Source organism: Ruegeria sp. CDSB029 (genome assembly GCF_059611125.1).
The window spans coordinates 1-56,346 of the sequence record NZ_JBXWOX010000011.1 but is presented as its reverse complement, the minus strand read 5'-3'; the positions used below and the strand labels follow the sequence as shown (position 1 = coordinate 56,346).

58 protein-coding genes and 1 pseudogene (1 of these 59 only partly in view) are annotated in these 56,346 nt (G+C 55.8%); 20 read left to right on the top strand and 39 right to left on the bottom strand.

Features of this window, described 5'->3' with window-relative positions; translation table 11 throughout:
* The 4 genes in view from AC2FI8_RS14365 to AC2FI8_RS14350 are tightly spaced (at most 20 nt apart) and all read right to left on the bottom strand, a layout consistent with a single transcriptional unit that may run on beyond the window.
* Positions 1-1,633, bottom strand: partial view of a nitric oxide reductase activation protein NorD gene (locus AC2FI8_RS14365; protein ID WP_496779740.1) — the 5' portion only. Its footprint begins 254 nt before the window's first position; the window shows 1,633 of its 1,887 coding nt (coding positions 1-1,633); its start codon is at positions 1,631-1,633; its stop codon lies off the left edge, out of view.
* Between the two features lie 5 nt (positions 1,634-1,638).
* Positions 1,639-2,433, bottom strand: coding sequence for a CbbQ/NirQ/NorQ/GpvN family protein (locus tag AC2FI8_RS14360; protein WP_496725634.1), 795 nt, complete (start codon positions 2,431-2,433; stop codon positions 1,639-1,641).
* A gap of 3 nt (positions 2,434-2,436) precedes the next feature.
* Positions 2,437-3,786 (bottom strand): cbb3-type cytochrome c oxidase subunit I, encoded by a 1,350-nt coding sequence (locus AC2FI8_RS14355; RefSeq protein ID WP_496779738.1) that lies wholly within the window; start codon positions 3,784-3,786, stop codon positions 2,437-2,439.
* A 20-nt stretch (positions 3,787-3,806) separates the two neighbouring features.
* Positions 3,807-4,259, bottom strand: coding sequence for a c-type cytochrome (locus AC2FI8_RS14350; protein ID WP_155147961.1), 453 nt, complete (start codon positions 4,257-4,259; stop codon positions 3,807-3,809).
* Between the two features lie 119 nt (positions 4,260-4,378).
* On the opposite strand from AC2FI8_RS14350, the gene AC2FI8_RS14345 reads away from it, so the two are divergent.
* On the top strand, positions 4,379-4,594 hold the full coding sequence (locus AC2FI8_RS14345; RefSeq protein ID WP_496725636.1) for a DUF1858 domain-containing protein: 216 nt from the start codon (positions 4,379-4,381) through the stop codon (positions 4,592-4,594).
* Positions 4,595-4,599: 5 nt separating this feature from the next.
* Here AC2FI8_RS14345 and AC2FI8_RS14340 read toward each other — a convergent pair whose 3' ends face one another.
* A complete protein-coding gene (locus tag AC2FI8_RS14340) occupies positions 4,600-5,313 on the bottom strand; it encodes a Crp/Fnr family transcriptional regulator (RefSeq protein ID WP_496779736.1) in 714 nt (237 codons plus the stop codon).
* Positions 5,314-5,466: 153 nt separating this feature from the next.
* Here AC2FI8_RS14340 and AC2FI8_RS14335 point away from each other — a divergent pair, with 153 nt between their 5' ends.
* Genes AC2FI8_RS14335 through AC2FI8_RS14325 form a run of 3 tightly spaced genes read left to right on the top strand, consistent with a single transcriptional unit; the run spans position 5,467 to position 7,951 of the window.
* A complete protein-coding gene (locus AC2FI8_RS14335; protein ID WP_496779733.1) occupies positions 5,467-5,898 on the top strand; it encodes a pseudoazurin in 432 nt (143 codons plus the stop codon).
* A 60-nt stretch (positions 5,899-5,958) separates the two neighbouring features.
* Positions 5,959-7,176, top strand: a complete 1,218-nt coding sequence (nirK, locus tag AC2FI8_RS14330; protein ID WP_496779731.1) for a copper-containing nitrite reductase — start codon at positions 5,959-5,961, stop codon at positions 7,174-7,176.
* 19 nt (positions 7,177-7,195) lie between these two features.
* The gene (locus tag AC2FI8_RS14325; protein WP_496741970.1) at positions 7,196-7,951 is read left to right on the top strand and encodes a formylglycine-generating enzyme family protein; all 756 of its coding nucleotides are present in this window, start codon (positions 7,196-7,198) and stop codon (positions 7,949-7,951) included.
* Between the two features lie 84 nt (positions 7,952-8,035).
* On the opposite strand, the gene AC2FI8_RS14320 is transcribed toward AC2FI8_RS14325, so the two are convergent.
* From AC2FI8_RS14320 to AC2FI8_RS14265, 12 genes and pseudogenes are all read right to left on the bottom strand, one after another.
* Positions 8,036-8,371, bottom strand: a complete 336-nt coding sequence (locus tag AC2FI8_RS14320) for a hypothetical protein (protein ID WP_496725769.1) — start codon at positions 8,369-8,371, stop codon at positions 8,036-8,038.
* A 13-nt stretch (positions 8,372-8,384) separates the two neighbouring features.
* A pseudogene (locus tag AC2FI8_RS14315) lies at positions 8,385-8,522 on the bottom strand (IS5/IS1182 family transposase); the annotation flags it as partial.
* A gap of 55 nt (positions 8,523-8,577) precedes the next feature.
* Positions 8,578-8,850 carry a transposase gene (locus tag AC2FI8_RS14310; RefSeq protein WP_496779729.1) on the bottom strand — a complete coding sequence of 91 codons (273 nt, stop codon included), beginning with the start codon at positions 8,848-8,850 and terminating at the stop codon, positions 8,578-8,580.
* A 149-nt stretch (positions 8,851-8,999) separates the two neighbouring features.
* Positions 9,000-10,616, bottom strand: coding sequence for a GMC family oxidoreductase (locus AC2FI8_RS14305; RefSeq protein WP_496779727.1), 1,617 nt, complete (start codon positions 10,614-10,616; stop codon positions 9,000-9,002).
* Positions 10,617-10,663: 47 nt separating this feature from the next.
* Positions 10,664-12,181: an FGGY-family carbohydrate kinase gene (locus AC2FI8_RS14300; protein ID WP_496779725.1), complete on the bottom strand. Its 1,518-nt coding sequence runs from the start codon at positions 12,179-12,181 to the stop codon at positions 10,664-10,666.
* Positions 12,174-13,016, bottom strand: a complete 843-nt coding sequence (locus tag AC2FI8_RS14295; protein WP_496779723.1) for a class I fructose-bisphosphate aldolase — start codon at positions 13,014-13,016, stop codon at positions 12,174-12,176. The genes AC2FI8_RS14300 and AC2FI8_RS14295 overlap by 8 nt, the downstream gene beginning before the upstream one ends.
* Positions 12,989-14,728, bottom strand: coding sequence for a glycerol-3-phosphate dehydrogenase/oxidase (locus tag AC2FI8_RS14290; RefSeq protein WP_496779720.1), 1,740 nt, complete (start codon positions 14,726-14,728; stop codon positions 12,989-12,991). The genes AC2FI8_RS14295 and AC2FI8_RS14290 overlap by 28 nt, the downstream gene beginning before the upstream one ends.
* Before the next feature lie 61 nt (positions 14,729-14,789).
* Entirely contained in the window at positions 14,790-15,785 is a 996-nt protein-coding gene (locus AC2FI8_RS14285) for an aldo/keto reductase (protein WP_496779718.1), read from the bottom strand.
* Positions 15,775-16,755: a sugar-binding transcriptional regulator gene (locus AC2FI8_RS14280; protein ID WP_496725646.1), complete on the bottom strand. Its 981-nt coding sequence runs from the start codon at positions 16,753-16,755 to the stop codon at positions 15,775-15,777. The genes AC2FI8_RS14285 and AC2FI8_RS14280 overlap by 11 nt, the downstream gene beginning before the upstream one ends.
* Positions 16,756-16,758: 3 nt before the next feature.
* On the bottom strand, positions 16,759-17,754 hold the full coding sequence (locus AC2FI8_RS14275) for an ABC transporter permease (protein ID WP_496779716.1): 996 nt from the start codon (positions 17,752-17,754) through the stop codon (positions 16,759-16,761).
* 14 nt (positions 17,755-17,768) lie between these two features.
* Positions 17,769-19,289, bottom strand: a complete 1,521-nt coding sequence (locus AC2FI8_RS14270; protein ID WP_496779714.1) for a sugar ABC transporter ATP-binding protein — start codon at positions 19,287-19,289, stop codon at positions 17,769-17,771.
* A gap of 71 nt (positions 19,290-19,360) precedes the next feature.
* A complete protein-coding gene (locus AC2FI8_RS14265; protein WP_496779712.1) occupies positions 19,361-20,377 on the bottom strand; it encodes a substrate-binding domain-containing protein in 1,017 nt (338 codons plus the stop codon).
* Between the two features lie 977 nt (positions 20,378-21,354).
* On the opposite strand from AC2FI8_RS14265, the gene aspT reads away from it, so the two are divergent.
* Positions 21,355-23,055 carry an aspartate-alanine antiporter gene (gene aspT / locus AC2FI8_RS14260; RefSeq protein WP_496779710.1) on the top strand — a complete coding sequence of 567 codons (1,701 nt, stop codon included), beginning with the start codon at positions 21,355-21,357 and terminating at the stop codon, positions 23,053-23,055.
* A gap of 107 nt (positions 23,056-23,162) precedes the next feature.
* Here aspT and AC2FI8_RS14255 read toward each other — a convergent pair whose 3' ends face one another.
* From AC2FI8_RS14255 to urtA, 6 genes are all read right to left on the bottom strand, one after another.
* Positions 23,163-24,794, bottom strand: a complete 1,632-nt coding sequence (locus AC2FI8_RS14255; RefSeq protein ID WP_496779708.1) for a bifunctional aspartate transaminase/aspartate 4-decarboxylase — start codon at positions 24,792-24,794, stop codon at positions 23,163-23,165.
* A gap of 1,079 nt (positions 24,795-25,873) precedes the next feature.
* Positions 25,874-26,569: an urea ABC transporter ATP-binding subunit UrtE gene (gene urtE, locus AC2FI8_RS14250; protein WP_496779706.1), complete on the bottom strand. Its 696-nt coding sequence runs from the start codon at positions 26,567-26,569 to the stop codon at positions 25,874-25,876.
* A gap of 3 nt (positions 26,570-26,572) precedes the next feature.
* Entirely contained in the window at positions 26,573-27,313 is a 741-nt protein-coding gene (urtD, locus tag AC2FI8_RS14245) for an urea ABC transporter ATP-binding protein UrtD (protein WP_170519429.1), read from the bottom strand.
* Positions 27,310-28,539 carry an urea ABC transporter permease subunit UrtC gene (urtC, locus tag AC2FI8_RS14240; protein WP_496779704.1) on the bottom strand — a complete coding sequence of 410 codons (1,230 nt, stop codon included), beginning with the start codon at positions 28,537-28,539 and terminating at the stop codon, positions 27,310-27,312. The genes urtD and urtC overlap by 4 nt, the downstream gene beginning before the upstream one ends.
* A 3-nt stretch (positions 28,540-28,542) precedes the next feature.
* Positions 28,543-30,495, bottom strand: a complete 1,953-nt coding sequence (gene urtB / locus AC2FI8_RS14235) for an urea ABC transporter permease subunit UrtB (protein ID WP_496779701.1) — start codon at positions 30,493-30,495, stop codon at positions 28,543-28,545.
* Between the two features lie 62 nt (positions 30,496-30,557).
* A complete protein-coding gene (gene urtA, locus AC2FI8_RS14230) occupies positions 30,558-31,838 on the bottom strand; it encodes an urea ABC transporter substrate-binding protein (protein WP_496779699.1) in 1,281 nt (426 codons plus the stop codon).
* Positions 31,839-32,281: 443 nt separating this feature from the next.
* On the opposite strand from urtA, the gene AC2FI8_RS14225 reads away from it, so the two are divergent.
* The 9 genes from AC2FI8_RS14225 (at position 32,282) to ureG (ending at position 37,696) form a co-directional block, all read left to right on the top strand.
* Positions 32,282-33,049, top strand: a complete 768-nt coding sequence (locus tag AC2FI8_RS14225; RefSeq protein ID WP_496779698.1) for an urease accessory protein UreD — start codon at positions 32,282-32,284, stop codon at positions 33,047-33,049.
* Position 33,050: 1 nt separating this feature from the next.
* The gene (locus AC2FI8_RS14220; RefSeq protein WP_496725658.1) at positions 33,051-33,353 is read left to right on the top strand and encodes an urease subunit gamma; all 303 of its coding nucleotides are present in this window, start codon (positions 33,051-33,053) and stop codon (positions 33,351-33,353) included.
* An 18-nt stretch (positions 33,354-33,371) separates the two neighbouring features.
* On the top strand, positions 33,372-33,533 hold the full coding sequence (locus tag AC2FI8_RS14215) for a hypothetical protein (protein WP_496725659.1): 162 nt from the start codon (positions 33,372-33,374) through the stop codon (positions 33,531-33,533).
* Positions 33,530-33,862, top strand: coding sequence for an urease subunit beta (locus tag AC2FI8_RS14210; protein ID WP_496725660.1), 333 nt, complete (start codon positions 33,530-33,532; stop codon positions 33,860-33,862). The genes AC2FI8_RS14215 and AC2FI8_RS14210 overlap by 4 nt, the downstream gene beginning before the upstream one ends.
* Positions 33,837-35,597 (top strand): urease subunit alpha, encoded by a 1,761-nt coding sequence (ureC, locus tag AC2FI8_RS14205; protein WP_496769462.1) that lies wholly within the window; start codon positions 33,837-33,839, stop codon positions 35,595-35,597. Before AC2FI8_RS14210 ends, ureC begins: the two co-directional genes overlap by 26 nt.
* A 130-nt stretch (positions 35,598-35,727) precedes the next feature.
* Positions 35,728-35,949: a DUF1127 domain-containing protein gene (locus AC2FI8_RS14200; RefSeq protein WP_170519457.1), complete on the top strand. Its 222-nt coding sequence runs from the start codon at positions 35,728-35,730 to the stop codon at positions 35,947-35,949.
* Between the two features lie 31 nt (positions 35,950-35,980).
* Positions 35,981-36,433, top strand: coding sequence for an urease accessory protein UreE (locus AC2FI8_RS14195; protein WP_170519459.1), 453 nt, complete (start codon positions 35,981-35,983; stop codon positions 36,431-36,433).
* Positions 36,417-37,070 (top strand): urease accessory protein UreF, encoded by a 654-nt coding sequence (locus AC2FI8_RS14190; protein WP_496779695.1) that lies wholly within the window; start codon positions 36,417-36,419, stop codon positions 37,068-37,070. The genes AC2FI8_RS14195 and AC2FI8_RS14190 overlap by 17 nt, the downstream gene beginning before the upstream one ends.
* Positions 37,067-37,696 (top strand): urease accessory protein UreG, encoded by a 630-nt coding sequence (gene ureG / locus AC2FI8_RS14185; protein WP_170519465.1) that lies wholly within the window; start codon positions 37,067-37,069, stop codon positions 37,694-37,696. Before AC2FI8_RS14190 ends, ureG begins: the two co-directional genes overlap by 4 nt.
* 526 nt (positions 37,697-38,222) lie before the next feature.
* Here ureG and AC2FI8_RS14180 read toward each other — a convergent pair.
* The 5 genes from AC2FI8_RS14180 to AC2FI8_RS14160 form a co-directional block, all read right to left on the bottom strand.
* Positions 38,223-38,660: a c-type cytochrome gene (locus tag AC2FI8_RS14180; RefSeq protein WP_496779693.1), complete on the bottom strand. Its 438-nt coding sequence runs from the start codon at positions 38,658-38,660 to the stop codon at positions 38,223-38,225.
* Between the two features lie 8 nt (positions 38,661-38,668).
* Complete coding sequence (locus AC2FI8_RS14175) at positions 38,669-39,535, bottom strand: CopD family protein (RefSeq protein WP_496779690.1); 867 nt, start codon at positions 39,533-39,535, stop codon at positions 38,669-38,671.
* Positions 39,536-39,537: 2 nt separating this feature from the next.
* Positions 39,538-39,879: a copper resistance CopC family protein gene (locus AC2FI8_RS14170; protein WP_496779688.1), complete on the bottom strand. Its 342-nt coding sequence runs from the start codon at positions 39,877-39,879 to the stop codon at positions 39,538-39,540.
* Positions 39,880-39,890: 11 nt separating this feature from the next.
* Positions 39,891-40,322, bottom strand: a complete 432-nt coding sequence (locus tag AC2FI8_RS14165; RefSeq protein WP_496779686.1) for a c-type cytochrome — start codon at positions 40,320-40,322, stop codon at positions 39,891-39,893.
* A gap of 536 nt (positions 40,323-40,858) precedes the next feature.
* On the bottom strand, positions 40,859-41,248 hold the full coding sequence (locus AC2FI8_RS14160; RefSeq protein ID WP_496779684.1) for a MerR family transcriptional regulator: 390 nt from the start codon (positions 41,246-41,248) through the stop codon (positions 40,859-40,861).
* A 95-nt stretch (positions 41,249-41,343) separates the two neighbouring features.
* Between AC2FI8_RS14160 and AC2FI8_RS14155 the strand changes: the two genes are divergently transcribed.
* Positions 41,344-41,667 carry a hypothetical protein gene (locus tag AC2FI8_RS14155; RefSeq protein WP_496725669.1) on the top strand — a complete coding sequence of 108 codons (324 nt, stop codon included), beginning with the start codon at positions 41,344-41,346 and terminating at the stop codon, positions 41,665-41,667.
* Between the two features lie 4 nt (positions 41,668-41,671).
* Positions 41,672-41,890 carry a GDCCVxC domain-containing (seleno)protein gene (locus AC2FI8_RS14150; RefSeq protein WP_496779682.1) on the top strand — a complete coding sequence of 73 codons (219 nt, stop codon included), beginning with the start codon at positions 41,672-41,674 and terminating at the stop codon, positions 41,888-41,890.
* A gap of 423 nt (positions 41,891-42,313) precedes the next feature.
* On the opposite strand, the gene AC2FI8_RS14145 is transcribed toward AC2FI8_RS14150, so the two are convergent.
* The 11 genes from AC2FI8_RS14145 to AC2FI8_RS14095 form a co-directional block, all read right to left on the bottom strand.
* The gene (locus AC2FI8_RS14145) at positions 42,314-43,171 is read right to left on the bottom strand and encodes a DUF2971 domain-containing protein (RefSeq protein ID WP_496779680.1); all 858 of its coding nucleotides are present in this window, start codon (positions 43,169-43,171) and stop codon (positions 42,314-42,316) included.
* Between the two features lie 827 nt (positions 43,172-43,998).
* The gene (locus AC2FI8_RS14140) at positions 43,999-45,126 is read right to left on the bottom strand and encodes a cytochrome-c peroxidase (protein ID WP_496779678.1); all 1,128 of its coding nucleotides are present in this window, start codon (positions 45,124-45,126) and stop codon (positions 43,999-44,001) included.
* A complete protein-coding gene (locus tag AC2FI8_RS14135) occupies positions 45,123-45,428 on the bottom strand; it encodes a hypothetical protein (protein WP_496769487.1) in 306 nt (101 codons plus the stop codon). Before AC2FI8_RS14135 ends, AC2FI8_RS14140 begins: the two co-directional genes overlap by 4 nt.
* 68 nt (positions 45,429-45,496) lie before the next feature.
* The gene (locus tag AC2FI8_RS14130; RefSeq protein ID WP_496779676.1) at positions 45,497-46,303 is read right to left on the bottom strand and encodes an amidohydrolase family protein; all 807 of its coding nucleotides are present in this window, start codon (positions 46,301-46,303) and stop codon (positions 45,497-45,499) included.
* A gap of 21 nt (positions 46,304-46,324) precedes the next feature.
* Positions 46,325-47,191: a dioxygenase family protein gene (locus tag AC2FI8_RS14125; RefSeq protein WP_496779674.1), complete on the bottom strand. Its 867-nt coding sequence runs from the start codon at positions 47,189-47,191 to the stop codon at positions 46,325-46,327.
* A 10-nt stretch (positions 47,192-47,201) separates the two neighbouring features.
* Positions 47,202-48,506, bottom strand: a complete 1,305-nt coding sequence (locus AC2FI8_RS14120) for a TRAP transporter large permease (RefSeq protein ID WP_496779672.1) — start codon at positions 48,504-48,506, stop codon at positions 47,202-47,204.
* The gene (locus AC2FI8_RS14115) at positions 48,503-49,054 is read right to left on the bottom strand and encodes a TRAP transporter small permease subunit (protein WP_480794434.1); all 552 of its coding nucleotides are present in this window, start codon (positions 49,052-49,054) and stop codon (positions 48,503-48,505) included. The genes AC2FI8_RS14120 and AC2FI8_RS14115 overlap by 4 nt, the downstream gene beginning before the upstream one ends.
* A gap of 30 nt (positions 49,055-49,084) precedes the next feature.
* Positions 49,085-50,158: a C4-dicarboxylate TRAP transporter substrate-binding protein gene (locus AC2FI8_RS14110; protein ID WP_496779670.1), complete on the bottom strand. Its 1,074-nt coding sequence runs from the start codon at positions 50,156-50,158 to the stop codon at positions 49,085-49,087.
* Positions 50,159-50,187: 29 nt separating this feature from the next.
* Complete coding sequence (locus AC2FI8_RS14105) at positions 50,188-50,643, bottom strand: OsmC family protein (protein ID WP_496725767.1); 456 nt, start codon at positions 50,641-50,643, stop codon at positions 50,188-50,190.
* An 18-nt stretch (positions 50,644-50,661) separates the two neighbouring features.
* Positions 50,662-51,327 (bottom strand): malonic semialdehyde reductase, encoded by a 666-nt coding sequence (locus tag AC2FI8_RS14100; RefSeq protein ID WP_496725678.1) that lies wholly within the window; start codon positions 51,325-51,327, stop codon positions 50,662-50,664.
* Positions 51,324-52,208, bottom strand: a complete 885-nt coding sequence (locus AC2FI8_RS14095; protein WP_496779668.1) for a fumarylacetoacetate hydrolase family protein — start codon at positions 52,206-52,208, stop codon at positions 51,324-51,326. The genes AC2FI8_RS14100 and AC2FI8_RS14095 overlap by 4 nt, the downstream gene beginning before the upstream one ends.
* A gap of 85 nt (positions 52,209-52,293) precedes the next feature.
* Here AC2FI8_RS14095 and AC2FI8_RS14090 point away from each other — a divergent pair, with 85 nt between their 5' ends.
* Genes AC2FI8_RS14090 through AC2FI8_RS14075 form a run of 4 tightly spaced genes read left to right on the top strand, consistent with a single transcriptional unit; the run spans position 52,294 to position 56,208 of the window.
* Positions 52,294-52,680 carry a YciI family protein gene (locus tag AC2FI8_RS14090; protein ID WP_496779666.1) on the top strand — a complete coding sequence of 129 codons (387 nt, stop codon included), beginning with the start codon at positions 52,294-52,296 and terminating at the stop codon, positions 52,678-52,680.
* Positions 52,681-52,731: 51 nt separating this feature from the next.
* On the top strand, positions 52,732-53,388 hold the full coding sequence (locus AC2FI8_RS14085) for a GntR family transcriptional regulator (RefSeq protein ID WP_496720476.1): 657 nt from the start codon (positions 52,732-52,734) through the stop codon (positions 53,386-53,388).
* 1 nt (position 53,389) lies between these two features.
* Complete coding sequence (locus AC2FI8_RS14080; protein ID WP_496779664.1) at positions 53,390-54,688, top strand: malonyl-CoA decarboxylase; 1,299 nt, start codon at positions 53,390-53,392, stop codon at positions 54,686-54,688.
* Positions 54,685-56,208 carry a malonate--CoA ligase gene (locus tag AC2FI8_RS14075; RefSeq protein WP_496779662.1) on the top strand — a complete coding sequence of 508 codons (1,524 nt, stop codon included), beginning with the start codon at positions 54,685-54,687 and terminating at the stop codon, positions 56,206-56,208. The genes AC2FI8_RS14080 and AC2FI8_RS14075 overlap by 4 nt, the downstream gene beginning before the upstream one ends.
* Positions 56,209-56,346: the final 138 nt, after the last annotated feature.

The window sequence follows — 56,346 nt, the reverse complement described above, 5'->3', positions numbered from 1 at the left end:
GCAGCTTGTGGGCCGAGGGTTCCTCGGCCAGTTGCGCGCTGACATGGCGGATGGCGGCGCCCAGCCGTGTGTAGTGGCCCGGCTTCAGCGCGCCAATGTTGGCGGTGATGTCGGGGCTCATAGGGGCGTCGAAGGTTTTGCAGCGGGTCAGGAACACCCGGTCGCGGCGCAGTGAGGAAAAGCCCCAGATGCCAAGCCGATCACCTGCCGCGTCGATGCCCGCAGCCAATGCGCCCATCGCCTCGCGCGCCACTTCGATCACTGAGGTGTCGCCGATGGCGGCCTCGGTCGATCGGGAATTGTCGATCAGGAAGGCGACCGACAGATCACGCTCGGTCTGACGTGCGGCCTGCCAGATGCGGTCGGAACCGCGCCCGGTTGCGGCCAGATCCGCCCGTGTGGTCAGCAGGGCATCGAGGTCAAGCTCCGATCCGTCGACCTGCCTCGGCTGTTTGATGCGGCGCGGGCGCAGGGCTTCGAACTGGCGGCGCACTTCGCGGACGCGGCGCTCGTTCGGGTGGAAGGGATGCGCGGCGTCGGGCTGAGCCGGGGCATCCAGCACGCGGCAGTGCCCCTCCATGTAGGAGCGCGCGCGGTGGTTCCATTCGGGATAGGTATGCTCACCGGCCAAGGCTTCGTGATCGGCATCGGCGGGGGAAAGGTCGAGATGCAGGCGCAGGCGCGTTGCCGCCTTGCGATGCTGTTTCGACAGAATGATCTGGTCCTGATCCTCGGCCGCTTTCTGAGCGTTCTCGTCATCGTCGTCATCGACGCTGCGGTTGATATTCATCGACTCGACCCAGGACAGGATCGATTCAAAGCGGTGGATGATGAAGCTGTCTTTTCGGTTCTGCTGATCCTGATCCTTGCGGTGGCCCAGTTTCCGGCTCGTAAGTGCGGCATTGGGCGGAGGGGCCGCAGGGTCGGCCTGTTCTTCGGTTGCCGCCGCACCCGATCCGGGGCGGGCAAAGCGCAGCCAGATCGGCACCGGAGCAAAGGGTTTATAGCCGCGTGGGGCGGTTTCGGCCCCGATCACCGGTGTCGCGCCGCAGAGCTGATCGCGAATCGCGGTTTCGATCTGTGCCTCGGGTGTCGGGCGCATCACGTCGGGGCGTATGGCGGCGCAGTGTTCTGCCATCCGGGCGTAGTCACCGCGCAGGCCAGGGCAGCTTGCGTAAGCCCGGTCGGCGGCTACGGCATTGGCACGAATTTGCGCCCCGTCCATGGCGGGTCCGTCGCCTTCCAGATCGAAATCGGCCACTTCGCTGACCGCCGCCAGCGCGGTCAGCCAGAAATAGGCGACGCGATTCAGCTGCGGTTCAGGAAAGGCGGCGATGACCGGGGGGAGCGACAGGCGTTCGCCGTCATACCCCGCCACCCATTCCCGGTCCCGCTCAGCCCCCAGATTGCGGCGCACCGGACGGCGGTGGCGCACCAGCGTTGCCGGGGCCTCGGCCAGTTCCACGCCGGGCGCTCCGCCCAGCGCACGGAACAGGACCGCAAGGCTGGGTCGGACCGAGGCAAGGGAAACACTGGCCTCGGGGTAGCTGACATGCGCCGCGATCCCGCTGGCCATCTCGTGCCAGAGATTGCCAACGGTTTCTTCGGGTTCCATGAGATCGAGAAGTCGCATGACGCTTATCCGTAAATTGTGGCAACCAGATCGCGCAGCGCCTGCTGCATGTCGGCCTCATCAGTCAGGGGTTCGACGATGGCGGCCTCGATCGCCTGATTGACCCCCATGCCCCCGGCCATCAGCGTGGCGGCATAGATCAGCAGACGGGTCGAGACACCCTCTTCGAGGTCCATGCCCGATAGCGCCCGGATATGACCGCCCAAACGTACCAGAGGCGCGACGCGGCCGGGTTCAAGGCGGCTTTCGCGGGCCACTACGGCAATCTCGATCTCTTCGTTGGGGAAGTCGAACGAGATGGACAGGAACCGCTGCCGGGTCGAGGGTTTCAGCCGCTTCAGCACGTTCTGGTAACCGGGGTTGTAGGAGGCCACGAGCATGAAGCCCGGTGGTGCCACCAGTTCTTCCCCGGTGCGGTCGATCATCAGTGTCCGGCGCGTATCGGTGAGCGGGTGCAGCACCACGGTCACGTCCTTGCGGGCCTCGACCACCTCATCGAGGTAGCAGATGCCGCCCTCGCGCACCGCACGGGTGAGCGGGCCATCGACCCAGACGGTTTCCCCGCCTTTGAGCAGGTAGCGCCCGATCAGGTCGGCCGCTGACAGGTCGTCATGACAGGCAACGGTATAAAGCGGTTTGCCCATCTTGGCCGCCATATGTTCGACAAAGCGCGTCTTGCCGCAGCCGGTCGGCCCCTTCAGAAGGAGGGGCAAACCATTGTCATAGGCCGTCTCAAACAGCTCGCATTCACGCGCGACGGGCTGATAGAACGGCAGGGTCGGAGGTGTTTGCATGTTCATGGCTTACTCTCCGGGAACCGAGTCTGCGGCACCGGGCGTGATGATCTCTTGCTTGCGCACGACCAGCATCGAGTAGATGAACAGCAACGCACCGATCACCACGGCAGCACCGGCGCCGAACCGCATCAGATAGAAGATCGACAGGGCGTCCTGCACGTCCATGTAATAGTCACCGACCACCCGCTGCATATGGGTCTGGATGGTGCCTGCGAAGGTCAGTACGAAGGTCATGAACGCCATGCCGCCGGTCATCAGCCAGAACGAGGCCATGTTCAGCACCTGATTATAGGGCGCCCTGCCCCGCAGCATCGGCATCGCGTAGGTGAAGACCGCCAGGTTCAGCGCCACATAGGCCCCGTAAAAGGCAAGGTGGCCGTGGGCTGCGGTGATCTGCGTGCCGTGGCTGTAGAAGTTTACCCCATGCAGCGTGTGCAGGAAGCCCCAGACACCGGCGCCAAAGAAGGCCACGGTCGAGGATCCGAGCGACCACAGCAGCGCGGCCTTGTTCGGGTGGTTCTTGCGGCCCTTCCAGACCATGACGAAGGCAAAGCTCATCATCAGGAAGAAGGGGATCACCTCAAAGGTCGAGAAGATCGAACCGATCCACTGCCAGTAGCCCGGCAGACCGATCCAGTAGAAATGGTGCCCGGTGCCGAGGATGCCGGAAAACAGAGCGGTGGCGACGATGACATAGAGCCATTTCTCCACCACTTCTCGGTCCACACCTGTCAGCTTGAGCAGCAGGAAGGCGAGGATAGCGGCCATAACCAGTTCCCAGGTCGCTTCGACCCACAGGTGCACGACGAACCACCAGTACATTTTGTCGAGACTCAGGTTGTCCGGATTGATGAACGCAAACACCCAGAGCAGCGACAGCAGCCACAGGCCCATCAGCAACACATTGGTGATTGCCGTTTTCTTGCCCGCCAGAACGGTCATCGAGACGTTGAACAAAAAGATCAGCGCCGCAACAAGGATGCCGAACTTGACCCACAGGGGCTGTTCAAGAAACTCACGCCCGCCATGGATGCCCACCAGATAGGAGCCGACCGCACCCAGTGTCCCCACCAGCAAGATGATGAGTTGCAGATAGGCCAGTTTGACCGAGTAGATCTCGCGCTCGGATTCCTCGGGGATCAGGAAATAGGCGGCCCCGAAGAAGCCCAGCAGCAACCAGACAATCAACGCGTTGGTGTGGATCATGCGGATGATGTTGAACGGCAGAAGCTCGGACAGGAAGTTGGGCGAGACATAGATCCAGCCCGCCAGAAGCCCACCCAGCACCTGAATGCCGAACAGGGCCATTGCGGCCAGAAAATAGTAATACGCCACTTTTTGAGATTGGTATTTCATGTGGTTTCTCCTTGTGCCGCTTAGCCAGCGTCATTGGGCGGCCAGCCCTGCGTATCTGTCTGATCCGCCCAGCGCAGGAACTCGGCGAGGCCGCGCATCTCTTCTTCGGTCAGATCGAAATAGGGCATCTGGCGTCGTCCCTCGACGCCCGAGGGCTGCGCCTTCATCCAGCCATCGAGGATTTCATAGGCATCCTCGGGCGAGTCCATGACGTCCCAGCGGGTCATCACGTTGCCCAGCTCGGGGGCGAAATATGCACCCTCGCCATGCAGGCTGTGGCAGTTGATGCAAGAATGGCGTTCCCAGACATGTTTGCCCAGAACGACCTCTTCGCTGAGTTCCATGCCTGCGGTTGACGTATTAACCACGTAACGGTGGCTGTGGACGGTCATTGCCACGAAGATCACGACGAAAAAGATCGAGCCCCCGTAGAAGATGTTTCGCGCCCGCGATTTGGTTAAGATTTCAGCCATGCGTCGGCCTCCTTCAGATCGGGATGCCTATTGCTAGCCCGAGCGAAGAAGGCACTGTTTGCGCCAGCGCAACGTTTGGAACGGTTCCAAGCCTAAAGTCGAGGGTGAGAGGAACCCCAATGCCTTGCCCGAACATTGACGATCCAGACCTGACGCTTGCGGATCTTATGGCGCAATGGCCGCAGACAATGCGTGTTTTCCTAAAGCATGGAATGTTATGTGTCGGATGCTTGGTGAACCCGTTTCACACCATCTCAGATGCCTGTCTGGAATACGATCTGGATGAAACGGCCTTTTTGGAAGAGCTGAAGAGCGCAATTTCTAGCTGTGCCTGACCGGACTAACCTTGGCTGAGCTCGACCAGCGCGTGTGGATCACATACTTTGATGCGCTTGCGTTTGCTTTCAACGATGCCTTGCTTTTCCCATGCGCTCAGCAATCGGCTGACCGTATGCAGGGTGGTCGCAGTAAGCTCTGAAAGATCCTGTCGGGTGATGGGGAAATCAATCTCAATCCCATCCTCCACCTTGCGACCAGTCTGATTGATCAGACGCAACAGCGCGTTAGCCACGCGCTGTTCCACCTGTTGCGTCGCAAGCTCCACAATACGGGTGTTCATTTCTCCTACACGGTGGCCAACCGTCTTGTAGGTTTCAGTGGCGAAGCCGTCATATTCGGTGACGAAAGTATCCCACAGTCTGGTGGGCCAGCTCAGCGCGATGGACTCCGTCGCCGTGACTGCCGTGGCCGGATATGTCTCGCGCCCGATCGCCTTTGCAATTCCCAGAAGTTGACCTGCAGGGATATGCAACGCGGTGACCTGTTCGCCGGTCTGCGTAACCCGCACCACTCGGACATAGCCATCCAGCAACATGAAGAAACGATCGGCCGGGTCTTCTTCTTCAAAGATATGCGCGCCCGCTTCATAGCGGCGCGAACTGGCCTGATCCAGAATCGTGCGGATTTGCCGACGATCCAGTTTTGAAAATGGTGGCAAATGCGTCAGCAGGCTTTCATCAAGCCGCGGCAATATTTTCTTGGCTGCTTCCATCATGGCTTACCTGATTTGGCACAATCACAGCCGCAAAACCAGATCGTAACGGTCAGTGTTTCCCGAAAACGCACCAAACCTTGCGCCAGCGCAAATTTCAGATCGCGGAAATCAATAGAGTCAGGCCCAAGAGATCATTCAGGAAAGGACAATTCGATGATCCGCACGCTTACAACCAGCGTTGCACTGGCCACCCTGCTGGCCGGTGCCGCCTTCGCGGAAACCTTCGAGGTGCAAATGCTCAACAAAGGCAGTGATGGTGAACGCATGGTGTTCGAGCCCGCGTTTGTACAGGCTGCCCCGGGTGACACGATCAAGTTCATCGCATCGGACAAGGGCCACAACGCGGAAACAGCCAAAGGCATGCTCCCTGATGGCGCCGAGCCGTTTAAGGGCAAAATCAATGAGGAAATCGAAGTCACGCTGGATACCGAAGGCGTCTATGGCGTGATCTGCAAACCCCACTATGCAATGGGCATGGTGATGACCATTGCGGTGGGTGACGTCGAAATTCCCGAGGATTTCCTTGAAGGCCGCGTCCCTAAAAAAGCCAAGGCGCGTTTCACAGCCCAACTTAAAAACTTCTGATCCCCGATACGGCGGCGAAATGCTTACTCGCTGCACTCATCCGACCTCAAGGAGGATACTATGACCAAGTTCATCAACCCCGGCCTTATGAAAACCAGCCGCCGCAATGTGTTGCGAGGATCGGTTCTGGCAGGTGCTGCAGCAATGACCGGCGCAGGTGCCATGGCAGCTCGTCGTACACCAATGCCATTCAAGGCAGATGCAGCCTCGGCTAAACTCTACAAAGTTGCGGGTGAACAAAAGGCTGACAGCACAGCCAAACCGGCGGATTTGTCTGGTTATACCCGTGTTAAACAGGAACTCGTTGCACCACCCTTTGCACCAGAGCACGAGCAGGTGGCCACAGGCGGACCAAAGATCATCGAAATCACCATGGAGACAACCGAGCGTCTTATGGTCGTTGACGAGGACACCGGCGCGTCTGTCTGGGCTCTGACCTACAATGGTTCAGTCCCAGGCCCGCTGATCATCTGCCACGAAGGCGACATGATCGAACTGACCCTGCGCAACCCCGAAGACAGCGTGATGGAGCACAATATCGACTTCCACGCTTCGACCGGTGCGTTGGGTGGCGGTGGCCTGACCCATGTCTATCCTGGCGAGGAAACCGTGCTGCGCTGGAAGGCGACCAAGCCGGGCTGCTTTACCTATCACTGCGCGCCGGGCGGGGCGATGATCCCGTATCACGTCACCCATGGCATGAACGGTGCGGTGATGGTGTTGCCGCGCGACGGCCTGAAGGACGCGGATGGCAATCCGCTGACATATGACAAGATCGCCTATATCGGCGAGCAGGATTACTATTTGCCGCTGGACGAAAACGGCGAGTACAAGACCTATGAGGCCGCCGGTGACGACTATGCCGACAGCCTGGATGCGATGCGCACGCTGACCCCGACCCATTCGGTGTTCAACGGCGCGGTGGGTGCCCTGACCGGTGAGAACGCGCTGAAGTTCAACGTCGGCGAGACGGTTCTGATGATTCACAATCAGGCCAACCGCGACACCCGTCCGCACCTGATCGGCGGCCACGGTAACTATGTCTGGGAGACCTCGTTCACCGATGCGCCTCAGACCGGTGTCGAAACATGGTTCGTCCGCGGAGGATGTGCAGTTGCCGCAATGTACACGTTCGATCAGCCAGGCGTGTATGCCTATGTGAACCACAACCTGATCGAAGCCGCGCTACTGGGGGCCACCGCGCATTTCATTGTCGAAGGAGACTGGGACAATAACCTGATGGAACAGGTTGTAGCACCCCGGCCATTTGCAACCTAACGCCGCTGGACTTCAGATCATGAAAACCACTGCCATGCAACGGATCACCAATCCAACCAATCTAGGTTGGGCAGGTCTGAGTGTGGCAGTGGTCATCTGTGCAGGTGTGTTGTTTTTGAATGGGCCACTCTTTCGAACGCAACTGATGCCCGAAATGGCCGATAATCCGGTCATTTTTCCCGGCGGTGAAACGCTCTACGTTCAACGCCACGAAGTGACGGTCACTGAATGGAATCTGTGCCACGAAAACGGTGGTTGTACGCTGAAATTACACACCCGGTCGGGTCTCGACCCGGCTACAACACCCGCTACCGGGCTCAATTATGTAGACGTGAGCGAGTACTTGCGTTGGATCAATGCCGCCACTAGTCACGATTTCCGCCTTCCGACAAGAGCGGAATGGAACCACATGGCATTGTCAGTTCTGCCTGAAGATCCCGACCCGATCTTTACCGACCCATCACTAACATGGGCCTCAAGTTATCTGACCGAAGGGCTCGCTCCACGTGCTCTGAAACCGCAAGGCAGCTTTTCGATATCACTGCACGGGATCGCTGATCTGGACGGCAGCGTCTGGGAATGGACTCAGGACTGTTATGCTGGGGCCAGCGAAGACATCGACCCTGATCGATGCCCCGCCTTTTTTGTCGGTGGTGAGCATGTCGCCGCGGTGCCTTTCCTCGTGCGCGATCCAGCACGAGGCGGTTGCGCCGTCGGCGCACCCCCGGCACACCTCGGCATGCGTCTGGTTTCGGACGTAGATACAGAAAATTAATTCACGGGCATTGTTTGCCAAAGAGCCCCGCGACCGTGTTGCATGGAACACGATTGAGGCGGATTGACCCCATTGTCCATCACTTCAAAAGACCCGCTCATACGCCGCACGACCGAGAGCTGTCATGCGGTTGAGCGTTGTTGATGCAATTTTCGCTTCAGATCTTTGATTGTCGAAATCGCACGCTTGCAGGCGATTCCTGAGTACTTGTGTCCAACTGCCGATCTGGGCTTCAACCTTTGACCTCTGATTGTATCCTGCCTTGGTTTGCCACTTCATTCTACCATGTTCGGCGATGGCAGTGATGTGTTGATTGCGCTGTGCATTCGCCCCGTGAACCGCGTTCTTCCGCGAAGCAACAGCCCACACCGGTTTCAATTCTGGCGAGCAAATCCGGGACAGCAGTTTCATCGCCTGCATGTTCAGTGGTCAACTCCTCCGCGGCGATATCGCCGGTTTCTGGGTCAAGGGAGATGTGCAGTCTGCGGCATGTTTTGCAGGTGTTCTTAGCACCGTGCTTTTCTTCATGCCGGCTCCGGGCACCATGAATTTTCAGACCGGTACTATCCACACTCAGGGTGATCGGCTTTTCTGAAGCGCGCCGGTTTGGGGCCACTATCAGCCCCTTACCGCGTCGCTATCGCGTCGAGTAATCCGGCACCACAAGATCCAGCCATCAGCTTGGAAATCGATCGCATAAAGCCCTGTGATTGTCTCAAGGCAAGCCGAAACACGACCCACAAAGTGAGGCAAATCTCGATCGCTATGTCCGAATAAATCGCCTGTCCCCAGCGAGTCCTGCACCGCGGCGGCGACCATATCTTGGCCAGATCACCTGAAACCCAAGTCGTCAATTCACCACGTTGCCGAAGGCTTTCGTTGAACTCTAATGCATTCACCACCCGATACCGTGCTTTTTCAAACTTGTCCCGACAGGTATCATTGATACTTGTGGGGCATCTATCATCGCTCACGTCACAGAAAACACTCTGTGGAGACGCTCCCTGAAACAGGGTCGCAGCGGATCCACTTTCCAAAACTAACCCAGTTATGCTCTGGATTTCCTGATTAGGTCAGCCGCTTTCTCGGCGACCATAATGACCGGAGAGGCGGTATTTCCCGACACGATCTTTGGCATGATCGATGCATCTACGACGCGCAGTCCCGTCAGACCCACGACACGCAATTGCGGATCCACGACCGCTTTGTCGTCCTGTCCCATTCTGCACGTACCAACCGGGTGAAAGATCGTTGTTGCGATATCTCCGACGGCATTTATCAGATCCGGCTCATCCTGAATGGCCGGGCCGGGCAGAATCTCTTGCGGCTGGTAAGGTTCAAGCGCTTTGGCCGTCATAATCCGGCGGGTCTGTTGGACCGACTTGACGGCAACCGATCGATCCCGTGCAGCGGAAAGGTAGTTCAGCCGAATATCGGGCTGCTGATCCAAATCTCGGCTTTGGATATGGCTACTGCCGATACTTTCGGGACGCAGGTTACAGACCGACACGGTGATGGCGGGAAAGGGATGCAGCGGATCGCCTAGCTTGTCGGTTGACAAAGGCTGGACGTGATATTCCAGATCCGGCGTTTCCAGCGCGGGATCGGATTTGGTGAACATCCCGAATTGGCTGGGTGCCATCGACATTGGGCCTGATTGGGTCAGCCCGTATTGCAAAGCAATCCGAGCCTTGCCCAAGATGGAATTCGCCATCGTGTTCAACGTTTTAGCGTTCTTCACTTTGTACACGGTTCGGATCTGCAGATGGTCCTGCAGGTTCTCTCCGACGCCGTTGCTTTCGTGCAGAAGGTCGATGCCCAGCGAACTGAGCACATCGCCGCGACCGATCCCTGAAAGCTCCAATATCTTTGGTGAGTTTATCGCACCCGCAGTCAACAGCACCTCATGCCCCGCAAGTGCCTCCAACACTTGCCCCTTGTGGCGAAACCGGACGCCGCGCACGGATTTACCGTCCAGGATCAGGCGGTCGGTGGTGGCCTGGGTTATCACCCGCAGGTTCGGGCGCTTTGAGGCCGGGCGCAGAAAGGCTTTGGCGGTGTTCCAACGCACGCCGTTCTTCTGATTCACTTCAAAAAAACCCGACCCTTCGTTGTCGCCATCGTTGAAATCGTCGCGCGGCTGAATACCGAATTCTTTTGCTCCGTCCTGAACCGCCTTCAGGATGTCCCAGCTGAGCTTTTGTTTCTGAACCTTCCACTCACCCCCGCTGCGATGCACATCGGTGTCGCCGCCGTGGTGATCCTCAGATTTCAGGAAATAGGGCAGAACGTCATCCCAGCCCCAGCCTGTGTTGCCCATCTGTCGCCAGTGATCGTAATCCGCCGCTTGCCCGCGCATATAGATCATGCCGTTGACCGACGAGCAGCCCCCCAGCACCTTACCACGCGGATAGACTAGAGACCGCCCGTTCAGGCCGGGCTCGGGCGCGGTTTTCATCATCCAGTCGGTGCGGGGATTGCCGATGCAATAGAGGTAACCCACCGGTATATGCACCCAGTGGTAATTGTCGGATTTTCCGGCCTCTAGCAGCAATACACGCGTGTCGGGGTCTTCGGTCAGCCGGTTTGCCAGCACGCATCCCGCGGTTCCGGCCCCGACGATGATATAGTCATAGTCGCCATCAAGGCGTGTTGCCTGTGTCATGGTCAATCTCGATTGCCTGTTATTTGTGTGCCGATCATAGCGTAGTTTCAGGCTCGGTCTTGCCGCATGTGCGCGCGCGACCAGAAGCCCTGCATCGTTTCGATCAGATCCAGATAAGTGTCGTATCGGTCGCCATAGTGGGTGTGCATGCCCGGGTCGGGTTCAAAAACCTGTTTAACGCGTGTCATCCGGGCGATCCCTTCCTCATAGGTTCCTACCTCGCCCACAGCACGGGCCGCGCCGATAGCCGCGCCCAGAGCGCCGGTCTCGCGGGCTTCGGCCACGGTGATCGGAAAACCCAAACAATCGGCAAACATTTGCGGCCAATGCGGACTGCGCGAACCACCACCCGAAAGAATGGCCCGATCAAGCGAAACACCCGCTTGTTCCAGTACCCCGATATGGCGGCGGTGTTCGAACATTACACCTTCGAACAGGGCGCGCAGCATATGGCCTTCGCCATGCCAGCCAGCCAGCCCGAAAAACCCGGCACGGAACGATGCGCCCTGACCTGAGCCATAGAGGAAGGGGTGAAAGAACGGATCATCTGCCCGGGGTGTCACCCGCCCGACCTGCGCATTGCAATAACCGAACGGGTCATCGTGATGCCCGCCGCGTTCAACCAGCTCGCGCACGTACCATTCCAGATTGGCCGCCGATGTCGCACTGGATTCGATATTGACGAAACGATCCTGGCCAAAGCACGAGGCCATAAAGACGTTCCGGTCGTTGACCGGCGCTGCTGAGAACACCTGATTGATGCTCCAGGTTCCGGCGATGATCGAAGCCTCGCCCGCGGCAACCACACCTGACCCCATGGCGCTTGAGATCACGTCGAAAAACCCGCCGATCACCGGGGTTCCGGGCGCCAGGCCGGTCGCGGCAGCTGCATCAGCGGTCACGACCCCGGCAATATCCCCGGGGTCAATCAGGTGCGGCAAGAAATCCCGCGCATCCGAAAGCCCGTAGAGCGTCAGCAATTCGTCGTCATAGACACAGTCCGGCATTCGGGTCAGTCCGCAGCCGGACATGTCCGACATATCGCTGACGCGCTCACCGGTCAGTTTGAACGTAATGAAGTCCTTGCACAGCATTATGGTCTGTGTGCGGTCGTAAATCTCGGGCCGGTGTCGCTTGATCCAGGCCAGCAAAACCGGAGTTTGCGAGGGCCAGGGGTATTGCAGGCAAATCTCGTGCAATCTATCCGCGTTGGCCGCGGAAAGCTGTGCCGCCAGATCCGCGGCACGAGTGTCCAGCGATTGAATACCGATCAGCGGGCTCCCTGCCCGATCCAGCAGATAGAGCCCGTTGCCATGGCCCGCACATCCAACACCGGCAATCTGATCCGCCTGAATGCCAGCCTTGGCGATACAGCCGCCAATTGCGTCACGCGCGTTGGCCCAAAGCTCATTCAGGTCACGTTCGACAAATCCCGGCTCGGGCGTCGAGGACTGCCCGTCCAGCGCGTGCACCGCAACCTGATGCCCGTCCTGATCAAACAGGACGGCCTTGATTACGGTGTTCCCGGCGTCCAGCCCCAGAAAAAATGTGCTCTTCTCAGCCACGGTTGTAGATATCCCAGGCTTCCTCGCCGTTTGCGCCATTGTGAATCATTGCCATCAGGGCCGACACAACCGCCTTTGGGTTGTCATGCTGATAGATGTTGCGTCCATAGACCATGCCCTGCGCGCCTTGCGCCATCAAGGCCGCCGATTTTTCCAGAACGGTCTTCAGATCCTCTTTGCCGCCGCCGCGAACCAGAACCGGAACCCGGGCCGCCTCGATCACACGGTGAAAATCCTGCGCGTTCTCGGTTGGATCTGCCTTAATGATATCTGCCCCCATTTCCGAGGCAAGACGCACCAGAGTCACAATCTTTTCCGCGTTTCCGTCTACCTGATAGCCGCCGCGAATGTCATTTGGCAGCATGACCAGAGGTTCGATCATCAGCGGCATCCCGTATTTGTCGCACGCAGCCCGAACGCGTGAGATGTTCTCGACGCATTGACGAAACAGTTCGGGTTCATCCGGCAGCATGAACAAGTTCACCACGACGGCCGCCGCATCCATTTCCAGCGCACCGATGATGGGTTCATCAGCGTTTTGCAGTATAGACCACATCACGCTGTGGCGTTGATCATTGTACGGGTTACCCATGTCGATCCGCATGACCAGCGCTGGCTTGTCTTTTTCCGGGCGGTTCTGCAACAGATCTGCTTGCCCATAGGCGCATTGGATCGCATCCGGTTTTGCCTCGATTAATGTGTTCATAACGGCAGGCATGTCTTCCAGACCAACCATAAAGCTGGGCTCGTTACAGACCCCGTGATCAACTGCAACGTCGAGACATCCACCATTGGTGAACATTCGGTTCATGCGGGCTTTGCTGCTAATACGCATTCTTCACTCCGTTCGATATTTCTGGCGGTCAGCGTCTTGGCGGATACGCCGTGAAACTCCGCCAATTCATTGATCAGCACATTGCGCTGATGTTTTAGGTCCTGTTTGGACAGGTTTCGCTCTTGCGCCAGCAGATCGGCCAGAGTGTCGATGACCTGCATCGATATCCCGCCGGTAATGGCCAGCGATGTCCGACGCAGCACGATGTCAGAGAGCGTTTGAGTATATTCCTCACGCAGCAGCAGTCGGATTTCTGCGCGAGTGTAAGGGCAACCGGGGGCCAGGGGCGTGTCCGCCATCGCCGGACTGCCTTGGGCCACCTGTCGGGCTTGCGTACCGTAGTGAGTCACCAAATGCGCGGCACGTTCAGTGCTGAGTTGGTAGTGGCGCACCAATTCCTCTTCCAGAACTGCCGGTTGTGCAGGAAAACTGGCCCCGCCACCTATGGCACTGCCAAGTGTGGACCGGCGTCGGGTTTTGCCCAATTCGGCCAGCACCTCATCGGCTGTTTGTTCGGCAAAGGCGCGGAAGGTGGTCCATTTGCCACCGATCATGCAGAATTGCGGCACCTCTCCATCCAGGCGCCTGGTGTAATGGCCGCGGGAAATCCGCCCGGTGAAATCATGATCGCTGTGAGGCAGGGGACGGATACCGCTATAGCTGAACACGACGTCGTCGGATGAAAACGTCAGGTCAGGGAACACAAGGCGCAACGATTCAAGGATGTAGTCCCGTTCCTCATCTTCGCAGCGCACCCGCCGGGCGCGTTCAACCCGGATATCCGTCGACCCGGCCAGAACCTTGCCCAGATAGGGGAACACAATACACACCCGGCCATCGGTATTCTCAAAATATACCATATGTCCGCCAAGTGCCTTCAGCAGGTCAGGGTTGTCGATGATCAGGTGAGAGCCCTTGGTGCCAGACACCAGCGGCTTGTCCAGCCCATTGCCCAGGGTGCGGATCGTGTCGTCCAGCCACGCGCCGGTGGCGTTGACAATGATCTTTGGCCGAACCGGGAGGGTCACACCCGTGCGCACATCCCGCAGGTGATAGGTGCCGTCCCGCTGGTCCAGCTCAGCATAATTCAGCGCGACTGAGGCGCGATTGGCCCGTGCGGTGTCGCGTAGCATTTCGATGCACAGGCGTTCCGGGTGGCTGATCCATGCGTCGTGATAAACAGCCGACCGTGTGGCCTTGGGCGTCAGATCGGGCCAGGTCTGCCGCGTCTGCGCGGCCGAGTTGAACCCGTGGCGCGGCAAAACCCGGCGGCTACGCGTTACCCAGTCGTATAGCGACAGCCCCAGCTTGATCGGAACCGCGCCCCGGCTGGCAGGTTTTCCCTTCCAGCCCACAAAGCTGGCCGCCGCGTTCAGCATTCCGGAGAACCGAGAGGTGATCGGGATCATCGTAGGCAGCGGGCGCACCAGATGCGGTGCGTTTTCCAGCAGAGCATCGCGTTCGCGTAAGGACTCGCGCACGAGATCGAATTCACCGTTTTCCAGATAGCGCAGCCCGCCATGGATCATCCGGGACGGCGCGGCGCTGCAGCCTGAACAAAAGTCGTTCCGTTCTACCAACAGAACGCGCAAACCCTGCAGGGACAGATCGCGATAGACGCCGATGCCGTTCACGCCGCCGCCGATGACGACCGCGTCAAAGGCCGCATCGCTGCGCAGGCTGGCCAGGTTCTGTTCCCGTTGATCGGACATAACTCTCCTGTTCATTGAAACAGTGTTTCAATGGTCTTTGTGTTTTGGTTTTGATCCGGGATCAGGCGTCCAGATCGCTCAGGTGGTGTTTTGCTTGTTGATCGATTGTCGCAATATCTTCAGCCGACAGGCGCAATTGGCCCGCCCGTGCGTTTTCAGCCGCTTGCATCGCATCCCGCGCCCCACACAGTGAAAAGGTGATGCCCGGCTGCTGAACAGTCCAGGCGATGACTGTCTGCGCTGGCGTCGCGCCGTGCGCCTCGGCAATCGGCGTTATGGTTTTCATCAACTCAGCAACCTTTTCCCGGTTGCCCTGCGAAAAGCCCGGGTTGTCCTTGCGCTGATCATCGCCGGTAAAGACCCGGTCGGGGCCGACCTTGCCCGTCAACAGGCCAAGCGCCAGCGAGGAATAGCTCAGCACCGAAACCCCGTTCTCGCGGCAGACGGGTAGAAGGCTGCCTTCGATGTCACGTTTGACCATCGAATATTCTTCCTGAATGGCGTCCAGCTGACCGGCGGCGACATAGGCGCGAACGTCGTCCGACGAAGTATTGCTGGCCCCGATGGAGCGAATTTTGCCCTGCTGCTTGAGCATCTCCAGCGCCTCCATCGTCTCGGCCACCGGTGTCGTCGTGTCCTGCCAATGGGTGATGTAGTGGTCGATATAGTCGGTCCCCAGACGGGTCAGGCTTTGTTCGACCTCATGAATGATCGCATCCTTGCCCAGATAGCGATGCACCGGTCGGCCGTCATAGTCGAAGAAGTGGTTGCCTTTCTGCGTGTGCCAAACCAGCCCGCATTTGGTGGCCAGTACCACCTGATCACGACGGCCTTTCAGCGCCTTGCCCACGATGTCCTCGGCCACGCCTTGCCCATAGGCCGGGGCGGTATCAATCAGGGTCACGCCAGCATCGACCGAGGCCTGAATTGCGGCGATGGATTTGGCCTCATCTGTGCCACCCCACATCCAGCCGCCTATGGCCCAGGTGCCGAGCCCGATGGCCGAGGCCTCGATCCCGGACGTGCCGATTTCACGTGTCAGCATGTCATGCGACATTCTGCGTTCCTTCCATTTCTTCCAGAACCGCCTTGGCGGTCTCTTCATCGACAATCAGTGAATCCAAAAATTTACCGTTCAGCGCCGCAGTGATCGGCTGCACCTTAAGCGGGCCTGCGGTCACACCGATCACCCTTGTGCATTCGGCCAGATCACCTGGCGGCAATGCGACCAGACGCGAGTTCAGAGCGTAGTTCGATACAGCGCCGTTGCTGTGGATCAGATGCGCCAGAAACTCGCCCACGACACCCATCCCAATCAGCATCTTGCGATCCGCATCCGGTACGGGATGCAGGTCGTAATAGCTTGAACATTCCGGCTCTATCGAACCGATCCCGACCAGCGCCACATTCGCACGCCGTGCCAGATTCAGTACGTCGCGGATCGAAGCGACGTCCATCAGCATGTCCCGCTGTTGCTGGCTTTCGGCAAACAGCGGCGCATGCATCAGCATCGTCTGACCGCCCAGACGTTCCGCCATCTGCGTCGCCAGATGGTTGACGTCCGTGTAATACTTGCCCTGAACCCCGCCGGTCAGCGGCACAACGGTCACGTCAAAGGATTGTTCGGGGGCCAGGCTTTCCACAACGGCGCTGACAGCCTTGCCGCCGGTAATCGCAATCACGTCACCGTCGCGCAGGGTCTCGACCAGACGACCCGCAGCGGCGCGTCCCACCTGTTGCAACGTCGTCTCGACACTGCCCGACACCGAGGGCGTCACCACTGCATCGTTCAGACCGGTGGTCTGTGCCAGCTCGCGCTCCAGATCCATCAACGTCTGGAACGGGGTTTCGATGTCGATCTTCACCATACCCATGCGGCGGCCCTGCGTGATCAGCCGGTTCACCTTGGACGTCGACAGGTTCAGCGCCTTGGCGATGTCAGACTGTTTCTGCCCTTCGATGAAATGCAAAATCAGCACCGTGTGGATCTGTCGGATCAGTTCAAAGTCCTTTTGTTTATCCGTCATGGTCTACCCCCGCCGTTTGTTGAGGTAATGATCGATAGTCACCGCGCTCAGCAGGATCGAGCCGCGGATGATATCCTGCCAGTAGACCGACACATCCAGCAGGGCGAGCGAGCTGGACACCAGCGACAGCAGGATCACCCCGAGGATCGCACCCAGGATCGAGCCCGAGCCGCCATTCAGGCTGGCCCCGCCAATCACGGCGGCGGCGATGATCGTCAGCTCTAGCCCCAGACCAAAGGTGGGCTGGGCCGAGCCGAACCGCGCCATGTAGATGATCCCGGCGATCCCGCACAGGGTCGAACACAGGGTGGTGGTCAGGAAGATGACCTTTTTGGTCCGAATGCCGGAATACGCGGCGGCCTTTTCGTTGCTGCCGGTGTAGAACACCTTGCGGAACATGGTCGTCCGACGCAGCATGAAATCAAAGGCTATCACAAAGACCAGAAAGATGATGATTACAATCGGGACTGGTCCGATGCTGCCTTGCCCGATGAACTTGAACTCCGGCGGTAGGGTATAGAGGCCCAAGGGTCGTCCTCCGGTAAACAACAGGCAGGCGCCGCGCGCGATGACCATGATGGCCAGCGACACGATGAAATGATGCAGACCCACGCGGGTCACAAAAAACCCCATGAAAGCTCCGATCCCCGTGCACAGAGCGATGGAAATTGCTGAGGCAACCCAGGGGTCTACTCCGCTGAGAAACAGCCAGCCCGCGATCACCATTGCCAAGGCCGTGACCGAACCGACCGACAGGTCTATCCCGCCCGAAATCAACAGGATCGTCATCCCAATCACCAGAATGCCATCGACCGCAAAGGCCATCGACATGGCCCGCATATTCGCCCAGGTCAGAAAGTAGGGCGAGGCAAAGGACATGATCAGGAACAGCCCCAGAATGATCACGATCAGCCCTGTTTCACGCATCCGAAACAGCCGTTTCAGCGGCGAGGTGCTGTCGCTCGGGTTTGCCTGGGCCATATTCACTGTGTTGTCCATCTTGTTTTCTCCGCTCATGCAACCGTGGCCTGCGCATCCATGACCGAGGCCAGATGCATGATGTTTTCTTCTGTCATATCCTCACCCGTTACCTGACCGCTGATATGCCCTTCGCGCACCACCAGCACCCGGTCACACACACCGATCAGTTCCGGCAACTCCGAGGAGATCACGACGATTCCGACGCCATCCCGCGCCAGATCCCGCAGAATGCGGTGAATTTCCGCTTTTGCGCCCACGTCGACCCCGCGGGTCGGTTCATCCAGAAAGATCAGCCGCGGGTTCACCGACAACATCTTGGCAAGCGCCACCTTCTGCTGATTGCCACCTGAGAGCGACGACACCGGATCGGAGAGGGATCCGTATTTCATGTTCAGCTTTCGACCCAGCGCTTCGGCCTGCGCCTCCTCCGAGGCCGATTGAATCAACCCCAGCCCATTGGCTACCTGGTCGGGCTTCAGGGCCGAAATATTGGCCGAGATCGGCAGGTCCAGAAACACGCCATCGCCTTTGCGGTCCTCGGACAGGTAGACCATGCCCTTGGCGATGCTGTCCTGATAGGTACGTAGGTTAAGCTTCTCGCCATTCAGCCAGACCTCTCCCGAGATGTCGCCTTCCAAACGGCAGATACCCTTGGCGATCTCGCTGCGGCCTGCGCCGATCAGCCCGGCGATGCCCAAGATTTCACCCTTTTTCAGGCTGAAGGATACATTGCGGAACCGTGTCGCCTCGGTCAGGTTGCGCACATCCAACAGGATATCGTCCGATTTCTCGTCTTTGGTCTGTTTCTCGGGATACAAATTGTCGATCACCCGTCCGACCATGGCGTTGACCACGTCCGAGGGCTGAATCTCTGCCACATTCTGCTTCACGATATGTTGGCCATCCCGGAACACGGACACCCGGTCGCAATTGTCGAATATCTCGACCATGCGGTGCGAGATATAGATGATGGAAATACCTCGATCCGCCAAGTCACGCATGATCCCGAACAGGGTCTGTGCCTCGGCCTCGGTCAGTGCGGCGGTGGGTTCGTCGAGGATCAGGATACGGCAATCGAGGGTCAGCGCCTTTGCAATCTCGACCAGTTGCTGGTTCGAGATCGACAGGTTCTTGACCAAAACGGCCGGATCAATATTGCTGAGCTGGCGAAAGACGTCGCGGGCCTCATGCTCTAGCTTTTTGTAATCCATCAGCCAGGACCTGCTGACATTTGTCTTGGCCATAAAGATGTTTTCGGCGACTGACACATCCGGGCACAGGGCGATTTCCTGATGGACAAACCCGATGCCCAGACGCTGTGCCATTGTCGGCGAGGTGATCTTGACCGGCTTGCCATCCAGCATGATCTGCCCGTCATCGGGTTGCAGGATGCCATCGATAACGTTCATCAAAGTCGATTTACCGGCCCCGTTCTCGCCTGCGATGGCGTGTATCTCACCTTTGCGCAGTTCAAAGTCGACGCCGCGCAAGGCTTTGACTGGGCCAAAGGACTTGCTGAGGTTCGAGATTTTCAGGATCACATCGTCTTGCATGACACCATCGCGCCCAGTTTCGTTTAGGATGGGCGCTGCCTTCGATTACAAGGCAGCACCCTTTTCGGGGATCAGGCCGGATCGCGGCCTTCCATATAGACGTTCAGGTCAAAGCTGTCGGCATTGTCCTTGGTGATGACGGCAAAGCCATTGTCCATGAACGGGATCTGAACCGGGTTGAAACCACTGGTTTGCCAGTCGTTGAACGGGTCAAAGACATCCGCCCGATTGGCCAGGTGCACCGCCATGAAGCCCATGAAGCCCTGCACACCCTGGTTGGGGTTCAGCGACATGTGAATGTTGCCCGCCTTGATATGTTCCAGCGTTGTAGGCGTCACATCCGCATGCATGATCAGCAGGTCCGAGTTCGCTTCCAGCTTGGCCGCAACCGCGCCTTCGGCTGAACCTGCCTCAGGGATCCAGATCGCGGCCACATTCGGGTTGGCCTGAATGATCGACGCAGTAGCGCGATAGGCGGCGTTGCTGTCCTGATTGGTGGCCTGACGACCGACCAGGTTCATGGTCGGATAATTCTCTTCCATATATGCGACCAGGGCCGTCACGCGTAGGTCGTGGTTCGATTGGCCCGGGTTCTCCAGCACCGCATATTCCGCGCTGTCACCCACTTGCTTGACAATCTCTTCGGCGGCAAATTTCGCCTCGGCCAGGTTGTCCGACGTAATATACGCGGTCCGGTCCGAGTTCGGGCTGTCGGCGGCAAAGGTTACAATCTCGGTGCCGTTGCCGATGGCCCGGTTGATCGGCTCGATGAACGGGTCCGACTGCATGGGGTGCAGCAGGATACCGGCGGGGGTCTTGACCAGATCCTGTTCGAACGATGCGATTTGTTTGGTGATATCGTAATCGGGTGTGCCCGAGAATACCGTTTCGCAGCCGAATGCCTCGGCCGCCTGTTTGAAGCCCTGGTAGACAGGCACCCAGTAGGGGTGGCCCGAGACCATGACGTTCATGATATACGTCTCACCGGGTTCGCACATGATCCCCTCAGCCGCCGCCGGAGCTGCGGCCGAGATGCTGCCGACGAGTGCAGTTGACGCAAGAACTGTCTTGAGTTTCTTATAGTTCATGGAATTCCTCCCTAGGTCGATTGCTCGTCGCTCCTGAAATAGTTATCCTCCACAGCATCAGGAACGCAAGAAATTTCAGTGCGCGCATTTTGTTGCACAGCTTTATTCATAGGTGGAGCGTGCGCTTGGTCAACGAAGTTTAGGACAATTCCCAAAACTTGAAAAAAATTTCACAAATACTCGCGCTGTGTCGCCGACTATCGGTTGTTTCGCAATCTTTTGTAAAAGCCAATCTAGGCGGTTTACTGGACACATCTATCCTGCGGATAATGCAATTTGTGGGCAGCTCCGGTGTTGCAAGGGTTTTCTTTGTGATTTTGATCGTTTTGCGTAGCGGTCATTTGTCCGGCCTATTTGTGCGGCGCGTTTGACCGCTGGCCCTGATGAAATCCACATGCTGGATCCCTATCAAGCCCGAAGTGGACATTGGATTTGAAGCACACTTGGCGGGTCAGCGGAAAAAGCTGCCAGCCCGGATGACCGTCTTTTCTCCAGCGTAAATTTGTTGGTTGTCTTCCAATAGACCCACTAAAAGTCGCACGTCCACAAGGCCGCCATACTCTCGGAACTGGAATTGCCTGAGAAAGAGACTGAAGACTTAAGTGCGTTTATGAAGACGCTATCCTGTACACAGTCGCCCGTGGTTCAAACTTATGGCATCATTCCTGCAGATCAGGTCAGAAAAAAAACCGCCGTTCGCTGCAACTTACGTGAGTATTTGTAGCTTGTCCGAAGGGTACACAAAAATCCATCGGGATGGCCAAAAATCACACCCAAAAACAAAGAGTGAATGGTGTGACTACATTCCATAAAGTTGCCTTTTAGGTTCCAAATGCACCTGCCCTTGAAAAAGTTTATTCCGAGTACTTTCGAAAAGTCCGCACGATGCCCATCGTCTAAATTTTCTTGTTTTCAATACAGTAAGGCGCTGTATCTTGAACGGAAAGGACCACCGTTGGGACGCGGGAGATTTCACAATGGAATTGATTACAGAACAACTGCGCGCCTTCCCGATCATGGCACTGTTTCTTTGTCTGGGTCTGGGATACGGCGTAGGGAAGTTTCGGGTCGGCAAGTTCGAACTGGGGGGCATCGCTGGTACATTGTTGGTGGCGGTCTTCATTGGCCAGATCGGCGGTATCAACCTCAGTACCGATGTTCAGAATGTTTTCTTTTCCCTCTTCATTTTTATGGTTGGCTATAATGGCGGCCCGCAATTTTTTGCGGCCTTGAACCGAACTGCGCTGACCAAGTTACTTGCCGCGTTTATGATGACCCTCTGGGGGTTGTTTTTTGTTATTGTTGTGGCTCGGTTGGCCGGCTTGGACAAAGGGTTGGCGGCTGGATTGGCCGCTGGTGGCCTGACACAATCTGCAATCATCGGCACCGCTGGAAATGCCATCGATCTGCTTGGGCTGGCCGCAGATGAGGCAGAAAAGCTAAAAACCAACATCGCCGTAGGATACTCGGTTACTTATATCTTCGGCTCGATCGGCCCAATATTGGCAGTTAGTGTCATTCCAATCATCATGCGTGTCGACCTGCGGCAAGAAGCGATTAAGCTGGCTCAGAAACTCAGCGGCGGCGGTCGCAAACTAGAGGAAGGTGAGTTCCTTCCTATGAACCGGTTTGACGCCCGAGCCTATCAGGTAAATGCCGATGCAACCATTGCCGGAAAAACCGTCAAAGACATCGAAAGCGGTTATGATGGTGATCTGATCGTCGAACGGTTACTCCACGATGGCGCTCCTGTGGATCCGAATCCTGAAACAGTGGTCAATGCCGGAGACGTTGTGGTCGTCTCCGGCCTCGTAGCGACTTTGACCCAGTTCGAGGGTAGCGCCAGTGGTGAAATCGGAGAGTATCCTCCTGAACTGACGGTTGTAGAGGAACGTCGCAACGTAGTGGTCACCAACCGCAAACTGACCGGCAAAACGTTGGCAGAATTGAGCGAGGCTCTGACAGCGGATCAAAGGCGCGGCGTTCACATCTCAAAGATCACCCGCATGGGCCATGATGTCCCTGTCCTGCACAACACCGAGATACACGCAGGTGACGAGGTCAGTATTGTCGGTCACAAGGACGATCTGAATCGAGTTGCGAAAGTTGCGGGCTACGTTCCGCCTTCGGCCTCGGTAACCAATTTCATTGCATTGGGGATCGGCGTCGCCATCGGCTTTCTGATAGGAGAGATCAGTTTTGTCATCGCAGGAACCAAAGTGGCTTTGGGGTCCGGTCTCGGTTGCCTAGTTACAGGGTTGATCATCGGCTACATGCGCATCCGGCGACCCAAGATCGGCGGCATTAACCGAGGGGCCGCGAATTTCCTTCAGAGCTTTGGACTAGCTGTGTTTGTTGGTGTCGTTGGCCTCAATGCAGGCAAGCCCGCACTAGAAGCGATTCAGGAATATGGGATCACGCTGTTGCTGTTGGGTGTGGTGGTTACATTGATGCCCATGATCGTGCAGTTCCCAATCAACTATTTCGCCCTGCGTATTAAAAACCCGATTGAGGCCTGTGCGGTTGTGACCGGATCACGCTCGGGCAATCCCGGTTTTGCGACACTATTGGAAAAGGCCGGAAACTCGACTCCCACACCAGCTTTCACCATGACCTATGCCGTGGCTAACATCTTCCTAACGCTCTGGGGACCGTTGGTTGTGGCTTTTGTTCCGTGAGTCAAACCGGAAATGGGCGCGACAACCGGGGTCCTAACCTGGACGGGTGGGATCAGCGTTTGTGCAAACCATCACGCTGATCCGTTCCTCTTTGCTATTGCTAGATCTCAACCGTGCAACGGCAGTCCTTTCGAGGCACGGTAGGCCTGCACGTAACCCGTGGCCACCGCGCGCACCGCTCTTCCGATCTGGCGGTAAGCACTATCATCCAAATTGGCGAACGATACCCGCGCTGACCAGTTGGGCGCGTCAAAGCCCGATCCATTCAGCAAAACGATCCCGTGATCCTGAGCCAGTTTGAAGGATATATCTAGCGGGTGGACATTCTCTTTAATCCACTCGACCACCTCCTCTCCCACGTATTTACGGAGCCAGAATTCGAAGTCGATGATACCGTAGTATTTGTCGAACAGCGGGTTATCTGGAACTTCGATGCCCATCCCTTCGACCAACTCGTCAAAGCGGTGCTTCAGAATACCCCAGCAGAATTTCTGATAGGCCTTCTCTTCGTCCATAAGCTCGACCAGTGAAAACAAAGTCATCATCACCTGCTGCGGCAGTGATAGACCTGCGGTGTGGTTCAGCGCAACATCGCGGCTGTCGGCGACGATCCGGTCGATGAACTTGAACGAGGATGGATCAGGCGTCAACGTTTCGTACCGTGCGTTGACGACGGCCTTGGTTTCGTCCGTAGCCTCCGCAATCATCTTGTCGAAGATGTTGTTCTCGGCCACCAAAATCGCGCCCAAACGCCACCCGGTGCAACCGAAATACTTGGAGTACGAATAGACCCCGATTGTGTTCTCAGGCAGATGCCCCAAGATAGACTGAAAATTCGGAACGAAGGTCCCGTAAACATCGTCAGTCAGAATGATCAGGTCCGGGCGGCGGTTCTTTACGAACTCGACAAGCCGAGTCGAGACTTCGGGGCTGATAGCGACTGAAGACGGGTTGCCCGGGTTGACCAGAAATAGTGCTTTGACTTTCGGGTCGGACAAGATTTCGAAATCATCGTCGTTCAGTTGAAAGTGGTCCTCTTCTTTCGAAGATACATCCACGGTGTTCAGCCCATAGTCTTCAAGTACCGGCATTTCCAGATAGGGTGTGAAAATCGGTGTGCCCAACGCAATGGTGTCGCCGGCATTCAGCAACCGCTGGTTCTTGAGTGCCTTGAAAATATAACACATTGCAGCGGTTCCACCCTCAACTGCGTAGATATCGAACTTCGCATCCGGGCGGTGCCCCGCGCACATCGCCCACATAACGTATTCGTGGACAATCGCCTCGTTGTGCTCCATGCACCGGTCGGGCATCGGGTAGTGGTCGCCAACAATACCGTCGGTCAACTCGAGCACGAAATCGTCCGGTGTAAAACCAAATTTCTCAATCGCAAAATCCACTACGGCCACCAAAGTTCCCGCCCCTGGAGGGCCGTTTCCTTCAACCGATTTGGAACAATATGCTTTTAGCCGGTCATAACAGCCTGGCCCTTGCGGCATCCCGGCCAAACCGACCTGCGGCTCATTACGATGGCGCTGAGCTTCTGTCATAGCGAACTGCCCTAAAAGGAAAAACGCCTCCCGCGCTTTAGTGGCGATCCAGTTAGGGTTCCCTCGACCGGCATTGAGGTATGGCAAAGCCATCTGCCGCGCCTCTTTTTGCGCCAACTTAATAAGTTCGTCTTTGATTTGGAAAGGACTTAGGTTTTCAAATCTATGCAGGTTGAGTGATTCTGGCATGACATCAAATCCTTGCGTTAAAACAGATGACGTAGTTTAGCGGATCGCATGCAAGACATTGTGTCAATTAAAACAACGCTATTTGAAGGGAACGGTGTAAAACCGAATACTACTAGTCTTCGTAACAAGCCTTGGGCGTAACCATTTTGCAAGGCAGACAGAGTGATGGAATTTACGCCGAGGCTTTGGGCTCGGTAGTAACATCCCACGAACATTTGCAAAGTTCTCTATCTGCGCATAGCTGCCATTTTTGAGGATCCATGCCGCAACTGCATCGAACGGCAGCTTGGTGGCCAGACTGTTACTTTTTCAGTTCGACAGAATGATACAATCGCAAATTGCGGTGGGGTTTTCTTCCCCACCATTTTCCTTTCGTGGGCCAGCGGGATTTGGACAGGTCAAACGCTCTGGCCGTCAGTGTGAGGGCGCGGCCCTCCCCCTCGGGCAACCCTATTAGACCCGCCGTGTCCTCGGCCGTGCCTGCGGGCCGCACCACCCCTGCCGATTAGCATTGCCTCGCCCCCTCCCGCGTTCGCCACGTGGCAGATCAGCAGGAACAGGCGGCTTCGCCGTCTGATCTGCAAATCAGCCCTGATTTCCGGAAGGGAAGCCAGATCAAACGAAACAGTCTACGGGAGTACGAAAAAGGGGGTGTTGGGTCAGTTTATGACGCAAAGGTCAATTTCGTCTGACGTCCAACTGTCAGGCGACACATAGTTTTGCCACTCAATGACAGCTAAGCTATTGATTTTGAATCATGCGGAAATTCTTCTGCGCACAGGTTTTGCCATTTGCGACTCAAAAGCCTTCCACAACATGGGTACTTCTAGATAGCCGTCATTACTCGAAATACGGTGAAAGCTGGGAAAGCGTCTACGTCGAACTTCAGCACGAAATGAAGTCCGTCATGTGATCAAATATACTTGCCCTTCAAGGAAGGAGACACCGAAGACGGGATTTCAGAAGAGAATACAGTTTCAATTGAACGTATTCAGAGGATCAAACCAAATCCCGAGCCTAAATATAACCAAGTTTTGCGTTTCATTCTTCAATCCTGAAACCCATTTCAAGCATCTGCTTTAGACAGTTACGGCCTGCAACAACTTATCGCGTGTCACGTCTTCCCTAGTGCCGTTGATCAAGACTTCTCCGCGTCGCAACACGATAAATCTGTCGGCAAGGTCATAGGCAAAGTCAAAGTATTGCTCCACCAGGATGATTGCCATTCCGCTCGTGGTTCTGAGGTGCCGGATGACTTCGCCTATCTGTTGGATGATGTTGGGCTGAATTCCTTCGGTCGGCTCGTCCAACAGCAGCAGGCGTGGCCGCGTGATCAGTGCCCGCGCGATCGCCAGCTGTTGCTGCTGACCGCCAGAAAGGTCACCTCCGCGACGGTTTTGCATCTGTTTGAGGACCGGGAACATATCAAAAATTTCACTTGGGATGAAATGCTCGCTGGCTGGCAGACAGGCGTACCCCGTTTCAAGGTTTTCGCGAACTGTGAGCAAAGGAAATATTTCACGACCTTGTGGAACATAAGCCACGCCTTTCCACGCCATTTGATGAGCAGGCAGGACACCCAAAGGTTTCCCGTCCAGATCCAGATTGCCACCCGAGCGCAGATGCGTACCTGATATTGCTTTCATCAGGCTGGTTTTCCCGACACCATTGGTCCCCATGACACAAGTCACTTCACCTTGTCTGGCTTCCATGGAAATCCCGTTGAGGATCTGCGAATGCCCATAATGTAAAGTCAGATCAGTCAGCTTCAGCATTGTTTAGCGCCCTAGATAAACGTCGATGACGTCCTGGTTAGATGTCACGTGATCAAGACTGCCTTCAGCCAAGGCGGACCCTTCGTGTAAAACCGTGACTTTGCAATTCAGGCGTCGGACAAATTCCATATCGTGTTCCACCACGACAACGGCACGGGTTTTGGCGGCTTGTACCAGTAAGTCGGTGGTGTGTTCGCGCTCCTGCGGTGTCATGCCGGCGGCAGGTTCGTCCACCAGCAAGAGTCGTGGCTCCTGGGCCAGCAGCATGCCAATTTCCAGCCATTGTTTTTGACCGTGGCTCAGTTCACCAGCTTTGCGGCTTAGGTCTTGATGCAGACCGATTTCGACAGCCAGATCTTCAACTTTCTGCAAATCCTCAGTGGTGGTTCGATAGAAAAGCACGTGAAGCCAGCCACGTTTGTTCTGAAGCGCCATCAGCAGATTTTCGTGCACGGTCTGGTCTTCGAAAACCGTTGGTTTCTGAAACTTCCGCCCGATCCCAGCCTGCGCAATTTTTGCTTCGGAAAGTCCCAACAAAGATAGGGATTTCTCTCCCCAGATGACACGCCCTTCATCGGGCCGGGTTTTACCTGTGATGATGTCCATGAACGTAGTCTTACCGGCCCCGTTCGGGCCGATCACTGCGCGAAGCTCAACGTCGCCGATCTGGAACGACAAGTTGTTGATAGCTCGGAAACCGTCGAACGTGACCGAAACACCGCTAACCTCAAGCAAAGTGTTCATTCCATGGCCTCCTTCTCTCGCAGGGCGCCGTCACCCGGTCCCAAATTTGCCCCATGCCTGTCCGGGTGGCGGCGGTCGGTCCACAAGTCGAACAATCCTCCGATGCCCTGCGGGGCAAACAACGTAACCAACACGAAAGTTACGCCCAGTAGCACCTGCCACCAGTCGACCCATTTGATCGTGTAAAACCCAAGCGAAATATCCGGGGCCTGCCCGCCCGTGAACCACGTACTCAGAAGGCTGACAAAAGCTGCGCCAATTACCGCGCCGTACAAGCGGCCTCGTCCACCGATGGCGACCCAGACGGCCAAATAGATCGAGGCGATGGGGGCCATCTCCTCGGGATTAATGATGCCAGCTTGCGGATAGTAAAGCGCGCCGGCAATGGCTGCGATGCAAGCAGTCAGGGTGAAGATGGCCAGCTTGTAGACCTCGACCGAGTAGCCAAGGAAGCGCACTCGTGCCTCGTTATCGCGAATGCCGCGGATGACCGAGCCGAACTTGCCTGACACGATCCATGCGGCCAGCATATAGCCCAGACCCAGCGCCAGTGCTGAAGCCCAGAGGAACCAGATCGACACCACGTCCTGCGAGGCGGTGACACCTGGCAGGTTCTGCAAGCCGGACAGCCCGTTATTGCCGCGCAAGCCGCTGTCGTTCTGGAACAGGTACAGGGCCAGCGCCAGAGTCATAGCCTGCGTCAGAATCGACAGATACACACCGGTGACACGGCTCCGGAAAGCCAACCATCCGAAGATCAGCGCCAGCAAACCGGGGGCCAACACAACCAGAACAAGCTGCAGGGTCAGGCTGTGGGAAAACGCCCAGATCAACGGAAATTCCGACGATCCGACAACGCCAAAGACTTGTGTAGCGATGGCGTCCACCACCTCGGCCGAAGTCGGTGGAATTTCGGCCTGTGCCAGCGAGTCTACCACGATCAGGCGTGTACGCTCGTACATCAGCCACATACCGATCATGTAGCCGCCCAGCCCGAAAAAGGCGAAGTGGCCCAACGACAGGATGCCAGTGAAGCCCCAGACCAGATCCATCGCCACTGCGATCAGGCACAGGCACAGGGTCTTGCCCAGTGTTTTAACGAAACTGGTCGAGATTACGCCGATCCCGAAACCCTCGGACAGGATGGTCACGCTCAGGGTGAACAGGGACAGGATGGCAAGAAAGACCAGCACGGATGGGTTCTTGGAGATAAAGCTGCGTTCCATGGCTCAATCCCCCGCCGCGCGGCCCTTGAGGGCGATGATGCCCCTTGGCCGGAACTGGATGAAAATGATGATGAAGATGATCATGTAGGTTTGCGCCGCGAGGGTGTTCGATGGGTTCATCCACTCGATCCCTTTCTGCAGAAAGCCGATCATTCCGGCACCCGCCAGCGCGCCCCAGATGTTGCCGACACCGCCGACAACGACGGTCATGAAGCTTTGTACGATATAATCGTTGCCCAAATCTGATGTGACCTTGGCAAAGAGGCCGATGGCGACACCCGCAATCCCGGCGATGCCCGAGCCCAGCCCGAAGGTCAGCATGTTCACCCGCCCCGGATTGATCCCCATCGACCCCGCCATGCGCGGGTTCTGCGTCACCGCGCGCATCTCAAGCCCCAGCCGGGTCCGTTTCATGATGTAGAGGAACAGCCCCAGAAAGATCATAGCCAGCACGAAGATCGCGATGCGGATATAGCTGATCGCGACCACGTCGTTCAGCACCCACGCCCCGTTGAGCCAGCCTGGAGCGGTCAGCGGACGAGCCTGTGTACCAAAGATGTTCTTGGCCAGTTGCTGCAGGGCAATTGAGATACCGAACGTCGCCAGAAGTGTCTCCAGCGGCCGGGCGTATAGCCAGCGGATCACCAACCTCTCCATTGCGACACCCATGGCAAATGTCACGGCAAAGGCCATGGGGATTGCCACGACGATCGAAAGCGTGTGGTCAGGGATAAACTGTTGCACCACGTAGCCGGTATAGGCGCCCATCATAATAAACTCACCATGGGCCATGTTGATCACGCCCATCACGCCGAAGGTGATGGCCAGACCAATGGCGGCGAGGAAATAGATCGACGCCAGTGAGATCGCGTCCAGCGTCAGGTCGAGTGTTTGGTTCAGGCCGACCTTCAGTTCGATCTGTTCCAGAGTTTTCTCGGCTGCTTCGGTGACCTCAGCAGACGACTCGCTGTAGGTCTCGAAGAATACATGCGCGTTTACTGCAGCGTCGATGTCTGCGTCCGTGAATAAGGCTGGCACAAGCCCGGCCTCTGCCAGAGAGGCATACGCACGCTCGCGCATTGCATCTGAACTCAGTTGCGCGACGGGAATGTTACCTACACGACCACCGACAATGTTAGTCGATAGTGCCGCTCTGATATCATCCGCTGAAACACGCGGTGGGGCGAGGTTTCCCGCAACGAGCAAGTCATATGCTTCGTTGGACGTTAAGACTTCTGAGCCCACTTCAAGAATAACTGCGACGTTCAGGTCCGTGGGCAATTCGAGAGCGGCGTGCCGGGAGGTGACGACCAAAGGGTTCAAAGCGGCACGAACATTTACGCCCAGATCGCCGGACATTTCTTCGATTGCGGCCACGCGGGCTGCGGTATCTTCATCAAATCCAATCGTCAGCAATCGTTCAAGCCGCTGTTTTTGCGCTTTCAATTCCGTGTCCGGTTCATCGTCTATCGAAGCCCGCAGCGGCTCTAATAGTGCGCTTTCGGGATCACGCTGAATGGATTGCAGGGCCGCCAGCCGCTTCGCGCGGTTGGGATCGGTCAGTTGGAACTGCACCAACGCTGTCCCAATCATCGCGCGGATACCGCTGTTGGGCTTCAACTGCTTAAGCTCGGACTTCTCGAAGGTGCCGACGATCGCACCTGTATCGAAATCGGTCAGTTCATACGACCGCCCCTCACCTTTCTGGCCAGCGAAGAACAGACCGTCAGACTTGCGCATCCACATGTTTTTGGCGGCCCATGTCTCAAGCATTACTTGCGCCTGAGGCAAACCGCTCGACGCAATAGCATCAATCGCCGGTTTGATCGTCTTACGCGAGCTTTTGGCGATGATCTCCTGATGTTCTTGCAGGATCGGTTGCAGACCGACCTCTTGAGCGTTTGCAGTCAGGCAGGCGCACAGGATTGCGAGGCCCGCAAGGAAAAGTCGTACCATGTGGTGAAACCCGAATGTCTTTTGTGGCAAGGCGGGCAAACAAACCCGCCTTGCGTGGTCTGTTAGTAGTTCGACAGGGTCTGAACGCAGGTCTTGGTCTCGGTGTTGTACATACCGCAACCCAGCTCTTTCCAATCAGAGACCAGCACAGCCGACTCCGGAAGGAAATCAGTCCACGCGTCACCCGGCACGACTTCGGTTTCGCTGATGATATCGAACTGGCCGTCTTCCTGAATCTCACCGATCAGAACCGGTTTCGCCAGGTGGTGGTTCGGCAGCATCACAGCCGTACCACCAGTCAGGTTCGGGAACTCTTGCCCATACATCGCACCGCGGACGGCATCGACCTCGGTGGAACCGGCCTCGGTCGCCGCGTTCACCCACATGTTGAAGCCGATGTAATGCGCCTCCATCGGGTCGTTGGTCACGCGCTCGTCGCCCATGGTGGCTTTCCAGGTGTCCACGAATTCTGCGTTGACCTCGGTATCCGCCGACTGGAAGTAGTTCCAAGCGGCGAGGTGACCGACGAGGTTGGTGGTATCCAGACCGGACAGTTCTTCCTCACCGACCGAGAAGGCCACGACCGGAATGTCATCTGCCGAAACACCAGCCGCTGCCAGTTCCTTGTAAAATCCGATATTGGCGTCACCATTGATGGTCGAAATCACGCCGACTTTCTTGCCATCCGCGCCTAACGCGACCACATCAGCCACAATCTTGGACCAGTCGGAATGGCCGAAAGGGGTGTAATTGACGAAGATATCGTCATCAGCAATACCCTTTTGTTTCAGATAGCTTTCAAGAATATTGTTGGTGGTTCTGGGGTAGACATAGTCCGTGCCGAGCAAAGCAAATTTCTCGACCCCCAGTTCCTCCAGAAAATAGTCTGTCGCAGGGATTGCCTGTTGGTTCGGCGCGGCGCCGGTGTAAAATACGTTTTTCGAGGACTCCTCGCCCTCATACTGAACCGGGTAGAACAGCAGGCCGTTCAGCTCTTCGATGACCGGCAGCACCGATTTCCGGCTAACCGAGGTCCAGTTGCCAAAGATCACGTCCACCTCATGCACGGTCAGCAGCTCGCGCGCTTTTTCAGCAAATAGCGGCCAGTCGGATGCGGGGTCGACCACAACCGCCTCAAGCTGCTTGCCCAGCAGGCCGCCCTTCGCGTTTTGCTGATCGATCAGCATCAGCATTGTGTCTTTCAGCGTGGTTTCCGAGATCGCCATCGTGCCGGACAGCGAATGCAGCACGCCAACCTTGATCGTGTCCTCAGCCGACAGTGCGGCGGTGGCCATGGCAGCAAATACAAGTGATCCGGCGAGCGTGGATTTGAGCGATTTCATATAATCCTCCTGGCGGGGCCGGGAGAGAGGGCTTGCGCAAAGGCACACTCTTCTTCTACCTGATCCCCGCAACTGTTGTTGCGTTCCGTGTGGCGGTTGTGTTCGAGGTCCAATTCGCGCAGCCGTCACACACCCCCGGGTCGTTTCCGCGGTGGTACCCATACGGTTTCTGCATCGCAGCAAGCTTGGCAACTTACCATTTACCCAATTTGGGAAATCGGCGAGATGCGCCTATTTTTTCATCCAAGACCGGGGTCGCTGTCTAAAATTTAGACGCGCGATGTCGAAATAAGCAGATTTCGACACTGTAGATTAGTGTTCCGCCCCTTCAACAGAGAAACAGGTGCCACCAAACCAAGCTCTATAGGTGCCTTATTACCCAAGTTACAGCCATATTGCCCACGCACAGTGCTGTTCCACCGCGTGCTGCAGGCGCCGTCAGCTTGAGCACCAAGCAATTGGGCGACAGGACGGTGCTGAACAAGTTTCGCCAGTCCGGGTCTTTTAAGTGCCTGTTCCCCAGAACCAATACACCTGATCTTGCCGCGGTTCTCTTAAACACTGCCGGCGGTGTAACCGGCGGCGATTCATTTCGATTTGCCGGCAAGGCGGCGAAAGGAACGGCGCTGACCTTGACAACACAAGCCTGCGAGCGCGCCTACAAGGCCAAGCCGCAAGAATGTGGCCAGATTACCAATCATCTGACAGTTGAGGCCGGAGCCCGGCTGAACTGGTTGCCGCAAGAGACTATTCTGTTCAATGGCAGTGCTTTGGACCGCCGCCTCAGGATCGATATGGCGCCGGATGCCGAGATGCTGATGGTAGAGCCGCTGGTCTTCGGTCGCGCGGCCATGGGCGAGACACTGACCGACATCCGCTTGCGCGATCAGATAGAGATTCGACACGCAGGGGCGCTGGCGTTTCTGGATACGATACGGTTCTCGGGGAATTGGCACTCTCACCTTTCGAAGCCAAATGTTGCAGATGGCGCGGGTGCGATGGCGCTGATCGTCTTTGCGTCGAAAGCGGCCGGAACTCGACTGGATTCCATTCGCAAAATGCTACCCGATACTGCCGGCGCAACCTTGATCCAACAGGACCTGCTGGTCGCCCGTATTCTGGCCGACAACAGCTTGGCTCTTCGCCGCACATTGATGCCGATTTTGCGCCGGTTGAACAAAGACACATTACCCCGATGCTGGATGCTCTGACATGAACCTGACACCTCGTGAAAAAGACAAACTTCTGGTCGCCATGGCCGCCGAGGTCGCCCGAAAGCGGCTGGACCGCGGCGTCAAACTGAACCACCCCGAGGCTATCGCCCTGATCACCGACGCCGTGGTCGAGGGCGCGCGAGATGGCCATTCGGTTGCCGACATGATGCAGGCCGGGGCTGAAGTGATCACCCGCGGCCAATGTATGGAAGGCGTGCCCGAGATGATCCACGAGGTGCAGATCGAAGCCACCTTCCCGGATGGCACCAAGCTTGTGACTGTCCATAACCCTATTCGCTAAACCTCAGAGGAGTTCCCAATGTATCGCATGCTGTTTCCCGCCCTTATTCTGGCTGGCCCTGCCATGGCCCATTCGGATACCCATGTTCACTCCCATGGCAGTGATTATGCCCTGCTCGCAGCTGGGCTGGCATTGATCGCGGTCATCGCTGTCACAGTGATTATGAAACTGCCAAAATGATCCCCGGTGAGATCATACCCGCCGAGGGTTCACTGACGCTAAATGCCGGACGCAGCAGTCGTCTTGTTGTTGTCGCCAACACCGGTGATCGACCCGTTCAGGTCGGCAGCCATTACCATTTCGCCGAAGCGAACTCCGCCTTGGATTTCGATCGCTATGCAGCTTTAGGGATGCGATTAGACATCCCAGCAGGTACTGCCGTGCGATTTGAGCCGGGTCAGACTCGCGAGGTTATGCTGGTGCCCTACGACGGGCGCCGCCACATCTACGGTTTCAATATGCATATCATGGGGGCTCTGAAAAATGCCGGGCAAAATCAGTCGGAGTGACTACGCCTCTATGTTTGGCCCCACGGTCGGCGACAAAGTACGATTGGCGGATACCGATCTGATTATTGAGGTCGAGAAAGACCTGATCGTTGAGCGTGCAACAGCCGCGCGTTTCAGCGAAACCGGGCACCGCGAAGACGTCTATGGCGAGGAGGTCAAGTTCGGTGGCGGCAAAGTCATTCGTGATGGAATGGGGCAATCTCAGTTCACGCGCGCCGAGGGCGCCGTGGATACGGTGATTACCAACGCGCTGATTGTCGATCATTCCGGTATCTACAAAGCGGATGTGGGGCTTAAGAACGGGCGGATCGCCAAGATCGGCAAGGCGGGAAACCCCGATACGCAGCCTGGCGTAGACATTATCATCGGTCCGGGGACCGAGGCAATCGGAGGCGAGGGCCGCATCCTGACGGCGGGCGGGTTCGACAGCCATATTCACTTTATCTGCCCACAACAAATCGAAGATGCGCTGCATTCCGGCCTGACCACTATGCTGGGCGGCGGCACCGGTCCGGCGCATGGGACGCTGGCGACCACCTGCACCCCCGGCCCCTGGCATATCGGGCGGATGTTGCAGGCGGCAGATGCCTTTCCCATGAATCTGGCCTTTGCAGGCAAGGGCAACGCCTCATTGCCCGCAGCGCTTGAGGAACAGGTCCGTGCTGGGGCCTGCGCCCTGAAACTGCATGAAGATTGGGGCACGACCCCTGCCGCTATCGACTGCTGCCTATCGGTGGCTGATGCGATGGATGTGCAAGTGATGATCCACACCGACACGCTTAACGAATCTGGATTTGTCGAAAACACCGTGGCCGCCATAAAAGGCCGCACGATCCACGCCTTCCACACCGAAGGCGCTGGCGGAGGCCATGCCCCGGACATCATCAAGATCTGCGGCGAGAACCACGTTCTGCCGTCTTCGACGAACCCGACGCGGCCCTTCACCGTGAACACAGTCGAGGAACATCTGGACATGCTGATGGTCTGTCACCACCTCGACAAATCTATTCCCGAGGACGTAGCCTTTGCAGAAAGCCGCATTCGGCGTGAGACAATCGCAGCCGAGGATATCCTGCACGACATGGGTGCTTTCTCGATCATCGCGTCTGACAGTCAGGCCATGGGTCGAGTTGGAGAAGTCTTGATCCGCACGTGGCAAACCGCAGACAAGATGAAGAAACAGCGCGGGCGCCTGCCCGAGGAAACCGGTGAGAACGACAACTTTCGCGTCCGCCGCTATATTGCGAAATACACCATCAACCCGGCCATTGCACATGGCCTGAGCCACGAGATTGGTAGTATCGAGGAAGGCAAACGCGCTGACCTCGTCCTGTGGAACCCGGCCTTTTTCGGCGTTAAGCCCGAGATGGTTCTGCTGGGCGGCACGATAGCCTGTGCGCAGATGGGCGATCCCAACGCGTCGATCCCTACACCGCAGCCGGTTTATAGTCGCCCAATGTTTGGCGCTTACGGACGGTCGGTGGAAAACTCGGCGATCACATTTGTCTCGCAGGCGGCCCATGTGGATGGGATCGGTGATACACTGGGATTGGCAAAGCAAACCGTCGCCGTCCAAAACACACGAGAAATTGGCAAGCGGAATCTTCTGCTGAACAACGCGACACCGCATGTCGATGTTGACCCGGAAACCTATGAGGTGCGCGCGGATGGCGAATTGCTTACCTGTCAGCCTGCCGAAGTTCTACCGATGGCACAGCGATACTTTATGTTCTGATTAAAATTTACGCTGCATTGCAGCAAACGCATCCCGGGCATGACCAATCGCCTACTACTAAGCGAGTGAAAGATGACAGATATTAGAACGGAAGGGAGGACCAACGTCTCGCAATTTTACGAGGGTCCCAATGGCACACACAGAAAATCAACAGCATTCCGGTTTTTCCGTATTCGGTCTGTTCTCGGCAATTGGTTCGTCGATCTATTCGGCTCTTGCTCGATTGGCAGAAGCACGATCGCGCACCGATCAAATCCAGTTCCTGCAATCGCTGAGCGACGAAGAACTGCGCAAACGCGGCCTGTCACGCGACCGGATCGTACAACACGTTTTCGCGGGTTCTATCTGGTAATAGCTACCCGTTCCACAGAGGGGGCGCTGGCATGACCATCCTCCTTTGTACAGCACGGCGGTATTCTGATCATCTACACGGCGAGCCTGCAGATGCCCTGTCGCTGACCTATGAAGACCGTTTTTTGCGGCGCAAGGTTCTGACCTGCGAAAGTGGTGAACAGATTCTCATCGACCTGGCACAAACGACTTCGTTGAACCACGGCGGCGCGTTGGTTCTGGACGATGGTCGCGAAGTGGAAATACAGGCTGCGCCCGAAGCATTGCTGGAGGTAAAAGCCCCGGATCTGACGCGCATCGCGTGGCATATCGGCAATCGCCACACGCCTTGCCAGATCGAAAAGGCTCGCCTGTTGATCCAGGTTGATCACGTAATCCGAGATATGCTTCTTAAAATCGGGGCTACCGTGCGAGAAGTGCACGAGCCGTTCACCCCTGAAGGCGGCGCCTATGGCCACGGCAGGACCCATGGCCACACCCACTGACGCCGACATCCTGACGCTGACACAATGGTTGTCCCCTGCCTATCCTGTGGGGGGGTTTGCCTACTCTCACGGACTTGAATCCGCGATTGACCGGGGAACCGTCGCGAATTCTCAGGATACCGAAGCCTGGATTTCAGATGTGCTAGAATATGGCTCTGGTTGGAATGATGCTCTGTTCGTTGTGGCGGCCTTCAATGCGCTGGACAAAGATGAACTGATCAACGTCGATGTCACGGCGCGGGCCTTTTGCGCGACATCCGAAAGGCTCATGGAAACCGAGTTGCTGGGACAGGCCTTCGGAAATGTCACCAAAGGTGTCTGGGAATTGGACCTTGGGCACTTCACCTACCCCGTCTCGATTGGACGGGCTGCAAGACTACAAAACCTTCCCTTGCTGCTGACGACCAAGATGTTTCTGCAAGCATTCGCAAGCAACCTTGTCGCCTGTGCCACGCGCCTTGTGCCACTTGGACAGACCGATGCTCAGAGGTTGATCCGCCAACTGACACCGCTGTGTGCCCAGATTGCTGAAAACGCAAAAAAGGCGAGTCTGGACGAGTTAAGCTCTACTGCGTTCTTGGGGGACATTGCGGCCATGAAACACGAAACACAATATTCGAGGATTTTCCGCACATGACCAGTATAAACGGCCCTCTTCGCGTAGGTATTGGAGGCCCGGTAGGAGCCGGAAAAACTACTTTAACCGCCGCCTTATCTGAAGCGCTGCGCGATGTCTGTTCGGTGGGTGTTATTACCAACGACATATATACGCAGGAAGATGCCGAAGCGCTGATGCGCATGCAGGTCCTGCCGCGGGACAGGATCATCGGCGTCGAAACTGGCGGTTGCCCGCATACAGCAATTCGCGAAGACGCCTCGATCAATTTGGCCGCCGTCGCCGAGATGCAGACACGTCATCCGGATCTCGACATTGTTTTGATTGAAAGCGGAGGCGACAATCTATCAGCCACATTCAGCCCGGAACTGGCGGATCTGACCATCTACGTGATCGATGTCGCCGCAGGCGAGGAAATCCCCAGGAAAGGCGGACCGGCGATTACGAAATCGGACATCCTTGTAATCAACAAGACCGACCTTGCGCCGCATGTTGGCGCTTCGCTGGAGGTTATGGAACGTGATGCGCAAAGAATGCGTAAAGGACGGCCCTTCTTGTTCTCGTCACTTCGTCACAGAAGCGGGGTCGACACAATTGTGGATCTGCTTGTGAAAGGGGGAGGTTTAGAGGTTTCGAAAGCGAGTTAGCTCCCGAGACGAAGAGGCCAAGTTATCGATGCTCAAAGCTGATTGGACAAACCGAAAGCACGATCATCATTTTGGCATTTGTCTGGATGTAATATTTTGTTTTTGTTTGCAGGCTAACTGCAAACGAAATTCACCACGGCATTTTTGACAAAATTTGTTAAGAAAAACCTTTTCCTTGACCCGCTTGTTGCGTATCCCAGCTATCAGTAACCAGCGCATCGAATGGCAAGTTTTCGCAACCATCGGGTGACTTGCCGCGCTGTAACAAACCGCGAACGTCGTTGAAGCGGTGTTATGTGAAGCGATCTCTGGTTGAGTGATGGCCGTTCAGTGTAACAAGTACTAAAGGCTGCCTCGCGGGACAAAGCACTAATTCGCTGCGCTAGCGCCAAGGTCGGCAATCAAGGGCGCGCCTAGTGTTTTGGGCGCGCTCAGTTCTTCGACCTAATCCTGCCGGACTATGGCACTGTAGTCGCCGCGCAATTGAAGTGTCACCGCACCGACCATGTGGCGAAGGTTGTCATCCTTAGTCATGCGGTGGGTTGCGGCTCGCTTGAATTTCCTGAACGCGCTCAGGCCAAGTGGACCTAATATAGGCAAGAACGTCCCAAATATCGTCATCGGTGAGTGTATCCCAAAATCCGGGCATACCACTTTCAAAGCCGTCGACACCGCGCGCGGCTAACGCCTCCTCGCCACCCAACAGTGTGTATTCGAACAAAAGCTGGTTGTCGTGGTGCCAGGTATGCCCGGTCTCGTCATGGGGTGGTGCAGGCAGAATGCCGTTGTCGTCAGGCGTCTGCCAATCCAGCTGTCCTTCGAGATTGACGCCATGACAAGAGGCGCATTGTTCAGCGTATAGTGCCTGCCCACTGGTCAAATCCCGGTCGTCCATTTCATGACCGGCACTTGCACTCGTTGCGCAGCTGAAAATTGTGACGATCAAAAAGTCTCGCCTGCTCATGGGATACCTCAATTTGGTAGGGTCAAGACGCTGGTGAGCGTCGCGGTTGCCGCAAGGACCACCAGAATGATTACAGCTTCGATTTCAATGGAGCGCACCAAATGGCGGGCGGCTTTATTGTCCCCGGATTGCATGGCCGGAACGAAACGCAGTTTGTTTGCGACGGCTAACCTCAGGACCGCGCCCACGAGCACGAGTTTGATTAGCAGAGTTTGCCCGTAGCCCGTTGTCATTAACGCCCACATATCGCCAAGCAACATCCAAGCCATCAGCAGTCCCGCCAAAATCAACGCAGGGACAATAACCGAAGCCGCCTGCCCAAACCGATGCCCCAACATGGCCGCGTTGTTCAGATATTCTGGCCGTTGGGACAGGGCGCGCAACGGCCCAAGGATACCGATCCAAAACGCAACTCCCAGAAGGTGCAGGAGCAATAGCAAACGGACGCCGGTTTTCTCCAACGCGGGGACATGCCCGACCTGAGCAAATGACCAAAGCGCGAACAATCCGCCTGCAAGTGCGACCCATTGGCCGACTAGGGGTATAAATATCCCGAAGATTATCAGAACCGCCCCGACAACCCGATAGACGAGAACGTCGCCAACCGGGGTCTGCCACAGCAGACCGAGCATTTCTGGATCGGTCATACCATCAGCTCCGCCCGTAAGAGCTGCACCGCGCAGCATGAACCCAAGGACAGAGCCCGCAAGCGCAAGCCCCGCTAGCAGCGCAACCTGCACACGCGTCTTATCGCTCAGAGGTGACACCAAGTCGGCAAAAACGGCCCGAATGATCAACAGACCAGTCGCACCACCAATACCGACATAGAGCATCAGCTTGGACAGTATAGCGCCTATTCCCCATACATCGAGCATGGTCAGTCCACTGTGAATGTGAACTCGCCCTGCATGGCGTGCCCGTCTGCACCCAAGCCCCGCCATTCAATGCGATAGGTGCCTTCACCCATGCTTTGAAGCGGGAGCGCGAACGCGCGTCCAAAACTTGTCTGGTCTTCCAGGTCGAGCGTAACGGTGTGAGCTTCCTGATGGATCATGTTGACCTTTGTCAGGCGAATATCATCCGCGAATTTGAAACTGATCTCAGAGGGCACTACGGCAACTGTCGCGCCGTTTTCGGGTGTGGTGGTGTCCACGCTCGAATGGGCAAAAGCGTTTGTGGCAAGCATGGAAATCAATGCAAATGTGGTGAGCTTCTTCATTAAGAGGTTCCTCAATTTATTCCATTAGCGCGCTGGATTTCGCGGATGCAGTCGATGACCATAGCCACATCGCCACGAGTCAAGCCTTCAACCGGAGGCATGTCGCCAAACTGCCAGTGGTGGCTTCTGACGCCCATTGCCACCGCGCGTTGGAAGGACTCGTCCGCATGATGGCTGGGTTCGTAAATAACATGGATCAGCGGCGGCCCTGCGCCTTCAACGCCAACCGCATTGCTGCCGTGGCACGCGGCGCACGCGTTTTCGAAGATCCGTTGACCTATGGCCGCATTTCCTTCGATAGGCGGCATCTGAATTGCCACCATCGCGTTGCCCTCAGTAGGTGCAGATTGCGCGGCCTCCTCAACTGGGGCGGGGCGTAGAGTGATATAGGCAGCGACGGCTACCACGGCGCAAGTGCCGATCAGGAGATATTTTCGGTTCATATACTGGTCCTAACCTTGTGTAACAGAGCGGTGCCGCAAATAAATCGCAGCACACTGGAACGTGTTCACTGCCGTGAACAGCGTCGGAAATCTGCTTTAAGCGTTAGGTGGCCTGTCCGGGTTGTCCGGTTCATTGAGCGTCGAGAGGTTTGTTGCCTGTAGTGCCAACACGACCGCTGCTTGGTTAGGTTTGGTTTCGAATGCCTGCGTCGTGAGCGCGAGAACGTTACACAGGAATGGGTTGCATCCTTCATGCGCTGAGCTGCCCGGTTCATGCTGCCCGTCTTCGCTAGGAGCGACCAGCCCGTGGTTAGCGTGTTGCACCTCAACACTTGTCGCCATATGATCAATACAATGCCCGCCAACGCACTCATTAGCTAGCGCATGCGCGACGTTCCCAAGCCCCATTACAAGGATCAGAAAAACCGTAAGAAGTGTCGTGGTTATTGGCCGAAGGTGCTTCACGTGGCGAAGCTACCCCGGATTCTGACCGAACACAACGCGCGGGCCAAAGGGGCGCAATACCCAACGTCCGGCTACAGTGTACGCAATTGAGAAAGCATAGGGCATGAAACATTCCCGCTGTCGCAATTGGCTGTGAGTTCAGTCAACGCCACTTCCAAACGCTCAAGTTCCTTTATCTTTTCGCGCACATTGAAAACGTGGTGCTCAGCCAATTCCTTAATGGATTGGCAGTCTTCGCTATCGCCTTCGGATAATTCCAGGAGTGTCCTCGCATCGGCAAGCGGAAAGCCCAAGTCACGGCATTTCTTTAGAAACCGAAGCCGTCCAATGTCGTGCGTAGAGTACATCCGCCGGTTATTTGAAGCGCGTTCCGGTTTAGGCACGATCCCTTCGCGTTCGTAGTAGCGGATCGTTTCAATGCCGACACCGCTTTGACGGGATGCTTCCCCAATCGCAAACATGTGAGATGTTCCGTCTTGATCCTGTAGTCACTACAGAGGTTATACCAGTAATCGCCGCTTAGACAATTCCGCACAAAAAGGCGTCAGGAACAAAAATGCAGAAATACCTTAGCCTCAGTTACATAGGATCTCTGTCCGCGCTTGGCGTCGCGACCTGCTGCGTAATGCCCATGACAATGATGCTTCTAGGACTGGGCGGCAGCTGGTTAGCGATCTTTGGGAAGATAGCAGCAGCAAGCTTTTATGTTCTGGCGATTTCGACCACTCTTGTCGCGGTGTCTTGGCTGGTTTGTTATCAGCGCGGGTCATTGCCAAAGTTGAAGTGGTGGCTTTGGGGAACGACCGCGATGACCGGATTGGCTTGGGTTGTCGTGTTCTATGAGGCTCGAATCAACGATTTCCTGATTACGCAGATGTGAGACAATGATGGAACAAACTGTAGTGCTTGAAAGCACACTGACTTGCCCAAACTGTGGGCACAGTGAAACCGAAAAAATGCCTACGGATGCCTGCCAGTGGTTCTATGAATGCAAGTCATGCAGAACAGTCTTGAAGCCGTTGGAAGGCGACTGTTGCGTCTATTGCTCTTATGCCAACGTGCCCTGTCCACCAATTCAGTCGGGTAATGGCTGCTGCGGATAGTGTGAAGGATTCCGGTGTTGCTCACTTGGTGAACTTGCCACCGGAGGATTTCGACAATTTGCCCAACCGTTGCTCCGGTCTGTGATCTTGGGAAACGGCCCTCTGACTTCGTTTGGCGTGCTTCTCGCGACACTACGTCACGCGGCTTCGGCGGGTCCCACGGACACAACAGTGGTCATCGTTTCGGGCGCAGAAATTCAGCACCTCCCCGAATTATTAGAATTGGCCGAAAGTTGAACTTTGCAAGGTCAGCTTACTGCGCATTGTCGCCATTCAAGCCCGGCGTACCACTGGTCACTTTGGGCTCTGAATAGTCGTTCTCTGTAGCAGGTTTAAGTGGGTGGCTTGGAACCCATTACCGCCTTTGGTCACCTTTTGATGTCTCGCCGGTGCAGCAAGTTACAAACCACACATAGCCCACACCTAAATGATTGCCTGCTTCGCCGGTGTAGTTATTGGAAAAAGTAAATAGCCATAAGCATTGGCTCGCAAGCCCATCCTAAAGTAGTCAATGCCTTCGCCAAGCGCGTTCATAACTCTTGAATATGTTGGTGCCTCTACCCGTGGCCCGAAAATAACGCCTGTCAGCTTCATACCTGGCACTTGGTAATATCCCGGCACCCCCAAAAATGATGCCATTCGGAATTCTTCCTCATAGACCCAGTCATAGCTTTTTGATGTGGTTGCAATTTTTATTTTTTCGTAGGCAAGGTTTTCTATCTTGGAGCGTTGTTCACTTTCTGTAAGTCCGCTCAAGCTCATCGCCACACGCGTTTGGACGAAAAAGTCAAATGACGAAAACTCAGGGGGCTCTTCTTTCCAGTACTGCACAGGAAAGAAGGGCGGCCCTTCAACACCAGCCGTTGGATTTGCAGTCAACTGCAAGCAAATTCCTTTGATGGCGTCTGCATAGTGCCCCCACATCAGTGTATTCTGCCACCCTTTACTAAAGGATGCGACTACAGCTTGCTGTCTAACTGTCTCGTGAAACAGGGGGCTTTGGATATTACAGATATTGAAGTCCTGCTCTGAAATAGTCTCCGGCAAAAGCTCAAAATCCGGAAACTGTTTTGCCAGCAGATCGCGCAATTCACGGTGCCTAGACGTGAACTCATCGTAAGTACCTACCCGGTGACTAACGCATCCCTCAAATGGATCATTTTGAGTATCCAGGAAATTCAACCAAACCCTGTTATCCCGAAGTTGCTCAAGCTCTTCATCAAAGTGCTTGGAAGTTATTCCGCGATACCTAAACAACTTTTCTGGAAACCAACCGTTCATCATTCTGTCCGATCTATACACGCTAGCGGCGATCCTTAACGATGCCTTGCCACAAAATTGATAAAAAATACTTGCGCTCGTACACAGGGCTGACAGTGGTGTCACAAAACGAGAAAAGCAACTTAGGAAACTCAATAAGCATCCAACTTTGCAACGACCGACATGTGCGCGTAGCTGCCATTTGAAGCGAACCATGCCGCAAAGGCAGCGAACGGCAGCTTTGTGGCCATTACTTATTGCAGTTCGATAGAATGGCACAGCTGCAAATGGCGGCAAGCTTTCTTCCTCACCGATTTCCATTTTTGAGCCAGCGGGATTTGGACAAGCCAAACGCCTTTCACCGACAGGGTGAGGGCGCGGCCGTCTTCCTCCCGCGTTCGCCCCGTCGCAGATTCCTAGTAACAGGCGGCTTCGCCGTCTGGTCTGCAAATCAGCCCTGATTTCCGAAAGGGAAGTCGGATCAAACCAAACTGTCTGCGAGAGTATGAAATGCGGGCGGCGTGTTGGTTGATGACGCAAAGGTCAAACTCTACTGATGTCCAACGTTGGGGGTGCCTTCCGATGTCGAACATTCATCCCAACTCTGATCCAACTGTGACGGTTGGGTCAGGTTCGTGTGACGTTCAACAGATGTGGAACGTCACTGATACTTGACTCAATCGAAATCCAAAACCTCAACAAATCGGCCGATCACGTCATCCATTTCTGACGTAAACGTCAAGCAATTCTGACCCGGAGCGAGCAGAACCCCCTCATCGGCACTGCAAACGATAGTCGCCGAACCAGCTTGCCAAACAGCCCATTCACGAGCGTTAAACACAAACGCTTTAGTAAGGCGCCTTGGACAGCGTCATCAAAAACGCAACTAAGTCTGCAATCTCTTGCTCAGACAAATTCAATTGCGAGAGAATGGCTTCACCGTCGGCGTGCAGCCTTTCCGTATTGATTTTGCTGTAATGCCGGATCACTGCGTTCAGATCACTTAGGCTGCCGTCATGCATGTACGGTGCGGTTTCAGCCGCTCCGCGCAGGCTGGGCGTGCGGAAGGTTCCAAAATCAGCGTGGCTTCGACGTACATTTCGAACCGCCCAAGCACCTTGCTTATCCGGATCGTCATTCCAGTCGCCGTCCAGAGTATAGGGGCTTGAGAGTAAAAAGTTCAGTCCACCGAACCGCCCTTCGTCGACCTCGGTTTCATTCAGAAAGTATGGTACGCCAGCGTCATGGAACTCGTTGTTGGAAAATCTCGGACCATTGTGGCACAACACACAGTTTCCACGCCCTATGAACAGCTGAAGACCTCGCTGTGCAGCTTCGGGGTAGCTCGCAGCCGCTGCTAAATCTTGGTTCTCCAATGCATCACGGAATTCATCAAACTGTGTCCAGTCCGTAGCTAAAGTTTCCAAGTAGGCGGATAGAGTTTTGGCAATGTTCACCAGCACAAGCTCTGAATCTTGAACCTGTATGTCGCCAAATATGGCTTCAAATTCATCAATGTAGGTACTTTCTGAGATAGCGGTTTTTAGGCTATCGGCACTGTGGGCCATCTCTTGTTCTTCGATGATCGGATGCAGGCTGGCTGTCCAAAGGCTATCGCTTTTGCCACCCCACCCATACCAGCGGAGTCCGGCCAGGTTCCGCAGTGATGGAGTGTTTCGATCTAACAGTACACGGCCGAGCGCCCGCGCCTCTGGCGTTGTAAATGCCTGTTCAGGATCATGACAACTTGCGCAAGAAAGTGCACCGTCGACGGACAACACCGGATCGTTGAATAAGGCCTCTCCAAGCGCGATCGCTCTGGCATTGTTCGAAACCCTGTTGCTTGGGTCAGACTGGAAGGATGGTGGCCACGGTCCAAAGGAAAGCGTTTGTTCAATTTCGCCTGCAGATAACAAGACCTCTGCACGCACTGCACCTGTCAAGGCAATAAGCGCAGCTGTAACCCACAGCTTCATTTCAGCGTAACTTCTGACGAGTAGAAAATTGATTGGCCATTGATGTCGACATCGACCTGCAGTTCCCACAAACCCGGCATGTGAAACAGCATATCATCAACGCGGAACGCTCCGCCGCCCAAGGCGGTAACTTTGGGGGTATAGTTCATATCGTGTCGATGAGCGGGCATGATTGCATTCACACGCATTTGGCCCACGGCAGTTTCACTACAAATAGAAACCAGTACGGAAAACGGTTGAGCCAACGGAATTTCATCGACGGACAGATACACCTCGGGCGCGTTTTGAGCGTCCGAATTCATGCGTTGCCCCGTCGCCTCACAAGCAGCGGCCGCGCTGGACCAAATCATGAACCAGACGGCGCAGCGGATCATTCTGATGCCAGCAAACGTTCTGCGTTCGCATAGGCGATGTTGTCCGCAATCTGGTCCGGCAGCAAATCCAACCATTCACGCGAAAGATCTGCGTGGGGGCCGACATAGTACCAACGTTCCGGCGCAAATGTATCCGTACCGACCATAAACCGATCGGGATGGGCTTCGAACGCAGCCTTCCAATTCGGGTCGATACGGCCTCGTGAGGCCATGTCCGAACGAAATGCCAAATCGGCCCAAAGCCTGGGATAGGTATCCAGCGCGTCAACAACACTCGCCGGGTCGTCAAAGCCAGAATGGGCCCACAGTACCCGAGCTTCAGGCCAGGTTTCGAAGATCAGGTCAACTGCCTCTCGATCGCCGTGGTGGTGTAGAATGAGGTTCCGCTCTTTCGCCAGTGCAATCATGCGCTGGATGACCGGCGTCTTAATGTCGTCTCCGTAAGCGTGAAACTCGCCGATGGCTTCGTAGTCGTTCTTGGCCAGATTTTCTTCCAAATAGTCGATTACAGTTTCGTCGTGCATCCAGGTGTTGATTTCACCGCGGCGCCGGTAAGGGCGCAGTGCCGGAACAACGATATCTGGTGCTGCGGCCAACAATAGTTGAGTGCCATTGTCATCCGAGCTGGAGACCAGGGCTTTACGGACGCCCGCGTCCCGAAGGATTTTGGCCACCTGTTCGGGAGGAACCAGTTTGACGGCATCGTGGCTGTAATGAATATGCGCGTCAAAGATCGGGCGCTCTTCTGCGATGGCGGTATTGCAAAACAGCGCGGCACCTAAAATGAAGATATGTTTCAGCACCTCAAGCCTCCTCAATATCGTTCAGGATCTGGCAAGCTTCACATCGAATTTCACGTGGAAGAAAGGTTCAGTGATCTTACCAGAAAGCTCCATGCCATCCGGAAATTCCGAAACTGGCCTTTCGGCATAGGTCATCACCAGATCATCCCGAACACCAAAGACCGTATCTTGATCCAGATAAGGATCGTCGTCGGGGAAGATCTCGGTCACCAGAGATCGGTACCCCGGAGCCTTGACGATATAGTGCAGGTGTGACGGTCGCCAGGGATGGCGGCCGCAGGCGCGCAGGATGTCTCCGACAGGCCCGTCTGACGGTACCGTGTATTCAACTGGCTTGACGGTCGTGAATGCATACTTACCGTCGTCACCCGTGGTCATCAGGCCGTGAAAAGAAAAGGTGTCCTGTTCTTCGTCCTGACTTGCATACATTCCATTCGGTGCGGTTTGCCAGATATCCAGTTCTGCACCGGAAATCGGATTACCATCGGTATCCCGGATTACGCCTTCAGCAAGCAGCACAGGTCCACCGTAGTGGCGCTTCATATCCCCGCCGAATGGCAGAGGCGGCGCGCCAGAGACATGAAAAGGGCCAAGCACTGATGAACTTGTTGCATCAGAACTAGAATGCAACATGTCCACCAATGACGAAAGGCCCAGCACATCCGAGGCGAGCACGAATTCATGCCTGTCCTCGGTTTCCACCGCAGCGCAGCCCTCCAGAAATGCAATCCCGGCGCGCCATTCGTCATGTGTCAGGTTGGTTTCCCGCGCGAAATCGTGGAGGTGTTTGACCAGAGACCCGATGATCTCTCGCATCCGCGGATCGGTGTCCTTGGACAGGTATCCCATGAACACGTCGGTGATATTGTCTTTGGTGACAGAGCGCATCTGGGCCTCCTTAAATCAGGGCAAGGCTGAGGATCGGGAACTCGATCAGAATAAACAGAACGATCAGCATCACGAACGCAAAGGGAAGCGCGCCCATGAACACGTCTTTGAGTGATATCCGGTCATCATTGATCGTCGATTTGATGACGAAGCAAGATATGCCCAAAGGCGGGGTCAATAGTCCGATTTCGGCTCCGACTACGGTGACGATCCCGAACCAGATCAACGACATGTCCAGCGCTTCGGCCATGGGCAGGAACAGCGGGACGACGATCAGAATGATGGACGCCGTATCGAGCAAAGTTCCCAGAAAAAGCATCAAGAGGACGTAGAGCAGCATGATCGACCAAAAGGACGCTGAATTCCCCGCAAGTAAGTCCTGCAACTGATTGGGCAGCCCGGCCAGTCCCAGCATGCGGCTGTAAATCGAAGCTGCTGTAATCAGGAACAAGATCGCCGCTGTAATATGACCAGTTTCCAGCAACGCGTCCCAGAACGCTCTTGGTGTCATAGACTTGCGTACGACTGCGATCACGAGCGTAACCAGTGCCCCGGCGGCACCCGCCTCGACAGCGGTTAGCCATCCTGTGTAAATGCCACCGAGCACTACCGTGATAATGAACAATGTGGGAAGGGTCTTGGATGCGATCTCGCGCCCGGACATCCATTCGGTGTCTTCGACGACCCGGCCGCCCACAAATGCAGGGGTGAAACGGCCCATAAACCAGATCGCACCCACATAAGCTATCGCCAGCATGATCCCCGGAATGACCCCTGCCAGGAACATGTCCCCCACAGATTGTTCAGCAACAAAGGAGTAAATGATCAACATGGCCGATGGTGGGATGATCATACCCAAAACCGAAGACCCAGCTACCACGCCAACAGCAAAGCGTGGGTTGTAATCCTGCGCCATCATTTGCGGGACCGAGACCTTGGTGAACACGGATGCAGACGCAATGGACGACCCGGTAACGGCCGCAAACACGGCATTTGCTCCGACGGTCGCCATTCCGATACCGCCTTTGACCTTGCGAAACCGCATGGTCATGACTTCGTAAATGTCCCTGCCTAGTCCCGCTTTTGAGACGATAAGCCCCATAAAGGTAAACAGTGGGATGGTCGCGAAACTGTATTCCATCGCGCTGTCGCCTACCGCAACCTTCAGCAGGTTGAGCGCAAGCGTGAAGTTGTCTCGCATCAGCCAGATCGACACGAAGGAGACTACGCCCAGAGCTATCGGAATGTAGACGCCTGCGTAGATCAAAAAGACGATGGCAACGACCGAGATCAGGCCAATCTCAATCGGCGTCATTCTGCAGCCTCGTCATGTTCAGGGGTCCGGACAAGCTGCGGGCGGTCCTGCGCCGTGACGACCTTGAGCAGGAAGATCACGCAGGCAAGCGCAGTACCGCACGCGATGACCAGTTTGACCGGCCACCATGGCAATGTGAAAAGACCGGGTACTCCGAAGTAGTCCTGTGTCTCCCACATATGAAGAAATTCTGGGAAGGTTACATACGCAATCAAAGCCATAAAGATTGCCGAAATGGCGTTGATGATGCGCCTCAGGCTGGCTGTCAGACCCGGGCGGCGATGGTGCAACAGGTTCAGGAACCCGTCTGAGCGCGTCAGCCGATCCACTCTGACGACGTCGGCCAACTGTAGGAAAACAATCATCACGACTGAAAACTGGACCATTTCGTAGGTCCCGCGCAAAGGGGCTGAAAACAGGCCACGCGCAATGACATCGACATTCAGAATGACCACCAACGCGAGGACGACAAGCGTACCCAAGGCGTTGGCGGCGATTGCGAGCGAATTGGCGACCCGCGACAGGCCAGCAACTGCGGTCTTCAGCATGAAAGGCCCCTTTCGTGGATCGCCAGACAGTTATTCAGCCGTCCAGTCACGTACACCGATGAATCCGGCGTCCTGAAGCTTGCCAAGGTAGGCGGCCAGCATCTCTGTGCCCTGCTCGCCATTGTCGTTCAGCGTCGCAGCCCATTCCTGCGCGACATTCGGCATGGCGTTTGCCCAAGCGGCACGGTCTTCGTCCGAAACCTCAACAATTGTTCCACCCGCTTCAACATACGCATCCCGCGAAGCAGCGGCGCGGTCCATCGCGATGCCGGCGACATGGTCACGGTAGTCGATGGCGACGGCCTCCAACACGTCTTTGACTTCGTCCGGGAGGCTAGCCCAGTAGTCGGCATTGACGGTGATGGTCTTGGAATTCACTGCTCCCAGATCAGCCTTGAGCATGTAAGGTGCCACTTCCGCGATCTTAAACGTCTTTGCGGCTTCGGGCCAAAGCATGCCGCAATCGACGAGGCCGGTTTGAAGCATGTTGTAGAAATCGGTTAGCCCCCCGCGTACACCGGCGGCATCCTTGATCCCTTCAAGATAACGCAAGTTCAGGCCTGCTCCCGCGATTTTGCGGCCCTCAAGATCGGCAACCGAAGAAACAGGTTCCGTGCAGAAAATTTGATAGGTGTCGAGCACAACGCCCGTGGCAAGGTAAACTTGGTTCTGTGCAGCAAACTCGTTCTGCATCGCAGGATATTCGCGCGCGATTTCATCCACTGCCTTGGCCACGGCACGGGAGTCCGATGCCACGAAGGGTGTCGAACCGGATATGCCCTGGCTGGGCAGCTTAGAAGAATGAAAGATGGTTGTGACGATACCTATGTCGCCAAGGCCAAGCTGAATCCCTTCCAAAACGCCTTTCGGCTTAACGATTGAACCGCCGTAGTTCTCTTGCCAGTTCATTTTATAGTTGCCGGACTCGCCCAGCCGTTTGTCCACTTCTGGAATGAAGTAGTTGGTGAATTCTTTCACCCACAAAGCGCGGTCGGGATAGCCATCAATTACGACGGCAGAGATGGTCTCTTCTGCCGCGAGAGGCATCGCCATGATGCTTGCCAGAGCAGCGCCCACTAGGCTGCGTTTGGTCCAGTTTTTCATTTCTCTCCTCCCAGAAAGTTGGGTCTTTTTTATTTTTTTGCTTTGACCCAGTTGACGGTCAGGTCCGTGCCTGCCGCTTCAAACAGTTTTGCGATCGCGCAATACTTGGCTGTCTCCTCGCCCACGCGCGTCAGTTCCTCCTGACTGGCGGGCGTCTCACAATTCACGGTGAGTTCGATTTCCGGAAACGGAACATCGATCTCCTCTTCCATCAGCACGCCACGCCGGTCCAACCTGCATTTCGCGTCGATTGTCACCGTGCCGAGTTCAACTCCCAACCGATGTGCGTTCTTGTGCCCGATGACATTTGTACAGGCGATCAGGGCTGCCATTGCGGTTTCGGTCGGAGACGGACCAAGATTTGTCCCGCCGCGTTCGACGGGTTCATCGACAACAACATCAAGATCGCGAATTGGTATCTCAGTGCGCGCATGAGTCGGGCATTGAGCTGTCGTGCGGTAAGTCACGACAGGTTTTACTTTCATAGCCACAGCGTCACTTCCTCAGGCATAAGAGCAAACCTTTTCGAATGGAAAACGTGGAAGCTTCTGGAACAATCCGGTCTCGTCCGCGTAGCCCAGATTGCAAAGAAAATTGGACTTGAGCGTCGTGCCCGCGAAGAACTCCTCATCGACGATCTTGTTCGAAAAACCTGACATGGCGCCGACGTCCAACCCGACCGCCCGGGCCGCAATCATGAAGTAAGCGCCCTGAAGCGTGCCATTTCGAAAGGCCGTGTCTGCCACGTAGTCGGGCTTGCTTTTGAACAATGACCGACGATCTTCGTGCGGGAAAAGAAAGGGCAGTTCCTTCCAGAAGTCCATGTCATAGGCAATGATCGCCGTGACCGGAGCATCCATCATTTTTGGCACATTCTTCGGCTTTAAAGACTTTGCAAGCCGCTCTTTCCCTTCGGGACTTTTCACGAAAACGAAGCGCGCGGGCAACGTATTCATGCTGGTCGCGCCGTTGATCGTAATGTCGTAGATCTCTTCAAGTATGTCGTCAGAAACAGGCTTGTTGGTCCACGCGTAGTGCGATCTGGATTCGCGCAGGATCAAGGCAATCGCGTCATCCGACAAACGTGGAATGCGATCGCGCAGATCGCGATGATCCTGCTGCGCCTTGGCGCGAAGTGCCTCCAGCTCTGCCCCGGTTGGTGCGCTCATGTTGCGGCCACCTTTGACTCGGTGTCCTTTTCGTCGATGATCGGGCTGGCGCAGATTCCGATGCCTTCAATTTCGACTTCGACGGTTTCACCCGGCTTCAGCCAACGGGGATTGGGCTTTTTGGCGTGACCGACACCCGGTGGTGTGCCCAACGCAATCAGGTCTCCGGGTTCCAGAGTGGTGTATTCCGAAATTGTCGCAATGACCTGACGAACGCCCCAGATCATGTTGGCCGTGTTCGAGCTTTGTAAGATTTCATCGCCCACGCGGCTTTCGATCTTCAGACCGGAAGCCCCTTCGGGCAGTTCGTCCGGCGTTACGGTGAAAGGACCGATCGCTCCCGTATCATCGAAGTTTTTGCCCGGCGTCCATTGAACGGTTTTGCGCTGATAATCCCGCAGCGACCCGTCGTTGAACACGGTGTAGCCAAAGACATAATCCAGTGCGTCCTCTTCCGAGATATGCCGACCTCTTTTTCCAACGATCAGCATAAGCTCGGCTTCGTAGTCTAGCTTCTCAGAACAGGTAGGCCGCACCATGGGCTGCCCCGCCGCCATGATCGAGTTTTTCCCGCGCATGAAAAGCGTCGGATACTCCGGAATATCATATCCGCCTTCCTTGATGTGGTCCGTGTAGTTCAACCCCATGCAAATGATCGTGCCGGGCGCGACCACCGGCAATGCTGGCTTGATAGACGACACAGGCACACTGTCTGCGGCGGCGATTTTGTCAGACAGTGAGTCGGCTAGCTCAGGCTTGGCTATAAAACCCATCAGATCGGAACCGACGGTAGCGTCCAAAGCCGTTAAATTCACTGCGTTTTCACCGTTCACAGCAAAGACCGCAGTGCCTTCCGAGGTTTCTCCCACCAGGTATTTCATTTTCACCATCCATGTCAGTTCGCTTGATTTTTGCCGACTATTTTGCAATATGTCAAATAATATCGATTTTTTTTGGAGATCCGCGATGGTTGCTTGGGCAGATTATAAATCAGAAGCGAAAAGCCGTGGCGCACTGGCACTGGAGCTTTATGTTGCACTCAGCACACCGACCAAAGCGCCAGAAGACGTAAAAGCATCCCTTCCGGATCACTTGGCGTATCAGGCGGATCTTGAACGCGCGGGAAAGTTGGCTTTTGCTGGGCCGATGTCGGATGAAACCGGCGAGCATATGCAAGGAATGGGCCTGATCATCTATCGAGCCGACAGCCTTGAATCCGCCCGGAAGCTGGCGGAAGACGATCCTATGCACAAAAGCGGGGCGCGTAGCTTTGTACTTCGGCGCTGGTTGATCAACGAAGGCTCGATTAACCTTTCAGTTGGTCTATCGACTGGAACGAGTGCCTTCAGTTAAGTGCACTCAAGAGTATTTGCCGCGAAATAGGAACAGTCGGATATGGACGCCATGCTTGATACTGAGGGCAAAGAGACATCAGCCACTCATGGAGCGTATCGAAGGCTGCGCGAAATGATCCTGACCGGCGAATTGCCGCCCGGACAAAAACTCAAGATCGAACAGCTTCGCGGGCTTTTGGACACTGGCGCTAGTCCGGTTCGTGAAGCGCTTAGCCTTTTGACTTCAGACATGTTGGTCGAACGGATTGATCAGCGTGGATTTCGGGCAGCGCCAGTCAGCAAGTGTAACTTTGAGGAAATCCTTCTGCTTCGATGCAACCTTGAAGAAACCGCGTTGCGCGCTTCCATCACCAATGCGGATGCGGCCTGGGAAGATCGGCTTGTCTTGCGTCACCATCATATGAAAAAGGCCAGCCAGAACGGGGCGCGAGACTTTGAGGACGCTCACAAGGCGTTTCATATGGCCTTGTTGGACAATTCGAAACTGCCGTTGCTGCTGCGGTATTGCTCGCAGCTATATGACCTGAACATTCGCTACCGCTATCTGGCGGCCGGCGGGTCGAGCTACAAAAAGCGAGACATCGCCGCCGAACATCAGCAAATCCTGGACGCCGCATTAAATCACGACGCAGACAGCGCAACTCGGCACTTGATCGATCACTACCGCCGAACAGGTGAGTACCTTAGCAGCCAGATGGAGCCCTGAAATGCAGCGGAATTGGTTTCTGGGTGATCTACTAAACCAATTGCTGGACCGTCCCGACAAAAGGCGTGGCAAGGATGACCAACGATCCATTGCCGAGCTATGTGAGGCGCTTCTGTCCGCAGAGGGTGAAGTATCGGGTTTCACACTGGCATCTACGATTCTTGATCGCTACCACACTCTGGATGATCCCGAGAAGTTAGACTTTTTTACCTATTTGAATGACCATCTAGAGCTAGACGCCGATCAGCTTTCCCAAACGGCGCGCCTCTACGTCAATGATCGAAGTGTCGAGCTTTATCAGAAGCTTAATGAGTTTTCAGAGCCAAGGCGGCAAGAGTTGTTACGCCGTTTGAACCAGCCGTCTGGTGCGACGCAAGAACTTGTGGCCATGCGCGTCGATCTGCTGCGCTTTCTCAAATCCAACCTCGAACTCAAGCGAACTGATATCGATTTCGTCCATTTGTTGCGCAGCTGGTTCAACCGGGGCTTTCTTGTCCTCAAGCAAATCAGCTGGGACACCCCTGCCCGAGTTCTGGACAAGATCGTCGCCTATGAGGCGGTACACCAGATCAACGATCTGGACGATTTGCGGCGAAGGCTCTACCCGCCGGACCGTCGTTGTTTTGCGTTCTTCCACCCTTCGATGCCAGATGAGCCGCTGATATTTGTCGAGGTCGCTCTGACCGTTGAAATCCCGGATGCAATAGATACGCTTCTATCCGAAGCACGAGAACCGATCGAAGCCGAGCAGGCAAAGGTCGCGGCGTTCTATTCCATTTCAAACTGCCAAAAGGGTTTGGCGGGCATCAGCTTTGGGAATCTATTGATAAAGCAGGTTGTGACCGAGCTTTCGCGAGAGCTTCGCGGGCTTGATACCTTTGTGACATTGTCGCCGATACCGGGGCTAAACCGGTGGCTGGCTGGTGAAACAGACCACCCAGAACACGGGCATGCCGCCGAGGCCGTGCTTGCAGAAACAGCAGCACCGCAGGACACGCGCGCGATGGCTGCCCGATACTTGATGTTCGCCAAGCGCGAAGATGGGATGCCACTGGACCCTGTGGCCCGCTTTCATCTGGGCAATGGCGCCGAGCTTCATGAAGTGCATGCCGAAGCCGATCCCTCGCCGAACGGACGCGCCCAGTCCGGAGGTGCGATGGTCAACTACCTTTACGATTTGAACAAAACAGAACGTTACCACGAAGAATTCGCGACACGTGCCACGATCCAAGCCTCGCGTTCAATTCGCGCGGCTTCAACTGCGACGCTTGCGGTAAAGCCTAGGAAAAATACAGCGTGACTAATACACTTTACGACAGTTTGTTTGCCCGCCACGAGGGCAGCACGGCTCCATTCCTGGAACTCGATAATGGCCAGGTAGTCTCTTATGGCGCGTTTCTGCAGCGCACCGCCCAGATCGCGCATGTCTTGCAGAACAGCGGAGTTTCTCCTGGGGATCGCATCGTCGTGCAGGCCCCCAAGCTGGCTGATACGATTGCGCTCTATGCCGCTTCGGTTCAGGCAGGTGCTGTCTACCTGCCCCTTAACACTGCCTATACCATGGCAGAGTTGGACTATTTCATCTCTGACGCACAACCTGCGTTAATCGTTTGCGACAGCAACGACAAAGTTGAATTCGAACAAATGGCGACCCGGTCTGGTGCAAAACTGCTGACCTTGGGTGGCGAAAATCCAAGCCTGAGCCGCGAAGCGGACGCACAGCCTTGTGTATTTGAGACCGTGGATCGTGCGCCAGAAGACCTCGCAGCGCTTCTTTACACATCAGGTACAACGGGCCGGTCCAAGGGCGCGATGCTCAGCCACCGAAACCTGCTTTCCAATGCCCAAGCCCTTGCGGATTTGTGGGGTATCACCGACGCTGATCGCCTGCTTCATGCGCTGCCAATCTTTCACACACATGGGCTTTTCGTGGCGATGAACACATCACTACTCGCCGGTTCCAAAGTGCGGCTGATGGAAAAATTCGACACTGGTATGATCTTGGAGGAATTGCCCCACTCGACCCTTCTGATGGGTGTCCCCACTTTCTATACCCGATTGCTGGCGGATGACGGTTTCACCGAAGAGATTACAGAGAACATGCGTCTGTTTGTTTCCGGCTCAGCCCCGTTGCTGGCCGAGACCCACCTAGCGTTCGAAACGCGCACCGGCCACCGCATCCTTGAGCGCTATGGAATGACCGAGACGAACATGAACACCTCGAACCCCTATGACGGTGAGCGTCGCGCAGGAACTGTCGGCTTGGCGCTTCCCGGCACCGAGCTGATCGTTACCAATCCTGAAACTGGAGAACCGCTGCCCCGGGGCGAGGTTGGAATGATCGAAGTACGAGGGCCCAATGTGTTCCAAGGCTATTGGCAAATGCCCGAGAAAACCGCCGAAGAGCTACGGGAAAACGGGTTCTTCATCACCGGTGATCTGGGTCAATGCAGCGAGGATGGTTATCTGTCGATTGTTGGTCGGTCAAAAGACCTGATCATAACTGGTGGTTACAACGTCTACCCCAAAGAAATTGAAGACGTCTTGAACGACATCGACGGCATCCTGGAATCGGCAGTTTTTGGCATTCCCGACACCGAATTTGGAGAAGCAATTATTGCTGCTTTGGTTGCCGAGCCTGGAGCACAGCTTCAGGTGGAACAGATCGACTCGATCATCAGAAACAAGCTTTCGCGATTCAAACATCCTCGCCGCTACGAACTCGTCCAAGAGTTGCCACGAAACACAATGGGAAAGGTCCAAAAGAACGTACTGCGCGATCAGCGCACAGAAAAGGAAACCGCGTCGGCAATATCCTAGCAGATCTGCCTTAAGCCTCAAACAAACCATGACCTTTTGATCTGAAAATACCCTACGACTTGAACCGCCACCTCATCAGGAGATTGACCATGACTCGCATGACGGCAAAAGACTTCGACCAGGAACTTCTGGACCTGT

Coding starts and splice junctions, on each gene's coding strand:
- AC2FI8_RS14220 (WP_496725658.1), top strand. CDS start 33,051: ATGAACCTGACACCTCGTGAAAAAGACAAACTTCTGGTCGCCATGGCC.
- AC2FI8_RS14125 (WP_496779674.1), bottom strand. CDS start 47,191: ATGCGCTCTGTCACCAAAGACAATATCACCGACGTGTTCATGGGATAC.
- AC2FI8_RS14195 (WP_170519459.1), top strand. CDS start 35,981: ATGACCATCCTCCTTTGTACAGCACGGCGGTATTCTGATCATCTACAC.
- AC2FI8_RS14095 (WP_496779668.1), bottom strand. CDS start 52,208: ATGAAATACCTGGTGGGAGAAACCTCGGAAGGCACTGCGGTCTTTGCT.
- AC2FI8_RS14295 (WP_496779723.1), bottom strand. CDS start 13,016: ATGCGTATTAGCAGCAAAGCCCGCATGAACCGAATGTTCACCAATGGT.
- AC2FI8_RS14200 (WP_170519457.1), top strand. CDS start 35,728: ATGGCACACACAGAAAATCAACAGCATTCCGGTTTTTCCGTATTCGGT.
- AC2FI8_RS14265 (WP_496779712.1), bottom strand. CDS start 20,377: ATGAACTATAAGAAACTCAAGACAGTTCTTGCGTCAACTGCACTCGTC.
- nirK (WP_496779731.1), top strand. CDS start 5,959: ATGACCAAGTTCATCAACCCCGGCCTTATGAAAACCAGCCGCCGCAAT.
- AC2FI8_RS14180 (WP_496779693.1), bottom strand. CDS start 38,660: ATGAGCAGGCGAGACTTTTTGATCGTCACAATTTTCAGCTGCGCAACG.
- urtD (WP_170519429.1), bottom strand. CDS start 27,313: ATGAACACTTTGCTTGAGGTTAGCGGTGTTTCGGTCACGTTCGACGGT.
- AC2FI8_RS14285 (WP_496779718.1), bottom strand. CDS start 15,785: ATGTCGCATGACATGCTGACACGTGAAATCGGCACGTCCGGGATCGAG.
- urtE (WP_496779706.1), bottom strand. CDS start 26,569: ATGCTGAAGCTGACTGATCTGACTTTACATTATGGGCATTCGCAGATC.
- AC2FI8_RS14080 (WP_496779664.1), top strand. CDS start 53,390: ATGCAGCGGAATTGGTTTCTGGGTGATCTACTAAACCAATTGCTGGAC.
- AC2FI8_RS14090 (WP_496779666.1), top strand. CDS start 52,294: ATGGTTGCTTGGGCAGATTATAAATCAGAAGCGAAAAGCCGTGGCGCA.
- AC2FI8_RS14325 (WP_496741970.1), top strand. CDS start 7,196: ATGAAAACCACTGCCATGCAACGGATCACCAATCCAACCAATCTAGGT.
- AC2FI8_RS14135 (WP_496769487.1), bottom strand. CDS start 45,428: ATGAATTCGGACGCTCAAAACGCGCCCGAGGTGTATCTGTCCGTCGAT.
- AC2FI8_RS14160 (WP_496779684.1), bottom strand. CDS start 41,248: ATGTTTGCGATTGGGGAAGCATCCCGTCAAAGCGGTGTCGGCATTGAA.
- AC2FI8_RS14170 (WP_496779688.1), bottom strand. CDS start 39,879: ATGAAGAAGCTCACCACATTTGCATTGATTTCCATGCTTGCCACAAAC.
- AC2FI8_RS14345 (WP_496725636.1), top strand. CDS start 4,379: ATGCCTTGCCCGAACATTGACGATCCAGACCTGACGCTTGCGGATCTT.
- AC2FI8_RS14165 (WP_496779686.1), bottom strand. CDS start 40,322: ATGAACCGAAAATATCTCCTGATCGGCACTTGCGCCGTGGTAGCCGTC.
- urtB (WP_496779701.1), bottom strand. CDS start 30,495: ATGGTACGACTTTTCCTTGCGGGCCTCGCAATCCTGTGCGCCTGCCTG.
- AC2FI8_RS14190 (WP_496779695.1), top strand. CDS start 36,417: ATGGCCACACCCACTGACGCCGACATCCTGACGCTGACACAATGGTTG.
- AC2FI8_RS14340 (WP_496779736.1), bottom strand. CDS start 5,313: ATGATGGAAGCAGCCAAGAAAATATTGCCGCGGCTTGATGAAAGCCTG.
- AC2FI8_RS14115 (WP_480794434.1), bottom strand. CDS start 49,054: ATGCTGAAGACCGCAGTTGCTGGCCTGTCGCGGGTCGCCAATTCGCTC.
- AC2FI8_RS14100 (WP_496725678.1), bottom strand. CDS start 51,327: ATGAGCGCACCAACCGGGGCAGAGCTGGAGGCACTTCGCGCCAAGGCG.
- AC2FI8_RS14155 (WP_496725669.1), top strand. CDS start 41,344: ATGCAGAAATACCTTAGCCTCAGTTACATAGGATCTCTGTCCGCGCTT.
- AC2FI8_RS14210 (WP_496725660.1), top strand. CDS start 33,530: ATGATCCCCGGTGAGATCATACCCGCCGAGGGTTCACTGACGCTAAAT.
- urtC (WP_496779704.1), bottom strand. CDS start 28,539: ATGGAACGCAGCTTTATCTCCAAGAACCCATCCGTGCTGGTCTTTCTT.
- AC2FI8_RS14270 (WP_496779714.1), bottom strand. CDS start 19,289: ATGCAAGACGATGTGATCCTGAAAATCTCGAACCTCAGCAAGTCCTTT.
- ureC (WP_496769462.1), top strand. CDS start 33,837: ATGCCGGGCAAAATCAGTCGGAGTGACTACGCCTCTATGTTTGGCCCC.
- AC2FI8_RS14360 (WP_496725634.1), bottom strand. CDS start 2,433: ATGAACATGCAAACACCTCCGACCCTGCCGTTCTATCAGCCCGTCGCG.
- AC2FI8_RS14355 (WP_496779738.1), bottom strand. CDS start 3,786: ATGAAATACCAATCTCAAAAAGTGGCGTATTACTATTTTCTGGCCGCA.
- AC2FI8_RS14140 (WP_496779678.1), bottom strand. CDS start 45,126: ATGAAGCTGTGGGTTACAGCTGCGCTTATTGCCTTGACAGGTGCAGTG.
- aspT (WP_496779710.1), top strand. CDS start 21,355: ATGGAATTGATTACAGAACAACTGCGCGCCTTCCCGATCATGGCACTG.
- AC2FI8_RS14305 (WP_496779727.1), bottom strand. CDS start 10,616: ATGACACAGGCAACACGCCTTGATGGCGACTATGACTATATCATCGTC.
- ureG (WP_170519465.1), top strand. CDS start 37,067: ATGACCAGTATAAACGGCCCTCTTCGCGTAGGTATTGGAGGCCCGGTA.
- AC2FI8_RS14215 (WP_496725659.1), top strand. CDS start 33,372: ATGTATCGCATGCTGTTTCCCGCCCTTATTCTGGCTGGCCCTGCCATG.
- AC2FI8_RS14175 (WP_496779690.1), bottom strand. CDS start 39,535: ATGCTCGATGTATGGGGAATAGGCGCTATACTGTCCAAGCTGATGCTC.
- AC2FI8_RS14335 (WP_496779733.1), top strand. CDS start 5,467: ATGATCCGCACGCTTACAACCAGCGTTGCACTGGCCACCCTGCTGGCC.
- AC2FI8_RS14255 (WP_496779708.1), bottom strand. CDS start 24,794: ATGCCAGAATCACTCAACCTGCATAGATTTGAAAACCTAAGTCCTTTC.
- AC2FI8_RS14275 (WP_496779716.1), bottom strand. CDS start 17,754: ATGGACAACACAGTGAATATGGCCCAGGCAAACCCGAGCGACAGCACC.
- AC2FI8_RS14290 (WP_496779720.1), bottom strand. CDS start 14,728: ATGTCCGATCAACGGGAACAGAACCTGGCCAGCCTGCGCAGCGATGCG.
- AC2FI8_RS14150 (WP_496779682.1), top strand. CDS start 41,672: ATGATGGAACAAACTGTAGTGCTTGAAAGCACACTGACTTGCCCAAAC.
- AC2FI8_RS14350 (WP_155147961.1), bottom strand. CDS start 4,259: ATGGCTGAAATCTTAACCAAATCGCGGGCGCGAAACATCTTCTACGGG.
- AC2FI8_RS14110 (WP_496779670.1), bottom strand. CDS start 50,158: ATGAAAAACTGGACCAAACGCAGCCTAGTGGGCGCTGCTCTGGCAAGC.
- AC2FI8_RS14085 (WP_496720476.1), top strand. CDS start 52,732: ATGCTTGATACTGAGGGCAAAGAGACATCAGCCACTCATGGAGCGTAT.
- AC2FI8_RS14280 (WP_496725646.1), bottom strand. CDS start 16,755: ATGACGGATAAACAAAAGGACTTTGAACTGATCCGACAGATCCACACG.
- AC2FI8_RS14320 (WP_496725769.1), bottom strand. CDS start 8,371: ATGCAGGCGATGAAACTGCTGTCCCGGATTTGCTCGCCAGAATTGAAA.
- AC2FI8_RS14105 (WP_496725767.1), bottom strand. CDS start 50,643: ATGAAAGTAAAACCTGTCGTGACTTACCGCACGACAGCTCAATGCCCG.
- urtA (WP_496779699.1), bottom strand. CDS start 31,838: ATGAAATCGCTCAAATCCACGCTCGCCGGATCACTTGTATTTGCTGCC.
- AC2FI8_RS14120 (WP_496779672.1), bottom strand. CDS start 48,506: ATGACGCCGATTGAGATTGGCCTGATCTCGGTCGTTGCCATCGTCTTT.
- AC2FI8_RS14145 (WP_496779680.1), bottom strand. CDS start 43,171: ATGAACGGTTGGTTTCCAGAAAAGTTGTTTAGGTATCGCGGAATAACT.